The 57,671-nt window shown below is 71.8% G+C and carries 46 protein-coding genes (1 of these 46 running past the window's edge); 22 read left to right on the top strand and 24 right to left on the bottom strand.

Features of this window, described 5'->3' with window-relative positions; translation table 11 throughout:
• A protein-coding gene (locus ACZ5SK_RS16420; RefSeq protein ID WP_468576182.1) for a DEAD/DEAH box helicase crosses the window boundary here: on the bottom strand, positions 1-1,176 show its 5' end (the start). The gene continues 4,104 nt to the left of window position 1, outside the view; 1,176 of the gene's 5,280 nt are visible here — the first part of the coding sequence; its start codon is at positions 1,174-1,176; the stop codon falls past the left edge of the window.
• A 223-nt stretch (positions 1,177-1,399) separates the two neighbouring features.
• On the opposite strand from ACZ5SK_RS16420, the gene ACZ5SK_RS16415 reads away from it, so the two are divergent.
• Positions 1,400-2,413 (top strand): serine/threonine-protein kinase, encoded by a 1,014-nt coding sequence (locus ACZ5SK_RS16415; RefSeq protein ID WP_468576180.1) that lies wholly within the window; start codon positions 1,400-1,402, stop codon positions 2,411-2,413.
• Between the two features lie 179 nt (positions 2,414-2,592).
• The gene (locus tag ACZ5SK_RS16410) at positions 2,593-4,644 is read left to right on the top strand and encodes an HsdM family class I SAM-dependent methyltransferase (RefSeq protein WP_468576178.1); all 2,052 of its coding nucleotides are present in this window, start codon (positions 2,593-2,595) and stop codon (positions 4,642-4,644) included.
• Positions 4,645-4,672: 28 nt separating this feature from the next.
• Here ACZ5SK_RS16410 and ACZ5SK_RS16405 read toward each other — a convergent pair whose 3' ends face one another.
• Complete coding sequence (locus ACZ5SK_RS16405; protein ID WP_468576177.1) at positions 4,673-6,154, bottom strand: serine/threonine-protein kinase; 1,482 nt, start codon at positions 6,152-6,154, stop codon at positions 4,673-4,675.
• 182 nt (positions 6,155-6,336) lie between these two features.
• Between ACZ5SK_RS16405 and ACZ5SK_RS16400 the strand changes: the two genes are divergently transcribed.
• The 4 genes from ACZ5SK_RS16400 to ACZ5SK_RS16385 all read left to right on the top strand — a co-directional run bounded on the left by ACZ5SK_RS16400 (position 6,337) and on the right by ACZ5SK_RS16385 (position 16,224).
• On the top strand, positions 6,337-8,082 hold the full coding sequence (locus tag ACZ5SK_RS16400) for a PD-(D/E)XK nuclease family protein (protein ID WP_328832524.1): 1,746 nt from the start codon (positions 6,337-6,339) through the stop codon (positions 8,080-8,082).
• On the top strand, positions 8,075-9,343 hold the full coding sequence (locus ACZ5SK_RS16395) for a pPIWI_RE_Y domain-containing protein (protein ID WP_328832523.1): 1,269 nt from the start codon (positions 8,075-8,077) through the stop codon (positions 9,341-9,343). Before ACZ5SK_RS16400 ends, ACZ5SK_RS16395 begins: the two co-directional genes overlap by 8 nt.
• Positions 9,336-13,100: a pPIWI_RE_Z domain-containing protein gene (locus ACZ5SK_RS16390; protein ID WP_468576176.1), complete on the top strand. Its 3,765-nt coding sequence runs from the start codon at positions 9,336-9,338 to the stop codon at positions 13,098-13,100. Before ACZ5SK_RS16395 ends, ACZ5SK_RS16390 begins: the two co-directional genes overlap by 8 nt.
• 82 nt (positions 13,101-13,182) lie before the next feature.
• Positions 13,183-16,224: a pPIWI_RE module domain-containing protein gene (locus tag ACZ5SK_RS16385; protein WP_468576174.1), complete on the top strand. Its 3,042-nt coding sequence runs from the start codon at positions 13,183-13,185 to the stop codon at positions 16,222-16,224.
• 346 nt (positions 16,225-16,570) lie between these two features.
• Here ACZ5SK_RS16385 and ACZ5SK_RS16380 read toward each other — a convergent pair whose 3' ends face one another.
• Positions 16,571-17,131 carry a hypothetical protein gene (locus ACZ5SK_RS16380; RefSeq protein ID WP_008404671.1) on the bottom strand — a complete coding sequence of 187 codons (561 nt, stop codon included), beginning with the start codon at positions 17,129-17,131 and terminating at the stop codon, positions 16,571-16,573.
• A 618-nt stretch (positions 17,132-17,749) separates the two neighbouring features.
• Here ACZ5SK_RS16380 and ACZ5SK_RS16375 point away from each other — a divergent pair.
• The 5 genes from ACZ5SK_RS16375 (at position 17,750) to ACZ5SK_RS16355 (ending at position 22,087) form a co-directional block, all read left to right on the top strand.
• Positions 17,750-18,022, top strand: coding sequence for a helix-turn-helix transcriptional regulator (locus tag ACZ5SK_RS16375; protein ID WP_468576172.1), 273 nt, complete (start codon positions 17,750-17,752; stop codon positions 18,020-18,022).
• Positions 18,023-18,184: 162 nt separating this feature from the next.
• Positions 18,185-19,063 carry a DUF6083 domain-containing protein gene (locus ACZ5SK_RS16370; RefSeq protein WP_468576170.1) on the top strand — a complete coding sequence of 293 codons (879 nt, stop codon included), beginning with the start codon at positions 18,185-18,187 and terminating at the stop codon, positions 19,061-19,063.
• 315 nt (positions 19,064-19,378) lie between these two features.
• Positions 19,379-19,519 (top strand): hypothetical protein, encoded by a 141-nt coding sequence (locus tag ACZ5SK_RS16365; RefSeq protein ID WP_468576169.1) that lies wholly within the window; start codon positions 19,379-19,381, stop codon positions 19,517-19,519.
• 77 nt (positions 19,520-19,596) lie between these two features.
• Positions 19,597-21,060 carry a UvrD-helicase domain-containing protein gene (locus ACZ5SK_RS16360; protein ID WP_468576167.1) on the top strand — a complete coding sequence of 488 codons (1,464 nt, stop codon included), beginning with the start codon at positions 19,597-19,599 and terminating at the stop codon, positions 21,058-21,060.
• A gap of 286 nt (positions 21,061-21,346) precedes the next feature.
• Complete coding sequence (locus ACZ5SK_RS16355; protein ID WP_361701673.1) at positions 21,347-22,087, top strand: VOC family protein; 741 nt, start codon at positions 21,347-21,349, stop codon at positions 22,085-22,087.
• A 29-nt stretch (positions 22,088-22,116) separates the two neighbouring features.
• Here the strand turns inward: ACZ5SK_RS16355 and ACZ5SK_RS16350 are convergent, their stop codons facing one another.
• Together ACZ5SK_RS16350 and ACZ5SK_RS16345 are read right to left on the bottom strand one after the other, a co-directional pair.
• Entirely contained in the window at positions 22,117-24,732 is a 2,616-nt protein-coding gene (locus ACZ5SK_RS16350) for a YfhO family protein (protein WP_468576250.1), read from the bottom strand.
• Between the two features lie 255 nt (positions 24,733-24,987).
• Complete coding sequence (locus tag ACZ5SK_RS16345) at positions 24,988-27,477, bottom strand: alpha-L-arabinofuranosidase C-terminal domain-containing protein (RefSeq protein WP_468576166.1); 2,490 nt, start codon at positions 27,475-27,477, stop codon at positions 24,988-24,990.
• A gap of 148 nt (positions 27,478-27,625) precedes the next feature.
• Here ACZ5SK_RS16345 and ACZ5SK_RS16340 point away from each other — a divergent pair, with 148 nt between their 5' ends.
• Complete coding sequence (locus tag ACZ5SK_RS16340; protein WP_361701675.1) at positions 27,626-28,129, top strand: DUF6314 family protein; 504 nt, start codon at positions 27,626-27,628, stop codon at positions 28,127-28,129.
• On the opposite strand, the gene ACZ5SK_RS16335 is transcribed toward ACZ5SK_RS16340, so the two are convergent.
• From ACZ5SK_RS16335 to ACZ5SK_RS16325, 3 genes are all read right to left on the bottom strand, one after another.
• Positions 28,111-28,704: a histidine phosphatase family protein gene (locus tag ACZ5SK_RS16335; RefSeq protein ID WP_334583305.1), complete on the bottom strand. Its 594-nt coding sequence runs from the start codon at positions 28,702-28,704 to the stop codon at positions 28,111-28,113. The genes ACZ5SK_RS16340 and ACZ5SK_RS16335 overlap by 19 nt on opposite strands.
• A 94-nt stretch (positions 28,705-28,798) precedes the next feature.
• Positions 28,799-29,236, bottom strand: coding sequence for a GNAT family N-acetyltransferase (locus ACZ5SK_RS16330; protein ID WP_361701678.1), 438 nt, complete (start codon positions 29,234-29,236; stop codon positions 28,799-28,801).
• 18 nt (positions 29,237-29,254) lie between these two features.
• Entirely contained in the window at positions 29,255-30,718 is a 1,464-nt protein-coding gene (locus ACZ5SK_RS16325) for an aminotransferase-like domain-containing protein (protein WP_334583307.1), read from the bottom strand.
• Here ACZ5SK_RS16325 and ACZ5SK_RS16320 point away from each other — a divergent pair.
• A complete protein-coding gene (locus ACZ5SK_RS16320; RefSeq protein WP_334583308.1) occupies positions 30,717-31,664 on the top strand; it encodes a DMT family transporter in 948 nt (315 codons plus the stop codon). The genes ACZ5SK_RS16325 and ACZ5SK_RS16320 overlap by 2 nt on opposite strands.
• A gap of 73 nt (positions 31,665-31,737) precedes the next feature.
• Complete coding sequence (locus tag ACZ5SK_RS16315) at positions 31,738-31,941, top strand: DUF1918 domain-containing protein (RefSeq protein ID WP_334583309.1); 204 nt, start codon at positions 31,738-31,740, stop codon at positions 31,939-31,941.
• A 26-nt stretch (positions 31,942-31,967) separates the two neighbouring features.
• Here the strand turns inward: ACZ5SK_RS16315 and ACZ5SK_RS16310 are convergent, their stop codons facing one another.
• Entirely contained in the window at positions 31,968-33,206 is a 1,239-nt protein-coding gene (locus tag ACZ5SK_RS16310; RefSeq protein ID WP_334583310.1) for a glycoside hydrolase family 10-like protein, read from the bottom strand.
• A gap of 181 nt (positions 33,207-33,387) precedes the next feature.
• Here ACZ5SK_RS16310 and ACZ5SK_RS16305 point away from each other — a divergent pair, with 181 nt between their 5' ends.
• Positions 33,388-34,260 carry a 3-hydroxybutyryl-CoA dehydrogenase gene (locus tag ACZ5SK_RS16305; protein ID WP_319670769.1) on the top strand — a complete coding sequence of 291 codons (873 nt, stop codon included), beginning with the start codon at positions 33,388-33,390 and terminating at the stop codon, positions 34,258-34,260.
• A 183-nt stretch (positions 34,261-34,443) separates the two neighbouring features.
• Complete coding sequence (locus tag ACZ5SK_RS16300; RefSeq protein ID WP_334583311.1) at positions 34,444-34,701, top strand: hypothetical protein; 258 nt, start codon at positions 34,444-34,446, stop codon at positions 34,699-34,701.
• 12 nt (positions 34,702-34,713) lie between these two features.
• Here the strand turns inward: ACZ5SK_RS16300 and ACZ5SK_RS16295 are convergent, their stop codons facing one another.
• From ACZ5SK_RS16295 to infC, 9 genes are all read right to left on the bottom strand, one after another.
• A complete protein-coding gene (locus ACZ5SK_RS16295; protein ID WP_334583312.1) occupies positions 34,714-35,253 on the bottom strand; it encodes an NUDIX hydrolase in 540 nt (179 codons plus the stop codon).
• Between the two features lie 110 nt (positions 35,254-35,363).
• Positions 35,364-36,704 carry a transcriptional regulator gene (locus ACZ5SK_RS16290; protein ID WP_334583313.1) on the bottom strand — a complete coding sequence of 447 codons (1,341 nt, stop codon included), beginning with the start codon at positions 36,702-36,704 and terminating at the stop codon, positions 35,364-35,366.
• 295 nt (positions 36,705-36,999) lie between these two features.
• Entirely contained in the window at positions 37,000-39,522 is a 2,523-nt protein-coding gene (gene pheT, locus ACZ5SK_RS16285) for a phenylalanine--tRNA ligase subunit beta (protein ID WP_457493933.1), read from the bottom strand.
• Positions 39,522-40,643: a phenylalanine--tRNA ligase subunit alpha gene (gene pheS, locus ACZ5SK_RS16280; RefSeq protein ID WP_334583315.1), complete on the bottom strand. Its 1,122-nt coding sequence runs from the start codon at positions 40,641-40,643 to the stop codon at positions 39,522-39,524. Before pheS ends, pheT begins: the two co-directional genes overlap by 1 nt.
• 151 nt (positions 40,644-40,794) lie before the next feature.
• Positions 40,795-41,928 carry a sensor histidine kinase gene (locus ACZ5SK_RS16275; protein WP_334583316.1) on the bottom strand — a complete coding sequence of 378 codons (1,134 nt, stop codon included), beginning with the start codon at positions 41,926-41,928 and terminating at the stop codon, positions 40,795-40,797.
• 53 nt (positions 41,929-41,981) lie between these two features.
• Positions 41,982-42,842, bottom strand: a complete 861-nt coding sequence (locus ACZ5SK_RS16270; protein ID WP_457493932.1) for a TrmH family RNA methyltransferase — start codon at positions 42,840-42,842, stop codon at positions 41,982-41,984.
• 186 nt (positions 42,843-43,028) lie between these two features.
• Positions 43,029-43,412, bottom strand: a complete 384-nt coding sequence (gene rplT, locus ACZ5SK_RS16265) for a 50S ribosomal protein L20 (protein ID WP_057580434.1) — start codon at positions 43,410-43,412, stop codon at positions 43,029-43,031.
• Positions 43,413-43,524: 112 nt separating this feature from the next.
• Positions 43,525-43,719: a 50S ribosomal protein L35 gene (gene rpmI / locus ACZ5SK_RS16260; RefSeq protein ID WP_003977225.1), complete on the bottom strand. Its 195-nt coding sequence runs from the start codon at positions 43,717-43,719 to the stop codon at positions 43,525-43,527.
• Positions 43,720-43,826: 107 nt separating this feature from the next.
• Positions 43,827-44,492 carry a translation initiation factor IF-3 gene (gene infC / locus ACZ5SK_RS16255; protein ID WP_334583835.1) on the bottom strand — a complete coding sequence of 222 codons (666 nt, stop codon included), beginning with the start codon at positions 44,490-44,492 and terminating at the stop codon, positions 43,827-43,829.
• A 397-nt stretch (positions 44,493-44,889) separates the two neighbouring features.
• On the opposite strand from infC, the gene ACZ5SK_RS16250 reads away from it, so the two are divergent.
• Entirely contained in the window at positions 44,890-45,276 is a 387-nt protein-coding gene (locus tag ACZ5SK_RS16250; protein WP_334583318.1) for a DUF1844 domain-containing protein, read from the top strand.
• Between the two features lie 68 nt (positions 45,277-45,344).
• Here ACZ5SK_RS16250 and ACZ5SK_RS16245 read toward each other — a convergent pair whose 3' ends face one another.
• A complete protein-coding gene (locus tag ACZ5SK_RS16245; protein WP_468156925.1) occupies positions 45,345-46,076 on the bottom strand; it encodes an SseB family protein in 732 nt (243 codons plus the stop codon).
• 150 nt (positions 46,077-46,226) lie between these two features.
• On the opposite strand from ACZ5SK_RS16245, the gene ACZ5SK_RS16240 reads away from it, so the two are divergent.
• Positions 46,227-47,252, top strand: coding sequence for a serine hydrolase (locus ACZ5SK_RS16240; protein WP_457493931.1), 1,026 nt, complete (start codon positions 46,227-46,229; stop codon positions 47,250-47,252).
• A gap of 13 nt (positions 47,253-47,265) precedes the next feature.
• Here the strand turns inward: ACZ5SK_RS16240 and mycP are convergent, their stop codons facing one another.
• Together mycP and ACZ5SK_RS16230 are read right to left on the bottom strand one after the other, a co-directional pair.
• Positions 47,266-48,471, bottom strand: a complete 1,206-nt coding sequence (gene mycP, locus ACZ5SK_RS16235; protein ID WP_457493930.1) for a type VII secretion-associated serine protease mycosin — start codon at positions 48,469-48,471, stop codon at positions 47,266-47,268.
• A complete protein-coding gene (locus ACZ5SK_RS16230) occupies positions 48,468-49,442 on the bottom strand; it encodes a hypothetical protein (RefSeq protein ID WP_334583322.1) in 975 nt (324 codons plus the stop codon). Before ACZ5SK_RS16230 ends, mycP begins: the two co-directional genes overlap by 4 nt.
• 586 nt (positions 49,443-50,028) lie before the next feature.
• Between ACZ5SK_RS16230 and ACZ5SK_RS16225 the strand changes: the two genes are divergently transcribed.
• On the top strand, positions 50,029-50,316 hold the full coding sequence (locus ACZ5SK_RS16225; RefSeq protein ID WP_468576163.1) for a hypothetical protein: 288 nt from the start codon (positions 50,029-50,031) through the stop codon (positions 50,314-50,316).
• Between the two features lie 874 nt (positions 50,317-51,190).
• Positions 51,191-52,393, top strand: a complete 1,203-nt coding sequence (locus ACZ5SK_RS16220) for an amino acid deaminase/aldolase (protein ID WP_457493927.1) — start codon at positions 51,191-51,193, stop codon at positions 52,391-52,393.
• 72 nt (positions 52,394-52,465) lie between these two features.
• On the opposite strand, the gene ACZ5SK_RS16215 is transcribed toward ACZ5SK_RS16220, so the two are convergent.
• The 3 genes from ACZ5SK_RS16215 to ACZ5SK_RS16205 are packed head-to-tail and all read right to left on the bottom strand — an operon-like array spanning position 52,466 to position 56,023.
• A complete protein-coding gene (locus ACZ5SK_RS16215; RefSeq protein ID WP_457493926.1) occupies positions 52,466-53,257 on the bottom strand; it encodes a 3-oxoacyl-ACP reductase in 792 nt (263 codons plus the stop codon).
• Positions 53,254-54,633, bottom strand: a complete 1,380-nt coding sequence (locus ACZ5SK_RS16210; protein WP_361701695.1) for an aldehyde dehydrogenase family protein — start codon at positions 54,631-54,633, stop codon at positions 53,254-53,256. Before ACZ5SK_RS16210 ends, ACZ5SK_RS16215 begins: the two co-directional genes overlap by 4 nt.
• A gap of 19 nt (positions 54,634-54,652) precedes the next feature.
• On the bottom strand, positions 54,653-56,023 hold the full coding sequence (locus ACZ5SK_RS16205; RefSeq protein WP_361701697.1) for a glutamine synthetase family protein: 1,371 nt from the start codon (positions 56,021-56,023) through the stop codon (positions 54,653-54,655).
• A 75-nt stretch (positions 56,024-56,098) separates the two neighbouring features.
• On the opposite strand from ACZ5SK_RS16205, the gene ACZ5SK_RS16200 reads away from it, so the two are divergent.
• Both ACZ5SK_RS16200 and ACZ5SK_RS16195 read left to right on the top strand, forming a co-directional pair.
• Positions 56,099-56,833 carry a FadR/GntR family transcriptional regulator gene (locus ACZ5SK_RS16200; RefSeq protein ID WP_334583328.1) on the top strand — a complete coding sequence of 245 codons (735 nt, stop codon included), beginning with the start codon at positions 56,099-56,101 and terminating at the stop codon, positions 56,831-56,833.
• Positions 56,834-56,892: 59 nt separating this feature from the next.
• On the top strand, positions 56,893-57,600 hold the full coding sequence (locus tag ACZ5SK_RS16195) for a gamma-glutamyl-gamma-aminobutyrate hydrolase family protein (protein WP_334583329.1): 708 nt from the start codon (positions 56,893-56,895) through the stop codon (positions 57,598-57,600).
• Positions 57,601-57,671 lie beyond the last annotated feature (71 nt).

Raw genomic sequence — 57,671 nt, 5'->3', positions numbered from 1 at the left:
GTCGCGCGGGATGTCGAAGGCGTCCTCGCGCAGGGCGCGCGCGGCGAGCTCCACGGTGGTGGGCTCGGCGCGCACCAGCAGGCGGGTGCCGTCCTCGTCGGTGGTCTCGGTGAGGCCGAACGCGGTCTCGACCCAGCGGGCCAGCGTGTCGGCCTTGAGTGCGTCGTACTCCAGCGGAGGGTTGTTCTCCCTTACACGGGCGGCGAGTTCGGCACGCGTGGGAGGCGTGTCCCCGGTTGCGCGGACCAGGGTCTCGCCCACCACCCGGTCCGGGGAGATCCCCGTGTCGAACAGCGTGGAGGCGACCTCGGCGACCTCACGGCGGCGGGCGGCGGGGGTGCCCTTGGTGGACATGGTGGCGGAGGTGCCGACGCACTGCAGGGCGGGCGACTCGCACGCCTCGCGCACACGCCGGACCAGCAGGGCGACATCGGCGCCCTGACGGCCGCGGTAGGTGTGCAGTTCGTCCAGGACAAGGAAGCGCAGGCCCTTGGCCCGGCCGATGAGCCGCTTGCGCTCCTCGGGGCGGGTGAGCATCAGCTCCAGCATCACGTAGTTGGTGAGCAGGATGTCCGGGGGGGTGTCGAGGACCGCGTCCTTCTCGGACTGCTTCTCCTGGCCGGTGTAACGGGCGTATGTGACGGGCTCGTTGCCCTCGCCGTATCCGGCGGTGAGGAACTTTCTCAGCTCGCCCCGCTGGCTGTTGGCCAGCGCGTTCATCGGGTAGACGATGATCGCCTTGATGCTCGGGGGGTCTCCGGGCCGCTTCTCGCTCAGGATCCGGCTGACGATGGGCACGATGTAGCCGAGGCTCTTTCCGGAGCCGGTGCCGGTCGTCAGGACGTACGAGTCCTTCGAGTCGGCGGCCTCGATGGCGTCGCGCTGGTGCCGGTGGAAGCGGATGGGACGGATCGTCGCACCCCGCTTGTCCTTGCCGGTGCGGAAGATCCGTTTGCACTCGGGATGGAGGAGGCCGAGGTCGTCGGCGAGGTGGTCGACGGTGCCGCCGCTCGCGAAGCTCGGGTTGAGCGAGAGCCAGGGGTCGGGCCACTGGTCGCCGTCGGCAAGGGACTTGGACACCTTCTCGCCGATCCGCGGGTCGTCGATCACCACCGATCCGGACGTGTATTCCTTGTAGTCCCGGATGAGCCGACGGTGCACCTCGAAGACGTCCACGTGATCCTCACTAGCTCCCGACGCGATCCACGCATCACCGTAGTGGGTGAGGCGCACGGGACGAACCGCCCCGCCTTAACCCCATTAGAGCAAGGGCATGTGAACTCAGTCAACAAATAAAGCGTCGCGCGGGCGGCATTCGAAGCACCGCCGTGTCACACTCTCCCTGATACCAGCCCGGGCAGGGCGCGGCAGGGCACGGAGGGGACGGGCCGCAGCGCGAATGGACACCGGAACACTGATCGCCGGTCGCTACCGGATCAAGCGCCTCATCGGCCGGGGCGGCATGGGGGTCGTCTGGCTCGCGCACGACGAGAACCTGGGCCGCGACGTGGCGTTGAAGACCATGAACGTCGATCCGGGACTCACCGAGGAACAGCGCGCCCGCGACGCCGAAAGGTTCCGCCGGGAGGCGCAGGCTGTCGCGCGACTCGACCACGCGGGCCTCGCCACCGTCTACGACCTCGGCGAGGAGAACGGCACCCGCTTTCTCGTCATGCAGTACGTGATTGGCCCACCGCTCGACGACCGGATCGTCGAGGAGGGCCCGCTCTCCATCGAGGAGACCGCCTCGATCGGCGTCCAGATCGCCTCGGTCCTGGGTTCAGTGCACGCCCGCGACGTCGTGCACCGCGACCTCAAGGGCAGCAACGTCGTGATCCGCACGGACGGCGTGGTCAAGGTCCTCGACTTCGGCGTCGCCGCCTTCCTCGACCCGGACACCACAGGCCTCACCACGACCGGTGAGCGCCCCGGCAGCCTGGAGTGCATGGCGCCGGAACAGGTGCGGGGCAAGCCCGTCGACCCCCGCACCGATCTGTACGCGCTGGGCTGCCTGCTGTACGCGATGCTGACAGGCGAGCCGGTCTTCACGCACGAGTCCGAACTGATGCTGCCCGGCATGATCCTTGAGCAGCCGCCCGTACCGCCCGGAAGGCTCCGCGCGGGCATCCCCTCCGAACTGGAGGACCTGGTGCTCCAGTTACTGGCCAAGGACCCCGACGACCGACCCGCCCACGCCGGCGAGGTGTGGCGGCGCCTCGCCGTATGGCTGCCCGAGCGCCGCGCCCCCGAACAGGCACTCGCCCCGTGGGCCGAGGTTGACCCGCTGCGGCCCTTCACCCACCCGATGGGACCCGAAGCGCGGCCGGTGCGGGCATGGGCGGCATCGGGGCGGAACGGCCGACCAGGGCGGACGGGGGCGGCCTCCGGGCAGCACGGCCGACCGTCGCACTGACCCGCACGCTTCGCCAACCGGAATGCGACATATAACCCCACACCCACCATTGTGCATCTGTGAACAAAGTCAATGGTCATGTACGCTGACGGATGCAGTTCGGAGGAAGGGTGGCTTGATCACACACCCATGACCGAGGGAAATGTCCTCCCTCCACCAGAAATGCCCTGGGAGTGTAGATGTCCACGTCGCGCGCCGTACCGGTGACCTTGGCCGAAATCGCCCGCCTTGCGGGTGTGGGACGAGCCGCAGTGAGCAACTGGCGGCGGCGGCATCCGTCCTTCCCCGAGCGGATCGCCGGCACCGACACCAACCCTCAGTTCTCCCTGACCGACATCGAGGGTTGGCTGCGCGACAACAAGAAGTTGAACAAGTCCGCCGCGAGGGAATGGCTCTGGCCCGGTTTCGAGGCGCTCGGCGGGCGTGACGAGACCGGGGCCGCGATCGCCGAGGTAGGACGGCTCCTCTCCGGGCGGGTGAGCGACGAAGGCGAAGAGATCCGGGCCGACGCACGGGAGCTGATCGAACGGGCCGTGGATCTCGGACAGCGTGAAGGGGGCACGGAAACGTTCGCGTTTCTGCTGCGCCGCTGGCTCGACGTCCATGTGCGCCAGATCGCCACAACCCCGGAACCGCTGGCATCCCTCATGGCACAACTCGCCCTCAGGGCGGCCAACGGCGTGGCGGGCGACAGCCCGGGCAGCTCAGGCGGCACCACGGTCATGGACCCTGCTTGCGGCCCCGGGCATCTCCTCCTGGCCGCGGCCGACGCCGCGAGGGCATCCGGCGCCGGGGCACTCACGCTGCTCGGCAGTGACCGGGACGCCGTCCTCGCCTCGCTGGCGGACTCCCGCATGGCCCTCGCCGAGAACGAGGGCCACAGGGAGAAGGAGTGGGCGCAGGTCTCCGTACGGGCTGCGGACTCCCTACGCGACGACCCGTTCTCCGGCACCCCCGCCGACATCGTTCTGTGCAACCCGCCCTTCAATGAACGGGACTGGGGATACGAGGAGTTGGCCACCGACGCCCGCTGGAGCCACGGCCTTCCCCCGCGCACCGAGCCCGAACTCGCCTGGGTCCAGCACTGCCTGGCCCAGTTGCGGCCCGGCGGCGCCGCGGTACTGCTGCTGCCGCCCGCCGTCGCGGCCAGGAAGGCCGGCCGCCGCATCCGCGGCTCGCTGCTGCGCACCGGGCAACTGCGGGCCGTCGTCGCGCTGCCGCCGGGCTGCGCCGCACCGCACAGCGTCTCCCTGCACCTGTGGGTGCTGCGGATGCCCGCCCACGGGGAAGGCGCACCGGTGGGCGATCGGCTGCTGGTCGCCGACGCGGCCTCGCGCTTCCCCCGGGACCCGGAGGAGAAGTGGACCCCCGACTGGGCGGCGATCAGCGCTTTCGTACACGAGGCCGTCGAAGAGGCCGACTCCCCGCAGGCCCCTGCCTACGTGCGACAGGTGCCCGTCATCGAACTCCTCAACGACGAGGTCGACCTCACCCCTGGACGCCACATCGCCCCGTCCCCGGCGGACACGGCACCCCGACTGGCCGAATCCTGGCAGGAGTTCACCGGGCTCACCGCGCACGTGAACAAGTTGGCCAGGCTGCTCGCGGCGCTCGACCTCGCCACGGCCGAGGCGGACACACCGACGGCAACCACAGTCGCCGAGCTCGCCCGGGCCGGGGCGCTCACCCTGCGCGGCGGCCAGCAGCCGCCGGAGGAATCGATCCACGCCGGCCCGCCGTCCGACGACAGCATCCCCCTCCTCACTGTCCCCGACCTTCTGGTGGACGGCGAACCCCGCAGCTGGCTCGCCCCCGACACCGCCGCAGCCAGCGAGGCCATGATCGCCGAACCCGGGGACATCGTGGTGGTGGGCGTCGCCCGCGCCTTCTCCGCCTGGGTCCACGAGGGGCCGCCGACCGCCCTCGGCCCACAACTGCATGCCGTGCGAGTACAGCCCGAACAGCTCGACGCCTGGTTCCTCGCCGGTTCACTGCGGGCTCCCGCCAATGGCCGGCAGGCCGGCACTCACACCACGAACTCCTCCCGCATCGACGTCCGCCGTCTCCAGATCCGCCAGGTTCCCCTCGGAGAACAGCGGCGCTACGGAGAGGCGTTCCGCGAACTCACCGCTTTCGAACGACTGTTGCGACGCACCGCCGACCTCGGCACGAGCCTCGTCCGCGACCTTGGCGACGAACTGGCGGCCGGACGCCTGGCCAACCAGGCGTAGCACATCGGCTCGCCCGCAACGGCTGGCGTCACGCCTCCCCGCGTCTGGGCTCGGCCAGGCGGGCCGTGAGCTGGGCGTCGACCGCGTGGCGTACGGCCTCGACACGAGCCGCGAGTTCCGGTGGCAGTCCGGCGGCGGTGCGGCCCGCCGTGTCAACCGCCGCGATGGCCGCCTCCAGTTCACCGAACGTGAGTCGGCACTCGGCCGTGCGCAGCCGGATCAGCGCGCGATCGGCCCGCTCGGCCGGGCCGTCCCCGTGAATGAGATCGTTGTCGACGGCCTGGTAGAGGCGGGCCGCAGCGCCGAAGTTGCCGGAGAGGCGGAATCCGTCCGCAGCCCCCTGCCACACGCGACGCACAAGAGGGCGCCGATCACCCCACTCCTTGCGGACCCGTTCTGTCAGACCGTGCAGCCGGTCGGTCGCGTCGCCCGGCTCACCGGACGCGATCTCCGACTCGGCCTGCGCGCAGAGCTGTTCCACCACGCGGGCGTCCAGCCACTCGTCGGCCGGTGCGGACGCGACAGGCAGCGTGAGAGCGACCGGGCGCGGACGAACAGCCCGGTCCCGCGGCCGACGCAGGGGGGCGGTGGGGTCGGGGTGGGTGCGGGGCCGGGGTTCGGGATCGCCGATCCCCGGGGCGAACGGGTCGAGGACCTCCAGGACCTCGTCAACGGCCGGGCGCTGCTCGGGCTTCTTGGCGAGCATCCGCAGTACGAGATCGTCGATCGGCTCCGGGATGCCCGCGGCGTACGTGCTCGGTGGCAGCGGCACCTCGTTGAGGTGCTTGTCGGTCAGGCCGGACTCCGGGCCGAGCGGGAACGGGGGCCGCCCGGTGAGGAGTTCGTAGAAGATGCAGCCGAAGCAGTAGACATCCGTGCGCGTGGTGGGCTCGCGCTCCAGGAGCTGCTCCGGCGCCAGATAACCGCGGGTGCCAAGCGTCGAACCGTGCGCCGTGTAACGGGTGGCGTCGGCGTGCAGCGGCTTGGCGATGCCGAAGTCGATGAGGACGACCCACCCCTCTTCATCGATCATGATGTTTGCGGGCTTGAGGTCCCGGTGTACGACCGGGAGCGTGTGTGCGCAGGCCAACGCCCCTGCCACCTGGATGGCGACGGCAACCGCCGTGGCCAGAGGCAGGGGGCTGTGCTCGTCGAGGAACGTCCGCAGACTCACTCCGGTCACCAGGCGCATGGCGATGAAGGGGACGCCCCGGTGCGATCCGCTCGCATACAGATCGGTGATTCCCGGATGATCGAGCGTGCCCAGGAGGTTGGCCTCACGCCGGAACCGGGCGTTCCTGACGGCGAGTTCGGCCTCACGCTCGTACGGGTCGAGGCAGTACAGGGCCTCGGAGTCGTGGCGCAGGAACTTCACCGCCACCTCCCGCCCCCCGGACACCTCTCGGGCCCGCCAGACCTGGGCCATCCCGCCCTTGCCCAGAGAGTCCTTCAACTCGTAGCGCCCGTCGACCAGATCACCCACGCCGGGCTTGTACGTATCCGCGTCCACCACTGTGCCCCTTCGCACCACTGCGCATCGGACCCACCAGCGTAGCGTGAAAGATTCTAGACATGAGCCGTCCATGGACTCAGTTCACAGATTTATGCCATGCTCTAGTGGTGCCCGGATGTCCTCGGACTCCCGTTGCTCTGGGCACCCTCCTGCCCATACCGCCTGCCACGGGGGTCACCATGCAGAACCCACCCGGCGTCGCTGGCCACGACTGGTTGATCAGGGCGAGCCCCCGGATGGCCCGGCCCGACGACGCGGCCTGTCCCACCCACCGACGCACCGCGATGCGGCCCCTGCTCGTCGCCGACCCGGCCGTGCCGTTCCGGCGGCCACCCCGCGAGGAGTTCGCATTCGGCCCGCTGTTCACCGCCCTCGACCTGCTGGAACACGAGGGATGGTCGGTGGAGCGGGTACGCGAGGAACTCCGGGGCACCCGCGGTCCCTTCCGGGGATGGGGCGGCCCGGTTCACCCCGCCCACCTGGCCTGGACCGCCCACGCCCTGGAGCGCTACGTGGCCGCCCGTACCCGCGAACAGGCAGCAGCCGTCGAGGCCGGGCTGCCTGAGACCAAGCCGGTGAAGCAGCCATGGACGTGGCGCACTCCCCGCACGGACGCTCCCGACGCCCGTGGCGCCCGGCAGTACGAGCACACCCTCTGGGGCCGCATGTACGCCTCCTCCGACGGAAAGGTGCGCGACCTGTGGCTGCCTTCCATGGGCCGGGCCAAGACCGGCCGCCCCGACGCGGAGCTCGGGGCCGTGGCGCAGGTGATGGCCTTCGGCGCGCCCACGCCTCGCCGCAAGCAACGCGCCCAGCCTCCGCCCACCGCGACCGAGAGCACCAGCCTGCCCCGATTGGTCCGCGTCTTCGACGTCGGGTGCGCCGACGGGTCCGTGGAGGAGCTGCTCTCCGAAGACCCCGCCGAGGCGAGGCAGCGTTTCAGGGACGACGCTGTGCCTGCCTTCGTCACGGCTGCCACCGAACTCGGCGTGCAGCCCGGGGAGAGCTGTGTCGACTGCAAGGCCATCGCCGGCTGCACGGATCTGAAACGCACCCCGCGGCTGTGGGGCGGGCGCCCTCCGGCTCTCGCACGCCAACGCCGCTCCGTCTCCGTCTGGGACCTGCGGCTGCACGCCGAGTGCCCCGCCCAGTACCACCTGGTGCGGCGGCTGCACCTCAACGACCTCTCAGCCGAGGACCGGGGGGCACGGCGCGGCCGAGCCGTCGACGCCTGGCTCGACGCAGAGCACGCCGAACGCCCGGTGCGCGGCTGCCGGGACCGCGAGATCCCCGAGCCGACGGCGGTGCGGGCCAGGGCCGGACTCGACGACACCTCCGCACGCGAGGCTGCCGGGATGCTCGCGGAACACCGGCTCCTGTGCCCCCTCAACGGACTTGACGCCGACGAGCAGGTGCTCGTGCAGCATCGGGTCACGGCCTACGTGCCCGAACTCGACATCGTCGTCCTCGCCGTACCCGACCTGGTGTACACCCACCGCGGCCGGTGGATCTGGCGCGAGACCAAGACGTCGGCCCGCCCGCTGTGGGAACGCGATTCCCTGCTCCACACCTATCCCCAACTTGCCCTGGGTGTACTGCTGTTCCACGCGGGCGCGCTCGGCGACGACCCGCGCCGCTCCTGGGTCGAACTGGAGCACCTACGTGAAGGCCACGGTGAGAGTCGGCTCGAACCCATCGACCCCGGTCGCGCCGAGAACGTCGACGAAGCCCGGGCCGTCATCGCCGAACTCGCCCAGCCGCTCCTGGACGACACCACCTACGAACCGAGGACCGGACGCCACTGCCACGGCTGTCAGGCCCGGACCTGGTGTCGGCCCGGCACCGCCTACGTCACCGACCATCCGCGCCCGCCGAGCCCCGACACGCAGACCTCGCCGCGAGGAGACGCCACGCCCCATGCCTGACCAACAGCTCGTACCGGACTGGCTGTCCAACCCCGATGTCGTCCTCCTGCGGGACGTGGCCACCGCCGTAGTGCACCTGGCGGCCGTCGACCGCCTCGACTCCTTCACTCTGCCCTACCCGGCCGGCGCGCAGCGGGCCCTGGATGCCCTGGTACTCCAGTGCCTGCGCAACGGCGCCAAGCCCCCGTCCGGGGTGCCCGAGATGCTGCGCTGGGCCCGCGCCCGCCCCTTGGGCAGCTGGCCCCTAGACCGACTGCCCACCGACCTGTTCGACACCGCGGACCGGCTGATCGACGAGGATTCCGGAGAACCCGCGCAGCTCTGCCACGAGCTCGCCGTGCAGGGGTATGGCGACAGCACCGGACGGCAGTACGACCGTCTGGTGATCCACGAGGCCCTGCGCGCCTGTCGGGCCGTGTCGTCACCCGAGTCGTACACGGCCTTCCGTCGCCTCCTGGTGAATCAGCCCGTCCTCACCGAGGCGGACTGGGCTGAGGTGAGCACCGACCTCTTCCTCGACCCCGTGCGCTTCCTCGTCGAGGAGATCTATGCCCCCGTCCCGCTCGGGTTCCGCCGGGACGGCGCGTACCTGTGCTGTCATCGCTGCCTGACCCTGCTCCATCCGGTGTCCGACACCGAGTGGTGGTGCGAGCGCGACCAGTGCCGGCACCAAGGTCCCCCACCGCACGGCCGGGAACTCGTCGCGTCCGAGGTGGGCGAGCTGCGTCAACTGCGGAAACCCCTGCGGCAGTTCGTCACCGGGCCCGGACGCGCCGAGGTCTTTCTGGAGGGCGAGCTACGCGCCCTGGGCCTCACCGTCGAGATGTGGCCGGGCTTCGACGCGTACGACCTTCGCATCTCATTCCCCGACGGTCACGTGTGGGCCGTCGACGTCAAGGACTGGGCACACCCCGCCTTCCTCGGACGCGCCGCCACTGCCGTCCGCCCCGAGCCCCCCTTCGACGAAGCCTGTTGGGTGGTGCCCGCATTCCGGGTGCGCGCCCGCCGTGACTACCTGGCCATGTACGCCAAGGAGCGGGGCGCGGGGGCGGGCGGTCTGCGGCTGCTGACGGACGACCAGCTGAAACGGACCGCGCGGCTACGGCTGTCCGGCGAACGCGGGCCGGACGCGTCCATCGCGCCTCTGCACACCGTGCCCCGGGCCAGGGAGCACGGCGGGGCACGCACAGCGTCGTCCCGGTCCGGAAACCAGACCGCGGCGACCGACCGCACCGGGAAGAAGGGAGCAGACCATGCGTGACCGCAGCAGCTGGTACCAGCCGGTCGTCGCCGCACTGAGGCCTTGGCCCGAAGAACACGCCGGGACCCGGCCCGCTCTGCTCTGCCAGGTCGAGCTCGCCCTGCGGCTGATGGAGACCGTGGCGCCCGGTCACGCTGCCGAGGGGGCGTGGACGCTCCTCGGCGGCTACGGCCTCGCCTTCGCGCGGGCCTCGAAGCTCCCCACTGGCACCACCGAACAGGTCGCGCTGGCCGCGGCCCGGCACCTGCTCTGGCCGATGCGCCGCGGCCGGATGTGGCAGCAGAGCCTGGACGCCTACCTGGAACTGCCCGAACGACTGCGCGCGTACCGCGTCCCGGCGGCCGGGGAGCCCGCCCATCGAGTCCCCCTCAAGGTGGCGGCCGACCGCTTCACCACCTACGACGACGCGCTCGCGAACCTCCCCGGCTTCGCCACGAAGGTGCTTCCCCCGGCGGAGGCGGGCGAACACCGCTTCATGGACCGCCGCCACCGGCGCACTTCCGTCACGGTCCCCGCCGATCTCGTGCGGGACCCCTTCCCCGGCCACCCCCTCACCGCCGAACGCCCGGCCACCGCAGGCCCCCTCGACGTGCCACTCGACGAACTCGCCGACGTCGCACGGTGGATGGACGCGGAGGAGCAGCGGCGCGGGCTCAAGGCGGGGAACTGGGAGCAGCGTCTCGCCCAACTCGACCTCGACACCCGTACCCCGGACGGGACAGACTTCGAAGCGGCGTCCGCGCTGCCGCTCGACCGGCTCACCCACCTCGTCGGCATGGTCGGCGCCGGTAAGTCGACCTTGATGACCCTGCTCGCCGTCTGGGCGTACCACAACGGCCTGCGCATCACTCTCGTCGTCGGCGACGTGGCCGAACAGCTGACGCTGACCGAGCTGTTCCGCACGCTCGGCCTGAGCGCCGCGCTGGTGCAGGGGGGCACGACGCGGCTCCAGCACACCCAGCGGCTGCACCGCAGACTCGCCGCACGGGGAGAACACTCCCTACTGGCGCACACCGGACCCGTCTTCGCCCACCTCAGCACCGCCTGCCCGCTGGACGCCCTGCGCGCACTCGACACGTCCGAGCCCCTGCGCTACACCGACGCACCGTGCGGTGCCCTTCACCCCGCTCGGCGCCAGGAGACCGCCGAGGAGCCCGCGGCCGAGCGCGCGGTACGCGAGCTCGAACGAGCCCGAGGCGCCGTCGACAGGCAGGGCGCCACGGACGACAACGATACCGACGAGGAGGACCTGGGCACCCCGCACGCCTGCCCGCTGTGGAGTGTCTGCCCCCGACACTCCGCCGCGCGTGACCTCGTGGACGCGCTGATCTGGGTGGCCAACCCGGCCAGTCTCGTCCAGACGGCGGTTCCGCGTCAGCTCAACGCCGAGCGCCTGCGCTATCTGGAGCTGGCCTGCCTGCGCAGCGACATCGTCGTCGTCGACGAGGCCGACCGCGTACAGATGCAGCTCGACCAGATGTTCGCCCCGTCGGCCACGCTCGTCACCACCGGTGTCTCCGACTCCTGGCTCGACCAGCTGCAGACCCACGAGATCGCCGAACTCGCCCGGCAGGGACGGCTCCAGCTCTCCGACCAGGACGTGGAACGGTGGTCCGCCGCCCTGGACGTCGTTGGTTCTGCCGCGGACCGGCTGTACGCCATGCTCATCGACGACGGAGCGCTGCGGGACTGGGCGCAGATCGACTACTTCAGTGCGTGGACCCTCCAGGAGAAGCTGCTGCACGCCTGGTACCCGCTGACGCGAGGCCAGGCCGTCGGGCGACCGGAGAGCACGAGCGAAGGGGACGTCGAAGACGAGAGCGCACTCTACGAGGACGAAGACGGGCTTGGGGCCGATGGCGACTCCCCTGTCCCCGACGCTCCCTGGGCGCAGCGACGCACGGATATTACCGGGTTCTTCGACACGTTCCGCGACGATCCGCTCGGCGGACGCGGCCCCTATGGAACCCCCGCCGACGAGCTCACCGCCCTCACCCACGACGTGCTGCACACCCTCGACGAGAAACAGACACGGCGCCGTGTCCGCACGCTCCTCGACTCCCTCCTTGTCGGAGCGCCGGGCCCGGAACAGCGCCCCATGCCCGCCGCCGAGCGAGGCAAGGAGTCTGCCCCCGAGGACGTACCACTCACCGAGGAGTGGCGTGAACTCAACGCACGGCGGCTGGAGTTCACACTCGTCCTCGCCGCCCTGCACCAACGCCTGGACCGGGTGACGTTCCTGTGGCCTCAAGTGGAGGCAGCGCTACGGCTGGACTCCGCGGCCCACGAGCTGACCCGCCGCCCGCCCCTCGACTACGCGCCACTGCTGCCCGAAGCGCCCATGGGCAACGTCCTGGGCTTCCAGTACCTGGTGGACGAACGGGCCGCCGCCCGCAACAAGGACGGGCACCGCACCGGCACCCTGCGCTTCTTCCGTTGCGCGGGCGTGGGCCGGGAACTGCTCCTGGGTCTTCACCAGCTCGGCGCCGACCCAGGCCTCGGCAAGGCAGGCCCACACGTGCTGCTGATGTCGGGCACCAGTTGGGCCGGCACCTCTACCCGGGCCCACGTCCTCGCCCCCGTCCGCGCCGTACTGAAACCGCAGCGCAAGGCTCTCGATGCTATCCGGAAGACCGTGTTCCGCACCGAGTTCCTCTACGACGCCGCAGGACAGCCGATCCGGCTCTCCGGCCAGGACCCCGACCAGCGAGAGGACGTCCTGCGCCTGATGATCGACCGGCTCGCCCGGTCCCGGAGCGACGGCAACTCCTCCCCTCTCCAGAGCGAACTCGCTCAGATCCCCGACCAGCGCCGCAAGCGTGCCCTGCTTCTGGTGGGCAGCTACGCGGAAGCCAAGGTGGCCGCCACCGCCCTGAACGAGATCCCGCGCTGGCGTGGCCGGGTACGAGTCCTGGCCGCCGACGACGCCGAACTGGAGGCCGCTGTCGACGGGACGGCGCCGACGGGGAGCCAGGCGCCGGGCACGGGATCAGGTGCGGGAGCGGTCCGGCGTGGGGACCTCGCGTCCTTCGCCGACGACCCGGACGCCGAACTGCTCGTGGCGCCCCTCCTCGCCGTGGAGCGAGGACACAACATCCTCACCGCCCCCCAACGGCCCGGCGAGGAGAAGGTGGCGGCGTTCGGAACGGTGTTCTTCCTGGTCCGCCCGCATCCCCGCCCTGACGACCTGTCCCTGGCGGTCTTCGCCATCAACGACTGGGCGACGCGGTTCGTACGCGGTCAGCTGAAGCTGCCGGACGAAGGGACGTTCAGCGACATGGTCACCCAGGCCGGGGACTTGAACGCGGCAGGCAGTGCTTTCAGGACCACCGCACGCGGCGTGTGGCGGCACGTACTGTCACGGCCCTACATCTACTCCTCGCTCTCCGATGACGAGAAGAAGTCCTTCGTCTGGGACCAACTCGTCACCATCTGGCAGGTCATCGGGCGCCTCGTCCGCGGTGGCGTACCCGCCCGCGTCGTGTTCGTCGACGCGGCCTTCGCACCGCAACTCGCCGCGGCACAGGCCCCCTTCACCGGCCAGGGCCGGCGTCCACGCCGCGCAGGCGACCCGGGGCTGCTCGTCCGACTGCGGGACGTCCTGGCACCGTACTTCGCCCAGAGCGACACCGCCACCGTCGCATACGGCGCGCGCACCGACACCGCCGATGCCGCACTCGTCAAGCTGCTCTACCGCCCGCTGTACGAAGCGCTGTGCGCCATGGGGACGTCACCCGACCCGCGATCGGTCGGCTGAAGCACACCAACCACCGCGCCGGGCAGCACTGTTGGCGGGCAACCGCACCCGCCCACGTACGGACATCGCAGGGAGAACCGACATGTACAAGAACATCCGCCGATCCGCGTACCATCTGGCCGAGGAGGGCACCCCCTGGACCGAGGACTTCCACGCGCTCCCTTTCCCCGAACACTGGCATGCCGGACTCCTCGAACTGCACAACCACGGGCGGGACGAGGAGAAGCGGCAGCCGACGCTGCCCACCCGCCGACTCGACGGCGTGCTCCAGACCCTCGCCCCCGACGTGATCGTCCGCCCCCGGCCGCGGATCCCGGTGGAACCGGGGCCGCAGGCCGCCGAGGACTTCTGGATGTACGTACCGGCCTCGGCGCCCGACCCCCTCCCCGGCCGTTCCATGCAGCAACTCCTCGACGCCTGGCTGCGTACCCTCGGTCCCAAGGGCTCCGCACAGGATCCCCGGTTCCGCTCGATGTTGCTGGCGAGCAGCACCGAGCTGAAGCAGAACCTGCCCGAGTGGCAGCCGGTCAGCGGCGTCGAACTCCTCACCACCCCGACCACCCGGAGCGGCACCGCCGCTCCGCAACCGCGCCAGTTCCAACTCGCCACCGACGCCCTGGCACGCCGCATCCTGACCCTCGACCCCTTCCCGTTCGAGGGAGGGGAGCTGCGGTTCCGGGCGCTGCCCCGCGGACCTCGCGACCAGGGCGCGGAACTCATGTCGCAGCCTCTGTGCCGGACCGTCAAACGCAAGGAGTGGTGGTTCTCCGTCCTTCTGAACATCTCCCTGCACACCACTCCGTTCGACCCCAGGCCGCGTCTCCACCTGCACTGGGGTGTACGCCGCTGGGCAACCCACCCTCGGGCCACCACCAAACGCCTCAACCTGCCCTACCGGGAGGCCACCACCGTCTACCTGCGGCCCACCATCCCCTGGCTGCCCGGCGCACCGGCCACCGAACGCTACGCACTGGCACGCCTGCGCCGCGACCGGGCCACCGACACCTTCGTCTGGTCGGAGAACGACACCGCCGGCATCCTGCGCGGACTCAGCCTCGCCGGCAACTTCCCCGACCCCGAACAGCTCCTCACCGAACCGGTCTCCTGGATCGGCGAGGGCCGCGGCGTCCGGGCCGCCGTGGTCCACAGCACCAGAATGGGCAACCACGAGATCGGCACCGGCTTCATGCCCAACCAGCGGGCCCAGCTCACCGAATGGGCCGAGCAGGCCCTCCCTGAAACACTGGCCCGGGTACCCGACCTCACGCGCGGACGCGGCAAGGGCATCGGCGCTCCGGAGAACCGGCGGCCCAAGCCCAGGACCGACGAGGCCAAGAAGACCGAGCTGCTGCGCGAGACCCGGGCACGGCGCGTGGCACTCGCGGCACAGGCCCGGATCGCCTCCCACGGTCCGGAACAGGCCGGCCCGCCCGTGGTGGAGGCCCGGCTGCTGTGGCAGTCGCCCGAGGTACGCGGCGAGGCAGTGGAACAGTTCGCCAAGGCCCTGGGCCTCGACGGCGACGGCGGCGCCAGTGCCGCCCATGTCACGGACCGGGACTTCGACGAGGCCACGCCCGGAGCACCGGTCGTCCTGGAGTGGCGGACGGCGGAGGTCACACTCCGGCTGCGCTGCCTGCCCCTCGCCGACGGACTGGGCGACCGGCTCGTGCCCGACCCGGCCGTCAAGGGCAAAGGCGCGGCGCTCGCGGCTGCCGTCGCCGGACGGCGCCGCGCCCTGCGCGCATGGCTCCGCACGGACGGCGCGGACCCCTTCCGCCCCGAACTCGCCCTCGTGGAAGTCGCACACCGCAGCACATTCCGCCCGGCGTCGACGGACCCCAAGTTCGCCATCCGCCTCGGGTGCGCCGACGCGGGCCTGTTGACTCAGTTCGTCGTCACCCCTTCCACCGACCGGCAGATCGACAATGCGGAAAGCCTCGACCACCGCACGTGCAGCTCGTGGCTCGACGGACTGCGCCAGCTCGGCGTCCGCGTTCTGCCCCAGCACACCCTCGGTGACGATCTTCCGGACTCGCTGCAATACGCGGCGGTGTGGATGGTGAAACGTCGCAAGGACGGCCCGACCCGGTTGCCCAAGCACCTGCCTGTGGCCGTCCTCGTCACCCCGCTCCCGGCCGGGGAAGGCCTTGCAGCCGTACGCGGCTGGGATGACACCGCGGGGGAATGGGTGCCCTACCCGCAGTTCCTCCTCGGTCTGGTGAAACAGGCGGAGATCGACCCCGAAGCGTTCACGGAACCCGGGACTCCAGACGATGACGCACGTCCCGATGCCCCTAGGGTCACCGGCAAGCAGTGGCGCAGCAACCTCGCCCAACAGCGCAGGGAGACCGCGGCATTCCTCCAACGCGTGCTGCACTCCCTCCGAGGGCAACCCACCGCACTGATCACCCACGCTCAGAACAGCCGATTGCACTGGCCCTGGCTCCAGGACGGCCAGACCGAACGCGATCTGATCAAGACCGGCCACGCCCCAGCAGGACGACTGGACGACGAACTGCGCCTCGTACGCGTGCGCGGATGCGGCGGTCGCGAGAGCGCCCAGTGGTGGGGGCTGGCCGACCCGGGCAAGCCCCACGGACAGCCGGCCGGCTTCTGGGCACAGGATCCCCAGCAGCAGTACAGGGCTTCATCGCGCGAGCGGATCTTCTACAGCACCACCGAACGCCCCGGAACCCATGCGATCTCCCCCGCACTCGACCGCCTCGCCACCCGGGTCAACGCAGCAGGCAACCTCACCTCGCAGGCGGGCACCAGCGCCTGGAACCCGACCCTGGTGGAGATCGCGGTACTGGGCTGCCACGAGGATGACGATCCGGCTGCCCCCGTACGGGAAAAGCCCGACGACCCCGAGGCGCTGGCCCTCGCCATGCACCAGCTCCGCCAGGCCCCGGACTACGCCGCTGCCCTGTCTCTCCCCCTCCCACTCCACCTCGCGGGGCTGGCCCAGGCATATGTCCTCCCGACACTCGCCGACGGCGACCGGACTTCGAACGAGGGGTCGGACACACCTGCTGGAAACCAGAGCATGGAGGACCCAGATCTCGCCGACGCGGCCGGACTGTCCACGACGCCGGACGACGAGGCCGAGACTGCCCACGACTGACGACTGGATCGACACCTACGCGGTGCCCTGACGACGGAGGACACCGGTATCCACAGGACCTGTGTTCTGAGAGACCGACGACAGCCCCTGCATGCACCCTTCTCTACTCGTGTGCGCGGTCAGCGGAGGAAGGCGGAACACTGGGGTGACCGTGCCCAGTTCGGGTCTGGCCGCGACGTCGGTCACGTCGCCATCGGTCCCCTCGCCGCCGGCGCGGTCAGGCGTTTCCCTCGCTCATCCCGTTCCAGGGTTCGAACCCGCAACCGCTTACCCGACAGCACGTCTGACGAGCCAAGTCACCCCCGCCGGCCGTTCCCGCATCTCACGGTCGGCAAGGGGTTGCCGATCATCGCCTCGGCGCTAGCGTCCAGTGCACGTCGCCTGAATCCGGACAGATCCACCACCCTTCCAAAACGCCGTTCGCCGTCAGATGGCTGAGCACACCGTGGAACCCTTGATCGCGCAGGCCACAGTCACGGATGATCCGGTCGCACTCACTCAGCCCCTCCCCCGAGGACGGATCGCTGCGCGCCGCGAGATAGACGCCCGACAGTCGCAGCTGCGGCTCTGCTCCACCGATCCGGGCAGGGCACCCGGTGCGCAACGCCCAGTCGGCCGCGCGCCGCCGGTCGGGGCGAGCCGGTGACTGGGCGAGCAGCGTGGCGTCGCGAAGCTCCGCAGCGACCCCGGCCGCTCCGGGACCGTTCACCATGCTTGCCCACCGCGCCTGTTCCAACTCGCGGCAGGCCTGCACCGGATCGATACGAAGGCTGCGCAGCAGGCCCGCACGGAGTTCGACGTGCAGGTACGCGTTCATGCGCAGGGCGCACTGCAGGGCGAGGAGCCTCGCCCCGGCGGACACGTCCGCGGGCAGGGCCGCGGCCAGGTAGCTGAGGATCTCGCTCACGCGGACACGCTCCCCCGGCCCCCGGCCGGGCCGGGGACCGCGCGGCCGCGCGGAAGGCGGGTGGAACGGTGCGGCCAGCACGGTGTCGGGCACGACGGCGGCCTGGGCGGTTGCCGCGGCGCAGGCGCCGCAGGCGTCGGCGAGGCGCCAGACACGGCCGCCACGTTCGCAAGCCAGGAGCAGGCGGATGGGCCCCGCGCACCCGCGGTGACGGCGGTGCCAACGGCAGCCGCGTTCATGACACTGACAGGTACGCAGGTGAGGAGCCCTCAGGTCACCGCGGGCATGCCGGGCGAGGTGAGCAAGGGCCGCCGAGCGCGCGGACTGCGCGGTGACCCGCCGACCGTCCTGGGGACAGTGCTGGCAAACGAGAACGAGCCCGCCGGTCTGGCATCGCAGTTCCACCGTCCAGGTCCGCGCCGCCTGTGGACACACGGTGCGCAGCCTCATGGGCGTGTGTCCCTCCCTTCCCGGTCCGGCGCCAGCCCCACCGCGCGGTACGGCGGGACGGCCGACACCGTAGTGCAGACCCCTGCCCTCCCGCCGGTGAAGTCATCGGGAGAAACAGGGCAGAGGTCTGCACTGACAGGGCAAGCGTCTGCACCGTCGGATGGTCGGGTGACGATCTTGCCGCCCGATCCGGACCTCGACGCCCTCCGACTGGAGCTCGGGCGTCTGCGGGCTGAGCGCGGGTGGAGCTACGACGAGCTTGCCTCCCGCAGCGGTCTGAGCAGGCGCACTGTGATCGAGATCGAGCAGGGCCGCACCGTCGGCACCCTCAAGACATGGCACGCCCTCGCACACGCCCTTGACACACCGTTCGACGAGCTCTTGGCCAGCCTCTGCCACGAGCACGACCTACCCGGCACCGAAGACAGCTCCGACAGCTGACCCGGGCCTGTACGCCGCCGACGGCAGTTCACCCGATCCGGCAACGCGGTGCCGAATGCGTGAGCAGTCATTCGTACTGTTGTCGCCCGGTGCTGCTCCGCCCGGGGGCACATCCGGGCCGGGTGCCTCCGGTGGGGCGTGTCGGCTGGCAGGTTCGCCCACATGCACTCTCCCTCCTCTCCTTCTGCGCGGTGCTGGGACGGCAGCCGCGCGAGCACGCCTCACCGGCGGTCCCTGTGTATCGCCCCTGACAGCGCCAGCCGGTTGCTGCGCTGCGGCCAGAACGCTTCCTGCCGCGAATGCGGCAATCCGGTCGAGTGGTACCCAAGGACCGACGACCGACTGGTGCAGTTGCATCCGCACGAACTGCCGGTGGCCGGGGTGCCGGAGTTCTGCCGCTGGCACGTCAGCCGCGGCATCGCCCATCCCGCGGGCGACGGGAGCAGCTGGTGCCGGCTGGCCCATGAGGTGCTGTGCCCAGCCCGCCCGACGCCGACGGCCGCGCCGCAGTTGTCCGGGCTGCGCCGGTCCCTTGCCCTGCGCACCCGCCGTCTGCTCGACACTGGACTTCTCGCTCCGCCTGCCACACGGGCCGGCGGGCCGGCGGACGAGGCCGTCTGCCGTCCGGCTCGGCCCGTCGTGCAGCTGCTGTTCGTCCGCTACCTGGCCTCGCGTCCCGTCGATGAGATCCAGTGCGTCGCCCAGACCCGGCGCCGAACCCGCTGCACCGCCGAGATCCTCGGCTCCAGCGGGTTGCACGGGGTGTGGACCCTGGTACCCGCGACCGTGCACCACGGTCAGCTCGCGCTGCCGTCGGATGTCATGGCCGTTTACAGCCTGTCCGCGCTTCCGTACCAGGAACAGCTGCGCTGGCGCACCCAACGGTGTCGGGACCATGCCGCCGCGTCCACCGCCGGCGACCTCGCCGTCGCGGACTGGGAACCCTTCGACCCACTCCGCCACCACGAGCACATCCGCACCCGCCTGCCCACGCACGGGCGCCGTCCCGGCGGCCACGCACCCCGGCGGGTCTGGCCCTGAGGCATCAGTACGCCGTCGAGATCGTCCTGCCCCGGCCCGCCACCGCTCGGGAACCTCACCGGGCCCACCACCGTGTGGCGTTCGCCGCGAACGCCGACCGCACCCGGCTGATGACGACGCATTGCGGCAAGAGCCCGGGCCGCGCCCTGCACCGCCTGGACACGTTCCTGCCGATCGACGTGCTGACCACGCACCATCCCGATCGCGGTGACCACGTCCTGCTTATGTCGTCCTCAGCCGCCGCGTCGACGCGTAGGTCCCTCGGGAGGCGGCCGCTCTTGGTCGGCGCGCCGGGGACGTCTGCCCGGACGGATCATGGCCGACCTCGCGCACAAGCAACGCCAGCGGCGCCACCGCCTCGAATCGCAGATGCAGCGCGTGCTCACCCACCGCGCCCCGGAAGAAGTTCTGGCCTGCGCCGCAGGCCGCCTTCTGCAGGTACGTCTGCCGCACTGAACCCGTCGTTGTCTCCCCGGCCGGAGGCAGCCGCCGGCTGCGCCCCGTCCGACCGTTCCCATCCCACGGAGCCCACGTTGCACGCCCCCACCCACGAACAGATCCACGCGGCGGACACCTTCCGCGCCGGCCGACACCTCGCGCTGCAGGCCGGAGCCGGAACCGGGAAGACCAGCACGCTGTGCCTGCTTGCCACCGACACCAAACGCCGGGGCCGCTACCTGGCCTTCAACAAGGACATTGCGCGGGACGCCGCAGCCCGCTTCCCGTCCACAGTGCAGTGCCGCACCGCCCACGCCACCGCCTTCGCCGCACTCGGCCACCGCTATGCCGACCGGCTCAACAGCCCCCGCCAACCAGCCTGGAAGACCGGACAGTCCCTCGGCATCCTCCGTCCCGTGCGGATCGCCGACCACGAGATCAGCCCAAGAACCCTGTCTCACTACGTGCTGCGCACCGTCACCCGCTTCTGCCACTCCGCCGACGACGCTCTGGCCCCCCACCATGTGCCGCACCTGCGCGGCCTCAACGTTCCCGCCGACCACCGGCAGTTCACCGAACTCGTGCTCCCCTTCGCGGCAAAGGCGTGGGCAGACCTTCAGTGCCCCGGCCAGGGCGTCGTCCGCTTCGAGCACGACCACTACCTCAAGATGTGGGCACTGACCGGGCCGACGATCGAGGCCGACTTCCTCTTTCTCGATGAGGCCCAGGACACCAACCCGGTGCTGGAGCAAGTGCTCATCGCGCAGCGCGACCACGCCCAGCTCGTCATGGTCGGCGACTCCGCCCAGGCCATCTACGGCTGGCGGGGCGCAACCGACGTGATGACCGGCTTCGACGCCGAACAGCTGACCCTCACCCGCTCGTTCCGCTTCGGACCGCCGATCGCCGACGAGGCCAACCGGTGGCTCGCGCTTGCCGGCGCTCCCATCCGGTTGACGGGAACCACCAGCGTTCCCGCAGAGGTCAGCAGCGTCGACCACCCCGATGCCGTGCTGTGCCGCACCAATATCGGCGCCATGACAGAGGTTCTGCGCCTGCTCAGCGAAGGTCACCGCGTCGCCCTCACTCGGGGAGGCCAGCAGCTGGCACAACTCGCTTCTGCTGCACGCGAGTTGAAGGAGGGACGCCGCACTCATCACCCCGAACTGGTGTTGTTCTCGTCCTGGGGCGACTTGCAAGACTACGCCGCTTACGACCCGGCCGGCCGCGACCTACAGCCCTTCGTCGACCTCGTCGACACCCACGGACCCGACGCCATCCTCGCCGCCGTGTCCGAACTCACCGAAGAAGCACACGCCGACGTCACCGTCTCCACCGCCCACAAAGCCAAAGGCCGCGAGTGGCCAACCGTCAGGATCGGCAACGACTTTCCCCAGCCGAAGGACACCGCCCCCGGCACAAGCGCGGCCGCCCAGGACCCGGATGTAAGCGACACGGATGCCCGCCTCGCCTACGTCGCCGTTACTCGCGCACGTCACCAACTCGACCTCGGCGGCCTGGCATGGAACGCCACCACCCGGGCCAACGAAAGCGGATGACGCCACAGACCCCGAGGGACAGCCAGTTCCCCCAGACCGCCCACGATCAACGTGGCCGAGCGGCTGCCTAGCCAGCCCAGTCCGCCATCTCGGAAGCCGTATGCGGCGCACTCACCTCGCTTGCGTCGTCGCAGGCAGAGCTACTGTCGGTGACAGAGAGCGAACATGCGCGACCATGATTTGCCAACTATCTCTCTCATGATTCGCCAACAAGACTTCTCCACTCGAGCGTGACCTGCGCGTCTCAGACCATGATTCGCCAACTAAAGTTCTCGGTCACACGTGCATGGCACTGAGACCCGTCATGGTGAACATCAAGGCTCTTGATCACGCGGCGGTGGGCCGGTTCTGGGCGCAGGCGCTCGGCTGGAGTGCCTACAGCCCCGGCGCGACCACCTACGTCGGACCCGCCGGCGGCCTCGTCTGGCCCGACCCGGTGGTTCTCGGCATCGACTTCGTTCCCGTGCCGGAACCCAAGGCGGCGACGAAGAACCGCGTGCACCTCGATCTCGCCACCGCCTCCGCGGCGCATCAGGCGGAGCTGGTCGGGCGTCTGAAGGCGCTCGGCGCGACGCCCGTCGACGTGGGTCAGGGCGACGTGCCGTGGACGGTCCTCGCCGACCCCGAGGGCAACGAGTTCTGCGTGCTGGAGCCTCGGGAGGTCTACCGGGACACCGGGCCGATCGCCGCGGTGGTCGTCGACTGCGTGGATCCGCGGGCCATGGCCCGGTTCTGGGGCGGGGCGACGGACTGGACGCTGCACGAGGTGAGCGACGATCAAGCGGTGTTGCGCAACGCCGAGGGTGTGGGCCCGTATCTCGAGTTCCTCCGCACGCCCGGGGTGAAGACCGTGCCGGACCGTGTCCATCTCGACCTGCTGCCCTGCCCCGGTGACGACAAGGCGGCGGAGGTGGCCCGGCTGCGGGCCCTCGGCGCCACCGACCTCGACGTCGGCCAGGGCGACGCCCCGTGGACGTGCCTGGCCGACCCGGAGGGCCACGAGTTCTGCGTCCTCGCCCCGTCCTGAGGCGGAGCGACCGCGCGCCGGGCGGAGCGCTATGTCACGGCGTGCCGTCGGCGGACGACGGTGAACGTGCCGAGCGCGATCGCGGCCAGCAGCGACATGCCCCCGATCACCCCGCCCAGCCGCAGACCCGGCGGGTGGAACGTGCAGGTGACGCTGGTCGCGGAGCCGTCGAGGGAGACCGCGATCAGCCCGTAGTACTCACCGGCGGGCACGGCGATGTCGTCGTCCACCGCGCAGCGCCAGCCCGCGATCCGGGGGGCCGAGAGGACGGCGGTGCCCAGGGCGCCGGCCGGCAGCTCGGCGCGGACGGTGTCGTCGTCCACCGTCACCTTGGTGGCGCCGGTGGTCCTGAGGCGGTCGGTGGCGGCGCGCAGGCCCGCGGTGTCCAGGCAGCCGACCGCGCCGTCCGGCACGGTGCTCGGCCGGTCGGGGGACAGCTCGATCCGCAGCCGCCCGGAAGCCGGGACCGTGCCGAGCGGCTCCATGGCGGCGATCTTGGAGACGGGGTCGGACCGGAACCGCCCGGTCGGGCCGGCGGGAAGGTCGCCGGTGAGCCGCGCGGTACCCGCGAAGTGCGGCGCCCACAGATACACCTCGCTGCCCGCCGCGCACTCGGCGGTGATCGTCGGCCGGGGCTCGGCGGCCCCCCGGGGAAGGGCGTCGAGGCGCACGCCGGGCGTGTCGCCCTTGCTGCGCTCGGGCGCCGCCCCGGCTGCGGTGCGCACGGTCAGCGGGGGCACCGTGTAGACGCGGGCGCCCAGCAGCAACTCCTGGTTGCGGTACGGCGACGGCCCGAACGCGGAGACGGGCGTGTGCGCGGAGGTGCCCGGCGGTCGCACCGTGACCAGGGGCGGCACGTCCTGGCGGGACACGGTCACCCCGGTGCCGTCCTGCGGGAACCAGTTCTGGTGCGGGTACGGCGGGGAGTGCACCCGGGCGCCGACGGAGAAGATCACGTCCGTCACGGGGTTGTCCAGGCTCTGCAGGCTGCGGCCGCCCGAGGTCCAGCCGCCGCCGAGTGCGGTGAGCGTACGGAAGAGCACGTCGGAGGTGTGGCTGCTGTAGTACTGGGCGCCCTGGCCGCCCAGCAGCAGCGGGTCGTTGCCGACGGTCTGCTCGCGGCCCGGGTCGGTGCGGTAGCGGGGCCAGCCGTCGGCCTGCGCGATCGCCTGTGCCTGCTGCTCCTGCCGCTCGCCCCAGGGCGCGTAGTCGTCCATGTGCCCGAGCCGCAGCCGGGTGGCCACGGCGGCGGTGGCGGTGGCCTCGCCGAGCTGTGTCCCGATGAGCAGGACCACGGCGAGCACGGCCGGCAGGGTGCGGCGCCCGGCGCCGACGAGACGCACGGGACGCGCAGGGCGCACGGGACGCACGGCGCCTGTGCGGCCGAGCAGGGCCAGGCCGCCCAGCGCGCCCGCGGCGGCGAGCAGGAGCACCGGCCAGGCGACGGGGCGCACCAGATCGCTGCGGCTCGCCACCGCGACGATCAGCGCGTACAGCGCGCCCGCCGCAGCCAGTGCACGCCGGTCGGGCGGGCCGTAGGAGAGCGAGGTCCATGCGGCGATCACCAGCAGCGCGCACAGCACGAACGCCTCGCGGTACGAGCTGCCCTGCGGCGGGGTGAAGGCGTGCCAGAACAGCTGGGTGGGGGCCCACTGCATCGACAGCGTCATCGCGGCCACCAGCAGGGTCCACGCGGCGCGCACCTGCCCGGGAACGGCCCGGTGGAAGGGCAGGGCGAGGGCCAGCAGCAGCGCCGTGGCGCCGACGTAGAGGGCCGGTGAGCCGAAGCTGTACGTCGTCGGCAGCAGGCGGGCCAGCAGGTCCTCGGTCGCCACCGGCGTGAAGTCCTTGAACCGGCCCGGGGAGGCGTGCTCGGTGCCGAAGTAGACGACGGTCACCAGCGGTGCGGCCAGGCCCATGCCGAGGGCGACGGTCGCACCGGCGCGGCCCGCCGCCGCGAGGATCCGGCGGCGCGGAAGACCGGAGAGGCACAGCCTCAGCAGCAGGACCAGTCCGGCGGCGAGGGTGGCCATGTACGCCGTGTAGAAGTTGGCGACCCAGGCCCCCGTCACGATTGCCACGCCGAGGAACGGCCGCCGTCCGGTCATCGCCCATTCGCCGACCAGGCACAGCAGCGGCAGGGCGATGAGCCCGTCCAGCCACATGAGGTTGTACACGGCGCTCGCCACGGTCCAGCCGCACAGGGCGTACGACGCGCCCAGCAGTCCCGCCGCCCACCAGCGCCCCGGTCGCAGGCGCAGCAGCAGCCAGGCCATGGCGGCGCCCGCGCACGCCACCTTCAGCACGGTGATCACATACACCGCGAGGTCGATCTCGTCCCGCGGGAAGACGGCCACGAGCAGCGCGAACGGGCTGGTGAGATAGGTGCCGAGGTCGGGCAGGAAACTGGCGCCGTAGCCCGACTGCCAGTTGACGAGGAGACCGCCGTCGGCCCGTCCGTGCAGCAGGTCCCACAGGTGTGCGTGGAACGGCACGTACTGGTTGCCCAGGTCGTTGACGCTGCGGGTACGGGGGCCGAAGGGGTAGCTGCGGGCGACGACGTCGGCGGCGCAGAAGGCGGTGACGGTGATCACCGCGGCCAGCAGGGCGGCGGCCTGCCGCGGCTCGGTCGTCGGGCGGGGCAGCCGGAGCCACTGCGGGCGGCGGGGCGACCGTACCGAGGGGGCCTTCCCCGGCGATGCCGGGGCCGGGTCCGACGGGACGTGCTTGTTCAGGGTCGAGCGATCCACGTCGGACAGGCCCCCAAAGAAGCGGCACGGGCCGGCGTTCTCCCGGGGACGCCTCCCCGCACCGGCGTTGATTCGCCGACTTAGACGGCCGGCGTTCGCGGTGGGTTGGGTGTCCCCGGGAGAACAGCTGTGGTCAGGCAGGTGAACCGGCTACCGCTGCCTGATCCGCAGGAAGGTGATCGAGTTCGCCGGGAAGGTGTAGGTGAACCTGCCGGAGACTCCGGTGAAGGTGGAGCTCACCGGTGCGACGGGGGTCGCGGTCTCGGTGTTGACCGCGTCCGGTGCGGCGGCCAGCGTGGTCACCCTGGCCTTGGAGGCGACCTTGGCGCCGCCGAGGTCGATCGCCGTACGGGCGTCCGTGGACTGGGCGTTGACGACCTTGACGATCAGGTCACCGGTCTTCTTGTCCTTCGTGACGACCTGGCGGAAGGGCTCGGCCGGCTTGTCGTCGGTGAAGCTGCCCCACTCCTGGCCGTCGAGGGAGAGGGTGACCTGGCGGCCGCGCACCTTCACGTCGACGTCGTAGGCACGGCCCGTCTCCACACTTCCGGCCTTGGAGATCAGCGTCGACTTGCCGCCGTCCACGGCCTGTTCGACGGCGGACTGGGTGTTGTTCCAGCCGCCCAGGTTCCACCAGTAGTAGTTGCCGGTGTCCTTGACGCCGAAGGCGACGAGGAAGCCCTCCTTGCCGGACTTCTTGGTGGCCTTCACATGCAGGTCGTAGTCGTGCCAGCTCGGGTCACCGGCGGAGACCATGGTGTTCTCGGCGGCGGTGTCGGTCTGCACGTACTGCCCGTCCTGGAGCGACCAGCTGCCGCCGCCGGTGTGCGTCCACTTCGAGGCGTCGCCGGAGAAGTCGTCGCTCAGCAGCGGGTCGCCGTCCGCGTCGGTCACCTTGACGTCGTCGTAGGCCGCGCTGGTCGCCCAGGTCGACAGGCCGACGGCGCCCGTGATCGGGCCCTGCAGGGACGGGGTTCCGGTGGCCGTCGAGGGCACGACGCGGTCGCCGACGTTGGTCATGAACAGCTTCTGGACCTCGTAGTTGGCCGAGTTCCAGGAGGCGTGGTTGTTGAACCACACCAGGTCCGGGCGCCACTGGACGTAGTCCTCGTTGGCGAACAGCGGGGCGTAGGAGGCGAGTTCGACGACGTCCGCGTTGCGTTCGAGGCCGGTCATGAAGGCGGCTTCGGAGAGGCCGTTCTTGAAGGCGTTGCCCTGGGAGGCGTATTCGCCGAGGAAGACCTTGGGGCCGCTGCGGTCGTAGGAGTCGTAGCGGTCGTTGTTCTGCAGGAACCACTGCGGGCTGTTGTAGTAGTGCTCGTCGACCATGTCGACCTTGGCGTCCTTGTTGAGCTGCCAGGCCGTGTCGAAGGTCGAACCGGAGTCGTCCGGGCCGGAGTTGGAGATGACGGTGACGTTCGGGTACTTGGCCGCGATGGCGGCGCGGAACTCCTTGAAGCGGGCGAAGAACTCGTTCGGGAGGTTCTCCTCGTTGCCGACCTCCAGGTGCGTGAGGTGGAAGGGCTTGGGGTGGCCCATCCGGGCGCGCTTCTTGCCCCAGGTCGAGGTGACCGGCCCGTTGGCGAACTCGATCAGATCGAGCGTGTCCTGGATGTGCCGCTTGAGCAGCGCGTCGTCGACGACGGCCTGGTTCTGGCCGCAGCCGGTCACCAGGGCGGGGACCACGGGCAGCGGCATCGCGCCGATGTCCTCGGCGAAGCGGAAGTACTCGTAGTAGCCGAGGCCGTAACTCTGGTTGTAGCCCCAGAAGTTGGAGTTCGTGGCGCGCTGCTCGACCGGACCGATGGTGTCCTTCCACTGGTAGGAGCGGGCGCGCTGGTAGCCGGAGGCCTCGCTGTAGTCCTGCATGGAGCCGGTGTTGACCAGACAGCCGCCGGGGAAGCGCACGAAGCCCGGGTGCAGGGCGGCGACCTTCTGGGCGAGGTCCTTGCGCAGGCCGTTGGGTTCGCCCCGGTAGGTGTCACGGGGGAACAGGGACACCATGTCCAGGGCGGTCGCCGCCGAGGAGGCCACGCCCAGTCGGCCGTTGCTGCTGGTCCGGGTGGCGGTGAAGGCGGCCTTGTACCGCGCCCAGCCGCCGGCCTTCACGGCCATCTTGCGGGCGGTGGCCAGGGTGCCGTCGGCGTCCTGCAACGACACCGTCAGGGTGGTGCCGCTCTCGGCGCGGGCCCACACCGAGAAGTCGTACGTCTTGCCCTGCTCGACCCGGACACCGGTGTTGTAGCCGGCATTGGTCACGGAGGAACCGGCGCCCAGGGAGAGGTAGTTGCGGTTGCGCTCGTTCAGGCGGCCCGAGTCGTTCAGGACCTGTGCGGTGCCGTCGACCGTCCAGGAGGTCAGCGGGGTGTATGACCGGTTGTCGACGGTGGAGTACTCGAAGGATCGGTTCTGCACGAGCTCGGCGTAGAGGCCGCCGTCGGCCGCCCGGTTGATGTCCTCGAAGAAGACGCCGTACATCGTGTCGTCGATCTTCGCGCCCTTGGCGGTGGGGTCGACGGTGATGGCGTAGTCGGTCACGGCCTCGGCGTGCGCGGGGGCGGGGACGAGGACGGTGGCCGTCAGAAGCGCGGTCGAGGTGAGACCGATTCTCCAGCGGGTGCGGGTGGTGCTGCGTGACATGTGTGACTCCGCGGCTCAGTGGTGCGCGTTGTATGTCAGTTGTTCGAAATGTCGGACGATGATCAGCACTTCGAACGGCAAGATAGGGAGGGGGCCGAGACGCGTCAATGGGGCGTGCAGCAACGGATGTGACGGAGGGCGGCTGAGGATGGGCGAGTTCCGGCCAGTTCCGGACGTACTGGCGTACCTCGCGGGGAGTTGGCGGGTGCAGCGGTCGGTACGGGACCGGGCGAGCGGCGACGAGGGCCGCTTCGACGGGATCACCGTGTTCAGCGCGCTGGAGGAGGGCGGCCCGGGGCACGACGGGCTGCTGCACAAAGGTCTGCCGCACGACGGTCTGCCGCACAACGGGCTGCTGCACGAGGAGTCCGGCACGTTCGTCTGGCTCGGCGTCGCCCGGCCCGCGGAGCGCACCCTGCGCTTCCTGCCGGGGCCGACGGCCGGCACGGCCGACGTGCGGTTCGCCGACGGCCGTCCCTTCCACGACCTGGACCTGACGAGCGGCCGGCACATCGCCGACCACCCCTGCTCCGCCGACCTCTACCAGGGCGAGTTCACTGCCCTGGGAGCGGACCGCTGGCGGACGCTCTGGCGGGTGGCCGGACCGGCCAAGGACCTGCTGCTCATCACCGACTACATGCGGGTGGGCTGAACCGAGGTCCCTTCGAGCCGCAGGTTCCAGCGACCGCCCCGGCCGGTGACCGTGGTCGTCGACAGGGGGCGCACATCGATGTTCCAGTACGTCGACGGAGGCGCCTTGAGCGCGTACACCACCGCGGCCCGGATCACGCCGGGCTCGGCGACCGCCACGATCCGGTCGCCGTCCCCGAGCGGGCGGGTGTCGAGCCAGTCGCCCACCCGGGTGATGAAGTCCAGCAGGGACTCGCCGCCGTGCGGGGTGGCCAGCGGGTCGGCCAGCCAGGCGTCCACGGCCGCCGGCTCACGGGCCATCGCCTCGCCCAGGGTGAGCCCCCGCCAGCGGCCCATGGCGCAGTCCCGCAGGGCGAGTTGCACGAGTGGGGCGTAGCCGAGGGCGTCGCCGGTGGTGCGGCTGCGCGGGGTGGGCGAGCAGTAGCGCAGCTCGGCGGCGGCGAGGGGCAGGAGGTCGGGGACCACCCGCTGCACCTCGTCCCAGCCCGCCTGGTCCAGCGGCTGGTCGTCCTCGAAGCGTTCCGCGAGCAGCGAGGTGCTGCGAGCGGCGGCGACGAACGTGACCCGAAGTGGCATGCGGTGATGGTGAGCCGCACAACTGCGCAGGTCAAGGGGTGTCGGCCGATGGGTTCGGGAATTCTTACCGGTGAGTCAGGCCGGGTCGGACAAGTCACTGGAAAACGAGCGCCATCCATTGGCCGGGCTTCTCCAGCGCCGCGAAGCCGACCCGTTCGTACACCCCGTGCGCGTCGTGCGTGGCCAGCAGTATGCGGCGCAGCCCGTGCGGCCGCAGGTGGTCGCGTACGGCGGCGACGAGGGCGGTGCCGAGGCCCTTGCCCCGGGCCGCCGGGTCCACGTACACGTCGCACAGCCACGCGAAGGTCGCGAGGTCCGTGACGACCCGCGCATAGGCGACCTGCTCCCCTGACGCGGTCTCGTAGACGCCGAAGTTCAGCGAACCGGCGATCGCCCGGTCCTGCTTCGCCCGCTCGCGCCCGATCGCCCAGTACGCGTCCGTGGACAGCCAGCGGTGCACGCGTCCGGCGTCGATGCGGGCGGGGTCGGTGGACATCTCGTAGCCCTCGGCGAGGGGCAGGGTGGCGTTCATGCGGGGATCCTCACCGCATCACGGGCGCCGTGTCGAACCGTTTGCGGGGAGCGCCTCGTCGGCCGCCGCCCGCAGCCGCCGTACCCCCTCCGCGATCTCCTCGGTCCCGGCGACGGCCGCGAAGCTCAACCGCGCGTGGGCGGCCGGGGGTTCGGCGCTGAAGTAGGGGCGGCCGGGGGTGAGGGCGACGCCCGCGCGCAGCGCGGCGGAGGTGAACGCGCCCTCGTCCGTGCCGTCGGGCAGCCGCAGCCACAGGTGGTAGCCGCCGGACGGGACGTGCGGGAGGGCGATTTCGGGCAGCCGCAGCCGCAGCGCGGAGGTCATCGCGTCCCGCCGGGCCCGCAACTCGGCGGCGACGGCCCGCAGATGGCGTGGCCAGGCGGGCGAGCCGACGAGTTCGAGGGCCGCCTCCTGGAGCGGGCGGGGCACGAAGAAGGTGTCGACGACCTGGATGGCGCGCAGGCGCTCAAGGACCGGACCGCGGGCGGCCAGCGCGCAGACCCGGAAGCTCGGCGAGGTCGCCTTGGTGAGCGAGCCGACGTGGACGACGACGCCGTCGGGGTCGTCGGCGGCGAGCGGACGCGGCAGCGGTCCGGCGTCCTCGTGCGCGAGCCGCCGCACGAAGTCGTCCTCGACGACGAACGCGCCCGCCTCGCGCGCGATGCGCAGCACCTGCGCCCGCCGGCCGGCCGCGAGGACGGCGCCGGTCGGGTTCTGGAACAGCGGCTGGCAGACGAAGACCCGGGCTCCGGTCGCCCGGAACGCGTCGGCGAGCAGCTCCGGCTTCACACCGTCCGGGTCGACCGGGACCGGTACCGGACGCAGGCCCGCCGAGCGGGCGATCGCGAGCATGCCGGGGTAGGTGGGCGACTCGACGAGCACCGGCGCGCCGGGCGGGGCGAGGGCGCGCAGGGCGGTGGTGAGGGCCGCCTGGCCGCCCGCGCTGACCAGTACCTCGGCCGCGGTGACGGAGCCGCCGATGGTCCGCGCGAACCACTCGCGCAGCTCGGGCAGCCCTTCCATGGGCGGCCGCCCCCACGCTCCGGGCCGCCGTCCCGCGCGCGCCAGCGCCGCGGCCATCGCCCGCTCCGGCTGCAGCGAGGGGTGCAGATAGCCGCCGTTGAACTCGACGACGCCGGGCGGCGGGGCGGCCAGCGACACCGTGACCCCGGAGGCGTCCACGGAACGCGGGACGAGGTCGGCGGCGCCGTCCGCGCTGAGAGCGACCTCCTGCCAGGACGTGTCGCCGGCCGGCGCGCCGGTCGTCCCCGTCGGCCGCGCCCGGAAGGCGCCCGCGCCCGGCCGGGTGACCACCAGCCCCTCGGCGGCGAGCTGCGCCAGCGCCCGCGAGACCGTCACGGGGCTCACCCGGAACCGTTCGACCAGGGCCCGGCTCGACGGGAGCTTTCCACCGGGAGAGTAGCGGTCGAACTCCCGACGCAGTCGATCCGCCAGCTCACCCACGCTGCTACGCTCTTGCATGGAGACACAGAGTAGCGCTACTGCCCGGCCCGCGATAGCGGTCAGCACCCCGGACGCCGGCCCTCGCACGGCGGACGCCCCGCCCGGGTCGAGCGGCCTCGGCACCCTGCTCGCCGTCCTCGGCGTCGTCGCGTTCTCCCTCACCTTCCCCGCGACCGCCTGGGGTCTCGAAGGCTTCGGCCCCTGGTCGCTGGTGGCCGCGCGCAGCGTCCTGGCCGCGCTGATCGCGGGCACATGTCTGCTCGTGCTCAGGGTCCCGCCGCCCGCCCGGCGGCACTGGGCGGGGCTCGCGGTCGTGGCCGCCGGGGTCGTCGTCGGCTTCCCGCTGCTCACCACGCTCGCGCTGCGGACGTCCACCACCTCGCACGCCGCCGTCGTGGTCGGTCTGCTGCCGCTGACGACCGCGCTGCTGTCCGCCCTGCGCATGGGCACCCGCCCCTCCCGCACCTTCTGGGCGGCGGCCCTGGCCGGCGCGGGCGCGGTGGCGGCGTTCACCGTGCAGCAGAGCGGCGGCGCGCTGACCAGCGCCGACCTGTACCTGTTCGGGGCGCTGCTGGTGTGCGCGGCCGGCTACACCGAGGGCGGCCGGCTGGCCCGGGTCATGCCGGGCTGGCAGGTCATCGGCTGGGCCCTGGTGTGCTGTCTGCCGCTGAGCGTGCCCGCCGCCGCGCTCGCCCTGGCCCACGAGCCCGTCCGGCTGACCGCGCACAGCGTGGCCGGGCTGCTGTGGGTCGCGGCCGGCTCGCAGTTCCTCGGGCTGGTCGTCTGGTACCGGGGCATGGCGGCCATCGGCATCCCCAAGGCCAGCCAGTTGCAGTTGGCCCAACCCCTGCTCACACTGGTGTGGTCGGTGCTGCTGCTGGGCGAGCACCTCACGCCCGCCGCTCCGCTGACGGCCGCGGCCGTGCTCATCTGCATCGCGGTCACGCAGCGGGCGCGCGGCTAGTGCCTTTCCGGTCACGGCACTGGCCTCGGCAGAACGTGCCGCCGCTTCCGCATCCGATGAGGAGGCCCCACAGATGCGCGCAACCAAGGGCGACCAGCTTGTCCAGCACGGCAGGGTGGTCGGCCAACACGACAAGGTCGGCGAGATCGTCGAAGTACTGGGCCAGGCAGGCAACCCTCCGTACCGCGTCCGCTTCGAGGACGGGCACGTGGGCCTGTGCTCACCCGGCCCCGACACGGAGATCCGGCACAGGACGGCCGAGGAACGACGGCGGTAGACCGCCGGCGGTAGCTCGACCGCAGATCAGCGCGGGGGCTGCGCCGGCTGCTGGTAGTGGTCGGCGACCACCCGCGCCATCGCCCCGATCGGGTCCGCCTTGACGTCCTTGGCGGCGAAGAAGACGTGCCCGCGCACCTGCGGGTGCGCGGCGGCCAGATCGAGGTGGTCGGACAGTTCGGCCGGGTCCTGCCAGGCGGCGGGCTGCGTCGGGTCGCCCGCCCGGTACAGGGCCTCGCCGATGTAGAGCCGCGTGCGGCTGCCCTTCGCCACCTCCGCCCACCAGGGCACGAGTTTGGCGTAGTCGGCGGCCGACTGGCCGATGTTCCAGTACAGCTGCGGGACGACGTAGTCGATCCAGCCCTCCCGCACCCACTTGCGGGTGTCGGCGTGGATGTCGTCGTACGACTGAAGCGCCCGCGTGTCGGAGCCGCGCGAGTCGGTGGAGGCGTTGCGCCACACGCCGAAGGGGCTGATGCCGAACTGGGTGCCGGGCCGTACGGCCTTGATCCGGGCGGCCGTCTCCAGCACCAGCTTGTCGATGTTGTCGCGCCGCCAGGCGGCCCGGCTCGGGAAGGCGCCGCCGTAGGCGTCGTACGCGGCGTCGTCGTCGAAGCTCTGGCCGGCCACCGGGTAGGGGTAGAAGTAGTCGTCGAAGTGCACGGCGTCCAGGGGGTATTTCTCCACCGCGTCGAGGATCGCGTCCTCGACGAACGCGCGAACCTCGGGCAGCCCCGGGTTGTAGTAGAGCTTCCCGCCGAACGGCACCACCCAGTCCGGATGTCTGCGGGCCGGGTGGGAGGCGATGAGCTTCGTGGGGTCGTCGTGGGTCGCGACCCGGTACGGGTTGAACCAGGCGTGCAGCTGCAGGCCCCGCGCATGGGCCTCCGTGACGGCCGTGCCCAGCGGGTCCCAGCCCGGCGCCTTGCCCTGGGTGCCGGTGAGGACCTGCGACCACGGCTCGTACGGCGAGGGCCACAGGGCGTCGGCCGTCGGCCGCACCTGCATGACGACGGTGTTGAGCCGTCTGCGGACCGCCAGGTCGAGCCAGGCGATCAGCTCGGCGCGCTGCGCGGCGGCGGTCAGTCCGGCGCGCGACGGCCAGTCGCGGTTGGAGACCGTCGCCAGCCACATCCCCCGCATCTCGGTCGTCGCCCGCCGCTCCCCTGTCGCCCGTCGCTCCCCCACGGGAGCGGCCGCCGCACCCGTCGTGGTGAACGCCGACAGCGCTGCCAGCGCGAACGCCCGCCGGGTCAGTCGCCCCATCGCACACATCCCCACATACTCCGCGGATCCGCTCGGTCACGGATCGTATCGGGGCCCAGCATGCCCCCACCCCGGCGATCGATCATCGATACTTGCTAGTAACGTGCACGATCGGAGCAGGCCGGCCGGAATCCGGCGGACCTGTCACGGCCATCAGAGTCAGCGCGGCGAAAGGGACGATGTGACGGGCACCCCAGCGGGAGACATCTCACGGGTCGGCGTGGTCGGCTGCGGCCAGATGGGGGCGGGCATCGCCGAGGTCTGCGCCCGCGCCGGACTCGACGTCAAGGTCGCCGAGACCACCGGCGAAGCCCTGGAGATCGGCCGTACCCGGCTGTTCAACTCCCTGGCCAAGGCCGCCGAACGCGGCAAGATCTCCGAGGAGGAGCGGGACGCGACGCTGGCGCGCCTCAGCTTCACCACGGACCTCGGCGAGTTCGCCGACCGCGACCTGGTCATCGAGGCCGTGGTCGAGAACGAGCAGGTCAAGACCGAGATCTTCCAGGTCCTCGACCAGGTCGTGACCCGCCCGGACGCGATCCTCGCCTCCAACACCTCCTCCATCCCGCTGGTGAAGCTGGCGGTCGCCACCTCACGGCCCGACCAGGTCGTCGGCATCCACTTCTTCAACCCGGCCCCCGTGCAGAAGCTCGTCGAGCTGATCCCGGCGCTGACCACCTCCGAGGGCACGCTCGGCCGGGCGCAGCTGTTCGCCGAGAAGCTGCTCGGCAAGCACGCGATCCGCGCCCAGGACCGCTCCGGCTTCGTCGTCAACGCGCTGCTGATCCCCTACCTGCTCTCCGCGATCCGGATGTTCGAGACGGGCATCGCCAGCCGCGAGGACATCGACAACGGCATGGAGATGGGCTGCGCCCACCCGATGGGGCCGCTGAAGCTGTCCGACCTGATCGGCCTGGACACCGTCGCCTCGGTCGCGCAGTCGATGTACGACGAGTACAAGGAGCCGCTGTACGCCGCTCCCCCGCTGCTCCAGCGCATGGTGGACGCGGGCCGGCTGGGCCGCAAGACCGGCTCGGGCTTCTACACGTACTGATGACCCACCGTGTTCGCCACGGGCCCGGCATTCCTCGGAGTGCCGGGCCCGTTCGCTTCACACACCGTGTGCGCACCGGGCCCGCATATGCCGCGCGCACACGCTCCCCGTGGGCCCACCAGGCGAGTTGACTCATCATGCCCATGCAAGGGGTGTGAGACGACTACGGAAAGGAGCGGACACGTGACCGCCGATCCCGAGCATCCCGTCGTCCATGGAGAACTCGCAGAGTTACGGCGCCGGCTCGACGTGGCGTACGCCCGCGTCGAGGGCGGGCTGGCTCTGCTGACGCACCGCACCGAGGAGTCCGCCAAGGAGATCGCCGAACTGAGCAGCCGCATCGTGACGCTGGAACAGGCACGCTGGCCGCTGCCGGCCATCGCCGCCCTCACCGCCGTAGGCGCACTGGTCGTGACGGTCTGGCAGGCCCTGGCCCACTAGGGCGGTTTCGCTTCAGGGCCCGACAGCGGGCCTCAGGTGGTGCAGCAGCATCAGCGCGGCCGCCATGTTGGCGGCCGGGACCTCCCCCCGGGCGACCAGGTCGGGAACGAGCTCGAGGGGGACCCACTCCCGGCGGTCCGACTCGAAGTCGTCGACCGGGTGTCCCACGTACTCGCCCCTGTCCGACCAGTAGATGTGGTGGACGGCGTCGGTGAGCCCGTTGGACGGCTCCACGCTCATCAGGTGGTGCAGCGGCCCCGGTCGCCAGCCGGTCTCCTCCTCGAGTTCCCTGGCGGCCGCGCGGGCGACGTCCTCGCCGTCCTCGACCACGCCCGCCGCGAGTTCCCACCCCCAGCTGTCGGTGATGAAGCGGTGGCGCCACAACAGCAGGACCTCGTTGGCCTCGTTCACGACCGTCGCCACCGCGACGGGCCTCAGCCGTATGAGGAAATGATCGAGATGTCGGCCGTCCGGCAACTCCACATCCGCCAGGTTGACGCTGAACCAGCGGTTTTCATACACAGTTTGTTCGTTCTGTTTCGTCCACTGCACGGTTCTGCCACCTTCCGTCGAGTAAGTGGCAATATCGCAGCAGGAACTATGCAGCGTCGGCGTCGCTACCGGTGTTGATGTCTGTCGTCGGACACCCCGTGACACTCCGTCTACAGCGGTACGCGCAGCGCCCCGTCGATGAGTTCGGCGGCCTCGGCCGTGCCCGCGCAGTCGCTGCGGACCAGGTGTTCGCGCACCGCCCGAAGTCTGTCGCGCACACGCTGGGACTCCATTCCCCGCGCCTGCTCGGCCATCCGCACGGCGGTGACCACCGCCTTGTCGGTGTCGCCCTGCCGCAGTTCGATCGTGCTGAGCATGGCCAGCCGGTGCACCCGCCCCCGGTCGTGCGACGGGTTGTCGACGGCGGCCGCGGCATGCTCGGCGGCTGCCGCGAGGTCGCCGAGGCTGAGCAGCGCCTCCGCCACCTGGACGTTGACCAGGCCCGGCTGGACATAGCCGGTCTCGTCGGGCTCATGTCCTGGCCGGATCCGTTCGGCGGCCGTCTCCGCGCGCCGGATGCACGACAGGGCGCTCGTGCCGTCGCCGAGGTGGGCGTACGCCTTGGCCTGCATCGCGTACAGGTCGGAGGCGAGCGCGGGCGTGATGTGCCTGCCCGCCGCCCGCAGCGCGGCCTCCGCGAAGGCGACGGCCTGCCGGTACTCGCGCATGAACAGCGACTGGTTGACCAGGAGAGCTATGACATACGCCCCAAGTCCCCGGTCGCCGCTGGCCTTTGCCAGCCGCAGCGCCTGATGGAAGTAGCGCTGGGCGAGCCCGTGCGCGTCGGAGTCGTACGCGCAGATTCCGGCGACGGCGACCAACCCGCCGGTGGCCCGGTGCAGTTGACGGCCCGTCTCGTCGGTGTAGCTGCCCCTCAGTAAGGGTGCGGCCTCCGCGTTCAGGAAGCCGACGATCCGGCTGCGGGTCGCGATGCCACCGGCCTTGCGGTACATCTGCTCGTAGTGGGCGCGGGCGGCGCGCAGCATCTCGATGTCGGCGGAGGTGACGCGATGCCGGCCGCCGCGGGAGACGTCCACGTCCTCCGGCGGGTTCTCCCACTCCCACACCGGCATCACGGCCGGCGTGCCGGTGACGGCGGGAGCGCCCAGGAGGTGCGGGCGCTGCTGCTCGTCGGAGCGCCACAGGGCGGTGGCCCGCTCGACGAACCCGGAGAGCGAGGTGCCGTGCGGGCTGGACGGCTCCCCCGGCACGCCGAGACCGATGTCGTCGAGGGTGACCGGCCGGTGCAGGCGGGTGGCGAGCACTTCGCAGATCAGGTCGGGCACCTGGCCCCGCGGCCGCTGGCCCTTCAGCCACCGGGCCACCGCCGTGTGCTCGTACCGCAGGGCGAGTCCGCGGGCCCGTCCGGCCTGGTTGACGTGGGCGGCGAGGCCCGCGTGCGAGATGCCCGCCTCGTCCAGGATCGCGTCGAGCAGAGTGTTGGGCTGCATGAGTGGCCCCCCGGTACCTCGGTGCCGTCAGCGTAGTGGGTCCGCACTCACACGGGGTGTGAACGGAGTGCGCGCATTCGCAGGGTGTGCGCGCTGTCGCGCAGCGTTTCCCGGCCGCTTGACTGGAATGCCTCGCAAGAGGTCCGCCGGGCCGTCGGCTCCCCCTCAAGAACGACGGCCCGGCGACGCGCTCCGCGGGTCCGGCGCAATTCCGGTGCGGGTGGTCGAGGCCACCACGGACCCGGGGTCGACACAGCCCCCGCACCCTGGGGGTGCGGGGGCTGTGCGACCGGCGTCAGCCTCGCAGTACCGCTCCCGTGCGCTCGCCGGCAAGAGCGACAGCGGCATCCCGGGCGGCCGAGGCCTCGTCGACGGTCAGGGTCCGATCGCCCGCACGGAAACGCAGCGCGTACGCCAGCGACTTGCGCCCCTCACCGAGCTGATCCGCGTTCTCGTAGACGTCGAACAGCCGGATCCCCTCCAGCAGTTCACCCGCGCCCTCCCGCAGCGCGGCCTCGACCTCGGCGTGCGGCACGAACCTGTCCACGACGAGGGCGACGTCCTGCGTGGCCACCGGGAACGTGGAGATGCTCGGCGCCTGGGGCGTGTCGTCGCCGACCTGCTCCAGGACGTCGAGGTTCAGCTCCATCGCGCAGGTCCGCGCGGGCAGCCCCAGCGCCTTCAGCACCCGCGGATGCAGCTCACCGGCGTGGCCGACGACCCGCTCCGCGCCGTCGACGACCACGACGAGCTCGGCGCAGCGACCGGGGTGCCACGGCCCGTACTGACCGCTGCGGACGACCAGCTCGGCGCCGGCCTCTCGGGCGACGGCCCGCGCCGACTCGATCGCGTCGGCCCAGTCCGACGGGCGGCCCTTGCCCCACCAGCCGGCCTGCTCGCGGGCGCCGGCGAGGACGGCGGCGACATGGCGCGGCTGCTCGGGCAGCACGGCGTCGAGCGAGGCCAGCTCCTCGTCGGTGGGGCGGCGGTCGACGGGCAGATGACCGGCGACGCGCTGCTCCTCGCGCGGGAGGAAGACCAGACCGGTCTCGAACAGGGCCAGGTCGTGACTGCCCCGCCCGTCGTTGCGCCGCAGGGCGCCGAGCAGGCCCGGCAGCAGCGACGTGCGCAGCGCGGGCTCCTCGTCGCTCAGCGGGTTGGTGAGCTTGACGACGCGGCGGGCCGGGTCGTCGGCGTCCAGTCCGAGCTGGTCGAAGACCTGCTCGCCGATGAACGGGTAGTTCGGCGCCTCGACATAGCCGGCCCCGGCGAGGGCGCGGCCGACGCGGCGGTGCAGCCGCTGGCGGTGGGTGAGGCCGCGGCCCGAGGGGAGCTTGGGCAGCGTGGAGGGCAGGTTCTCGTAGCCCTCCAGCCGGATGACCTCCTCGGCGAGGTCGTTGGCCTCGACGAGGTCGGGCCGCCAGGACGGGACGGTGACGATGAGCTCGTCCTGCCCGTAGACGTCGCAGCCGATCTCCTGGAGGCGGCGCACGACGGTCTCCCGGCCGTAGACGACGCCCGCGACCTTGTCCGGGTGGTCCGCCGGGACGCTGATCGTGTGCGGGGCGGACGGGGCGATGATCTCCGTGACGCCCGCGTCGGCCGTACCGCCGGCGAGGAGCACCAGCAGGTCGACCGTGCGCTGGGCGGCGGCCGCGGCGGCGGCCGGGTCGACGCCGCGCTCGAAGCGGCGCGACGCCTCGGAGGACAGCTTGTGGCGACGGGCCGTGCGCGCGATCGACACCGCGTTGAAGTGGGCGGCCTCGATGACGACGTCGGTCGTGACGTTCCCGCCGTTCTCGGGGGCATCGTGATCGGCGATCTCGGTGTTGGCGCCGCCCATGACACCGGCGAGGCCGATGGGACCGCGGTCGTCGGTGATGACGAGGTCCTCGGCGTGCAGTGTGCGGGTCACTCCGTCGAGGGTGACGATCTGCTCGCCCTCACCGGCCCGGCGGACGCCGATGGCGCCCTGGACCAGCGAACGGTCGTAGGCGTGCAGCGGCTGGCCGAGCTCCATCATCACGTAGTTGGTGATGTCGACGGCGAGCGAGATCGGGCGCATGCCGACCTTCTGCAGCCGGCGCTGCAGCCAGATCGGGGAGCGCGCCTCGGGGCTCAGACCGGTGACGGTGCGGGCGGTGAAGCGGTCGCAGCCCATCGGCTCGGAGACCTGCACCGGGTAGCCGAAGGCGTTCGGCGCCGGTACGTCGAGCAGGGCGGGGTCGCGCAGCGGCAGGCCGTAGGCGATGGCGGTCTCGCGGGCGACGCCGCGGATGGACAGGCAGTCGCCGCGGTTGGCGGTGACGGCGATGTCCAGGACCTCGTCGACGAGCTCCAGGAGCTCGATGGCGTCCTTGCCGACCTCGGTCTCCGGCGGCAGCACGACGATGCCGTGGCTGCCGTCGTCGCCCATGCCCAGCTCGTCGCCGGAGCAGATCATGCCGTGGGACGTCCTGCCGTACGTCTTGCGCGCGGCGATGGCGAAGTTGCCGGGGAGGACGGCGCCCGGGAGGACGACGACGACCTTGTCGCCGACGGCGAAGTTGCGGGCGCCGCAGACGATCTCCTGCGGCTCACCGGTGCCGTTGGCCGTGCCGACGTTCACCGTGCAGAAGCGGATGGGCTTCTTGAAGCCCTCCAGCTCCTCGATGGTGAGCACCTGACCCACGACGAGCGGGCCCTTGAGGTCGGCGCCGAGCTGCTCGACGGTCTCGACCTCGAGGCCTGCGGAAACGAGCTTGGCCTGCACGTCACGGCCGGTCTCGGTGGCCGGCAGGTCGACGTACTCCCGCAGCCAGGAAAGCGGGACCCGCATCAGATCTCCATCCCGAACGGCCGAGTGAACCGGATGTCACCCTCGACCATGTCTCGCATGTCTTCGACGTTGTGGCGGAACATCAGCATCCGCTCGATGCCGAACCCGAAGGCGAACCCGCTGTACTTCTCCGGGTCGACGCCGCAGGCGGCCAGCACCTTGGGGTTGACCATGCCGCAGCCGCCCAGCTCGATCCAGCCCTCGCTGGAGCAGGTGCGGCAGGGGCGGTCGGGGTTGCCGACGGACTCGCCGCGGCAGACGTAGCACACCATGTCCATCTCGGCGGACGGCTCGGTGAAGGGGAAGAAGTTCGGCCGCAGCCGCGTCTTCATGCCCTCGCCGAACAGCGACTGGACCATGTGGTCCAGGGTGCCCTTGAGGTCGGCCATGGTCAGGCCCTCGTCGACGGCGAGCAGCTCGACCTGGTGGAAGACCGGGGTGTGCGTGGCGTCCAGCTCGTCCGTGCGGTAGACGCGGCCGGGGCAGATCACGTACACCGGCAGCTCGCGCTGCATCAGCGAGCGGATCTGGACGGGCGAGGTGTGGGTGCGCAGCACGACGCCGGACTCGGTGCCGCCTTCGGGCCCCTGCACGAAGAACGTGTCGGCCTCGCCGCGGGCCGGGTGGTCCGGGCCGATGTTCAGGGCGTCGAAGTTGAACCACTCGGCCTCGACCTGGGGGCCCTCGGCGACCTCGTAGCCCATGGCCACGAAGACGTCCTCGATGCGCTCCGACAGCGTGGTGAGCGGGTGGCGGGCGCCGGCGGGCACCCGGTCGTGGGGCAGCGTGACGTCCACCGCCTCCTCGACCAGCACCCGCTGGTCCCGCTCGGCCTCCAGCTCCTCCTGGCGCGCGGCGAGACCCTTGTTCACGGCGCCGCGGGCCTGGCCGACGAGCTTGCCGGCGGCGGCCTTGGCGTGCGGGGGCAGGGCGCCGATCTCGCGGTTGGCGAGGGCCAGCGGGGAGGAACCGCCGGTGTGGGCGACCTTCGCCTCCTGGAGCGCTTCGAGGGAGTCCGCGGCGGCGAAGGCGGCGAGCGCCTCGTCCCGCATGCGCTCGATCTCTTCCGGTTTCAAGGCCTCGACCTCTACAGGGTCGTACGACTTATTCGGTGCCGACATCTCTTCCCGTGCTTCCGATTGGCTGGCTGAAGGTCCCCGTCACCGACTCACGCTGAGGTCAGAGGGCCGTCCATGGGACACAAAGGTGCCAAAGGCCGAGTCTAACGGGGTGGAGGTACGCGCATGCGCCCGCGGGCGGCCGGGCCGGTTCTCAGGTGAGATACGCGGGGGCGCTCACGGGCAACGTAAATCGGAACTCGGCGCCGCCGCCGGGGGCGCGGCCGACCGTGATGGTGCCGCCGTGTGCTTCGACGATGCCCTTGACGATGTACAGCCCGAGGCCCGTGCCGCCGCGCTTGCTGCCCCGCCAGAAGCGGGTGAAGACGCGGTTCATGGACTCCTCCGGGATGCCTGCGCCCTCGTCGCTCACGGTGACCGACGTACCGGTGTCCTCCCCTTCCCGGGGGGACGCGGTGGGCGTGATGTCGATCGTGACGGTTCCCTCGCCGTGGCGCACCGCATTTTCGATGAGGTTGCTCAGCACCTGGTCGACCTTGTCGGGGTCGGCCCACAGGTCGGGCAGCGGCTGCACGAGACGCAGCAGGAACCGGTCGGCGGGCTGTCCGGCGGCGACGTAGGCCTGGATGTGCCGTCCTACGGCCGCGCCTATGTCGACGGGCTGGCGGCGCACCTCCAGTCGTCCGGAGTCGATGCGCGAGATGTCGAGCAGTTCGGCGATGAGCCGGGTGACCCGGTCGGCGTCGGCGTCGACGGTCTCCAGCATCAGCCGTTTCTGGTCGTCGGTGAACCGCGACCACTTGGCGAGCAGGGTGGCGGTGAAGCCCTTGACGGAGGTGAGGGGCGAGCGCAGTTCGTGGGCGACGATGGCGATCAGCTCGGCGTGGCTGCGCTCGGTGCGGCGGCGGGCCTCGGTGTCGCGGATCGAGACGACGACCCGGCGGACGGGGCCGGTGGGTTCGGTCCGCAGGTACCGGGCGGTGACGAGCACCTCGCGCCCGCCCGGCAGCAGCAGGTTGCGCTCGGGCTGGCCGACGCGGATGGCGAGGCCGCCGTAGGGGTCGGTCAGCTGCCACCAGCGGCGGCCTTCGAGGTCCTCTAACGGCAGGGCCTTGTCGAGGCGCTGTCCGAGGGCGTCCGCGGCGGGGACCGCGGTGATGCGCTGGGCGGCGGCGTTGAAGCAGATCACGTGCCCGTGCTCGTCGGCGACGACGAGTCCGTCGGGCAGGTCGTCGGGGTCGATGCCGAGTCCGGCGAGGTCACCGGCCGGCCGTGGCGTGGGCGGCACGGCCTGTGCATCCCGTGTACTGCTCATGCCGACGCTCATTCCCCGTACCCCACCTCTCAGACGACTGAGGGGCCCCCGAGCTGGTCACCCTACTAGCTCTCGGTGACGGAGCGGCACCCTCCGGAGGCGCGCTGTGCACGGGCCGATGCATAGAGACATACGGCGGCGGCGGTCGCCAGGTTCAGGCTTTCGGCCTTCCCGTGGATCGGAACCCGTACGACGGCGTCGGCGAGGTCGCGGGTCTCCTCGGGGAGCCCCCAGGCCTCGTTGCCGAACACCCAGGCGGTGGGCCCGCCCATGGTGCCCTTGTCGAGCTCGTCGTCGAGGTCGTCGTCCCCCGCGCCGTCGGCGGCGAGGATCCGCACCCCGGCCTCCTTCAGCCCGGCCACTGCCCGCTCGACGGGCACCCCGACGGCGACGGGCAGATGGAACAGCGACCCGACGGAGGCGCGGACGGCCTTGGGGTTGTAGAGATCGACGGAGGCGTCGGTGAGGACCACGGCGTCCGCCCCGGCGGCGTCGGCGCAGCGCAGGACGGTGCCGGCGTTCCCGGGGTCGCGCACATGGGCGAGCACGGCGACCAGCTTCGGCCGGGCGGCGAGGATCTCCTCGAAGGGCGTGTCCAGGAACCGGCAGATCCCGACGAGACCCTGCGGGGTGACGGTGGTGGAGATGTCCTCGATGACCTGCTCGTCGGCGAGGTGCACCCGGGCGCCGGCGCCTCGCGCCTCCCCGATGATGTCCGCGTACCGCTCCGCGGCCTCGACGGTGGCGAACAGTTCCACGAGCGTCGCGTCGCCGTCGGCCCGGTGCGCGGCCGCCTCCCGCACGGCCTGCGGCCCCTCCGCGAGAAACAGCCGCTCCTTCCCCCGGAAGTTCCGCCGGGCGAGCCGCCGCGCGGCGGACACCCGGGGAGAGCGGGGCGAGATCAGCTCGGGGCTGGCGGAGGACATGTACTGGTTCACCTTCGGCGACGGGGTCGACCTGGGGCCGACCTGAGTGGACTTCCCAGGGGCGCGGGGAACTGCGCGACCGGCCACAGCGGGCCCGCGGCCGACCGGCGGCCATGGCGTCCGCAGCAAAGGACCCGCAGGCGGAACCTGCGGGTCCTTTCACGTCGGCCTAAAGCCAGCGCAGCGTCACGCGGCCTTGGGCGCGTTCACGTCCGCCGGGAGGGCCTTCTGCGCGACCTCGACCAGCGCGGCGAACGCGGTGGCGTCGTTCACGGCCAGCTCGGCCAGGATCTTGCGGTCGACCTCGATGTTCGCGGCCTTCAGACCCTGGATGAGGCGGTTGTACGTCATGCCGTTCTGACGGGCCGCAGCGTTGATGCGCTGGATCCACAGCTGACGGAAGTCGCCCTTGCGCTTCTTGCGGTCGTTGTAGTTGTAGACCAGCGAGTGGGTGACCTGCTCCTTGGCCTTGCGGTACAGGCGCGAACGCTGACCGCGGTAGCCGGAGGCCGCCTCGAGGATCGCCCGGCGCTTCTTGTGGGCGTTGACTGCCCGCTTGACGCGTGCCACTTGTTTAACTCCTTGTAGCGGGGCCGTGGTTCATGGTCACACGGCCCGGAATCGATGGGGTCCCGGTCCAGACGTACGGCGCGCGATGATCAAGGGATCAGGCGCCGCCGCGTCACTTGCCGAGAAGCTTCTTGATCTTCGCGGCGTCGCCCGGGGCCATCTCGGCGTTGCCGGTGAGGCGACGCGTCACGCGGGACGACTTGTGCTCGAGCAGGTGGCGCTTGCCGGCGCGCTCGCGGAGCACCTTGCCGGAGCCGGTGATCTTGAAGCGCTTGCTGGCACCGCTGTGCGACTTGTTCTTCGGCATAGCGCCGTTCTCTCCTCGTCGGTGGCGTTCCGGTGCCCGGTCGTGAAACCGGGCACGGTGGAACGTCGCTTGTATCGGTTGGGTCCGTGGGACTGACGTCCCTCGGATCACGCGTCGGCGGAAGCCTCGGCAGGGGCCTCGGCGTCGGCCTCGGCATTCACGGCGTCGGAGTCCGCGGCGTTCTGCGAACGGCCCGGGTTGGCCTTCGCCTCGGCCTTGCGGGCCTCCTGCGCCTGACGGGCCTCGGCCATGGCCTCGGTCTTCTTCTTGTGCGGACCGAGGACCATGATCATGTTTCGGCCGTCCTGCTTCGGGTTCGACTCGATGAACCCGAGGTCCTGGACGTCCTCCGCGAGACGCTGCAGCAGTCGGTAGCCCAGCTCGGGCCGGGACTGCTCACGACCGCGGAACATGATCGTGATCTTGACCTTGTCGCCCTGCTTGAGGAACCGGACGACATGACCCTTCTTGGTGTCATAGTCGTGCGGGTCGATCTTCGGCCGGAGCTTCATCTCCTTGATGACCGTGTGCGCCTGGTTCTTGCGCGCCTCACGGGCCTTCATGGCCGACTCGTACTTGAACTTCCCGTAGTCCATGAGCTTGCAGACCGGCGGGCGGGCGTTCGCCGCGACCTCGACCAGGTCCAGGTCGTACTCCTGCGCAAGCTCCAGTGCCTTGGCCAGGGGGACGATGCCCACCTGCTCGCCACTGGGACCGACAAGTCGCACCTCGGGAACGCGAATCCGGTCGTTGATGCGGGGCTCGGCGCTGATGGATCCTCCTCGGTAGCACCACGCGGCGGTCTGGCGGACGGCCGCGTAACGTCTGTGTTCGTTAGGCCTATAACCACGCCGAAGCACAAAAAATGCCCCGAACGATCACATGCGGGGCTCCAAGCACTACCGGAGCACCGCCGCAAGGATCGCGGGGCGCACTACCGGGCGACTCCATCGTCCGTACGGAACGATGGTGGCCGCCTGACCGGGGTGACCCGCCGTCCTGGAGGACAGTCGGGTGGGAGCTCGGAGTCTCCACTTGTGGGCCGGGCCCGCCTGCTGGGACGCACGCGTGTCCGACCGGTCGTTACACGAGATTAGCAGCCCGCGCCAGGAACGGCGAATCGAGCCTCGGTTGAGGGACCCACCCTGCCCTGCGCCTATCGTGTCCTGCATGAGTGAGACCTCCCCCGCCGGCTCCGCCGAGACCCCCGGCTCAGCCGGCTCCCCCGACTTCGACGAGATGACCCGCGACATCGCCGAGGTCCCCGCCGTCGAGGTGATCGTGACGGTCGCCGTGAACCTGATGAGCGCCGCCGCGGTGAAGCTCGGACTGACCGAGGAGGGCGACAAGTACAAGGACCTGGACGAGGCCCGCAAGCTGGTGACCGCCCTGGCCGGGCTGCTGGACGCGAGCGCGACCGAGATCAGCTCCTTCCACGCGGCGCCCCTGCGCGACGGCCTGAAGTCGCTCCAGCTCGCGTTCCGCGAGGCGTCGCTCGTCCCGGACGCGCCGGGACAGGGTCCCGGAGAGAAGTACACGGGCCCGATCTACGGCTGACCCCGCTCTCGAGCCCTCCAGCTCCCTCCGCTCCCTCGGCTCCCGTCAGCCACAGACTTTTCGGCTTTTCAGTTCTTTACGTACAGGGGCTCGCCCGGAGGCGTCGTCCCGGCCGGCAGCAACGCCAGGTCGAGACCGCGCACCAGGCGGGCCCTCAGTGTTTCGTCGGCGGCGAGACGCCGGGCCACCGCGCGGGCGGCCTCGGCGGGGGCGGCGGCCGGGTCGAGGACGAGGGCGAGGGTGCCGTCGGCCTGCCCGGGCCCGAGGTGGGCGCGGAGGACCTCCGGTTCGGCGGCCACGGCGGCCCGTACCGCCGCGATCACCGCCGGATCGGCGAGCGGGTCGGTCGTCGTACGGCCCTCGGCGAGCGCCAGCAGCGCCGGCCCCGTCAGTTCGAAGGCGACCGGGCCGGCCAGGTCGAGGACGACCGTGTCCGCCTTCTCGTGCGCGGCGGCCTGCAGCGCCTGATGCAGGGGGACGGCGACCGGGCGGGCCTCGGGGTCCCAGCGGGCGAGAGTGTCGGTGGAGGTGAAGGCGGGCAGCGCGGTGCGGCCGCCGGCCTTCAGGGTCGGGACGGCCATGTCGCTGGTCTTCTCACGCCGCAGTCCGTTCTCGTCCTCCTCCACCTCACCCAGCACCGCCACCACGGGGACGAGGAGCCGGGCGCCCTTGAGGGCCGCCAGGACCGGCCCGACGGCGGTGCGGTCCGCGGCCCAGGCGGCGAGCGCCTCGCTCAGCCGGGGGTCGGCACTGCCGTCGTCGTCGGAGAAGCCGGAGTCGGGAATGTTCTTGTTCGCCACGGTCGTCGACCTTATCGGGGGGATGCTGCTGGGCTTGTGCGGGGCCCGAAACGCGCTGGTGACGGCTTTCACGGGATTCTCAGGCTCCGCTGACACACCTTTAACGGCCGTCTAACGCCGTGCACAGTCGCCGCCCCGAGCATCTCGGGCATGGAGTCTTCCAGAGCACGTCGCAGCCGCCGCGCTCGCCCCTCGCGGCGCCGTCCGCTCCTCCACCTCGCACTCGCCACGGTCGCCGTCCTGGGGGCGACGGCGAGCGGCACCGTTTATGTGAAGGCACAGGCCCGTTCGGGCGCGGGGGCCGTATCGTCGTCCTCTCCCGCGCCGTCGGCCTCGGCCCCGGCGTCCGGGTCACAGGACGGGGAGGTGTCCGTGGAGACCGTGGCAGCGTCCGGGACGGACCACGACGGGCTGCTGGCGTCGGCGATGAGGTCGGTGACCGTGCCGGGTGCGGCGGCCGTGTCGGTGGCGGTACTGGACCTGGCCTCCGGGGCCGGCGCCGCGTACGGCGAGGGCGTCTTCGACACGGCGAGCATCGTCAAGGTGGACATCCTGGCGACACTGCTGCTCCAGGCCCAGGACGCGGACCGTGGTCTCACGGCGGCCGAGAAGTCGTACGCCACCGCGATGATCGAGAACAGTGACAACGACTCGGCGTCGGCGCTGTGGCGGACCATCGGGAAGGCGGCGGGTCTGGACGCCGCGAACGAGCGGTTCGGGCTGACGGAAACCGAGGGTGGCGACGACATGCTGTGGGGGCTGACCCAGACCACGGCCGCCGATCAACTCGCCCTGCTCCAGCAGGTGTTCGGGGACGACTCGATGCTGAGCGAGGCCTCGCGGACGTACCTGAAGGGGCTGATGGGGCAGATAGCCGTCGACCAGCGCTGGGGTGTCTCGGCCGCGGCCGACGGGTCCTCGTGGGCGCTGAAGAACGGCTGGCTGCCGCGCAGCACGACCGGGCTGTGGGACGTCAACAGCATCGGGCGGGTCACCGTCGACGGCCACGACTACCTGGTGGCCGTGCTGTCGAACGGCAACGCGACGCAGAGCGCGGGGATCGCGCTGGTCGAGGCGGTGGCCGAGGCGGCGGTGTCGGCGTTCACGGACGACGACGGCTCGGCGCCCGTCACCACGTCGGCGTCCACGTCCGCCACGTCGTCCGCCGCCGAATAGCGGTGCGCCGGCGCTAGAAGGCCTCGTACGTCTCGCGGGCGTCGTGCGGGTCGCGTTCGCGGCGGCCGCGCCACAGGAAGACCGCCGTCACCAGCAGCACTCCCCCGGCGCCGCCCGCGAGCAGGCCCGCCCAGCTCGACGTGTCGTCGTCCGTCTTCTCCTGGTCCGGGCCGGGGCCGAAGTACCGCTCGCCGGAGGCCGCGGACTGCGGGCCCTCCGGCTTGAGGGCGGCGGCGGCCTCGATCGCGGCGGCCGGGTCGGTGAAACCGTAGCCGCGGGAGTCGTCGCGGCCGCCGGAGGGGGCGTTGCGGGCGGTGTCCTCCAGGAGCTTCTTGATCTGCGCGGGCGTCAGACCGGGGTGGGCGGCCTTGACGAGCGCCACGGCCCCCGAGACGAAGGCGGAGGCCGCGGACGTCCCCCAGCCCTGGTAGTACCTGTGGTCCGGCTCGGCGATGACGACGTCGACGCCGGGCGCGCTGACCGTGGCGTACCAGCGGCGGGTGGAGAACGAGGCGCGGACGCCGTAGCGGTCGACGGCGGTCGCGGCGATGACGCCCGGGTATGCGGCCGGGTAGGAGATGTGGTCGCCCTTGTCGCCGCCGTTGCCGGCCGAGGCGACGACGACCGAGCCCTTCTTCAGCGCGTACTGGACGGCCTCGTCCTCGGCGGGCTCGGGGTGGGCGGAGGCGGAGTCGTCGCCGAGGGAGAGGTTGATGACGTCGGCGCCCTGGTCGGCCGCCCAGCGGATGCCTTCGGCGAGGGCGTTGCCACGGGTGTTGCGGGCCTTGGTGCGCTGCGGGTCGTCGTCCTCCAGGATCACGCGGACGGGGAGGATCTTCGCCTCCGGGGCGATCCCGAGGACGCCGTCGGCGTTTCCGGCGCCATGTCCGTGACCGGCGATGATGCCGGCCATCGCGGTGCCGTGGACGGCCCAGGCAGGCTGGCCCTCGACCGCGCCGAAGCCGACCATGTCCTTGCCGGCGAGTACGTTCCCTGCGAGGTCGGGGTGGTCGGCCTCGACGCCGGTGTCCAGGACGGCGACGGTGATGCCCTTGCCCTTGGTGGTCCGCCAGGCCTGCTGGGTGTGCAGGGCGTCCAGGGCCCACTGCTGGCCGCGGATGTTGTCGGCGTAGGCGGTGGCGGACGGCACGAGGGCAACCGCGGCGGCGAGGAGACAGCACAGGATCCCGGCCCGGCGGGTGGTCGTGCGACGGCTCATGAGGGCTGCTCCGTGGGCGTGACGGCGGTCTTGCGCAGGCCGCGCTCGATGCGGTCGGCGAGGCCTTGGGCCTCGTTGCCGAGGCCGGCCTGGGCGGGGGCCGTGGTGGCGCCGGTCGCGGTCGCCTCCGGGGCAGGCTGTGGGGTGTCGACGGTACGGCCGTCGGCCCAGCCGGAGACGGCGTAGACGACGACGGGTGCGTCGGTCAGGACGGAGACCGTCCACGCGGCGCGCTGCTTGTCGCCGAACGCGGCGGCGACGGTGCCCTTCGCTGCGTACGGGCGGGGCATCAGGTCCGTCCGCCGTGTCAGGCCTTCCTTCGCGAAGCGGCTGCCGAGCGAGCGCATGGCGACGGCGTCGGCCTTGGTGAACAGCAGGCCGACGGTGGTCACGTAGCTCTGGGTGGCGTCGGTGTAGGTGGCGCGCAGGAGGCGGGCGCAGCCGACGGGGGCGAGGACCTGCTGCAACAGCGGGTCGAAGGCGTCGGCGCAGGTGCTGTCCGGGGCGACCGCGATCCGCGTCCAGGTGCGGTCGGCGCCGCCCGGGCCGGCTCCCTGTCCGTCGACCGTGGGCGGGAACAGCTGGTCGACGGGCACGTTGTGCCACAGGCCGCCGGCGGTGACGTAGGTGCTGCGGTCGGCGCCGTCGTCCGAGTCCCCGACGAGCCAACTGCCGGTGACGGCACCGCCGATGAGTCCCAGTCCGAGGACGACACAGGCGGCGGCCGCCGCGGTGCGTCCCCGCCGGCCGAGGATCCGGGGCGTGTCCCCGTACCCCTCGGGCCGCGCGAACGTCACCACGGGGCGCGTGGCGCCGGGGGTGGCGCCCGGGGTCATGGGGGCACTCCAGGAGAGGGCCGGATCGGGGCCGCTCGGCACGTCCGGGGCGACGTCGGGCCGTGGCGGAGCCTCCGGCACGGGTGACTCCGTCGGCGTGGCCGGGGGGGTCGGCACGGTTGACGTGGTCGGCATGGCCGGCATGGTCGGCATGAGGAAGTCGGGCTGCCGCACGGAAGCACCAGGACTCCAGGCCGGCGGGTCGTCCAGCCCCGGGGCCGCCCGGAAGTCGCCACGGTCGCCGGCCGCCTCCGTCTGCTGCCGAGTCCGCTCGGGCGCGGGCACCCAACCGCGCGGCAGGGGCGACCAGGCACGGTCCGGAGCGGCGGCAGGGGCGCTCTGCGGGCGGGCGGGGGACCCGGTACCGCCGGCGCGCGCCGACCCGTCACCGGCCCGGCCCAAGCCGACGTGACCGGCCCCGTCGCTCCCGACAGGCCGCCCCGAATCGTCCCGGTCGCCGGGGCGAGGCGCAGACGTCCCCGCACGGGAGACGCCGTCACTCGCACCCCCCGGACGCGAGGCACCCGGGCTGGCAGGGCGCGAACCCTCGCGACCGGCGAGGCCGTACGCACCCTCACTCCCGCCCCCAGGACCCGGCACGTCGGGACCGACAGGACCGACGGGAGGTGAGGCGTCCCGGTCGGCGAGGGCCGACGTGGACGCGTCGGCGCGTCGGGCGTCCCTATCGGGGCTCGGGGTTTCCCAAGTGGTGTGCTTGAGGGTGCCGTTCGGGGTGGGGCGGGAAGCGGCCGGGGCCGAAGCGGCGGTGCGGGAGGGAGGCGCGTCGAAGAACCCGGAACCCGTCGGGGCAGCCGCCCCGGCCGCGGTGGCCGGACGCGAGGAGGCCGGGGCGGCGGGGCCCTGGCCCGCCCCGGACGCCGGGCGTGCGGAGGCCGGGGCGGCGGGGCCCTGGCCCGCCGCGGTCGTCGTACGCGAAGAACCCGGAGCCGTGGGGCCCTGGCCCGCCCCGGACGCCGGACGCGAAGAACCTGGAGCCGTGGAGCCCTGACCTGCCCCGGACGCCGGGCGCGAAGAACCCGGAGCCGTGGGGCCCTGGCCCGCCGCGGTCGTCGGGCGGGAAGTTGGGGGCTGGGTGGGAGTGGGGCGGGGGGTTGGTCTGGGGGGGCGGGGGGCGCGGCGGAAGTCGTGGGGTGGGGCGGGGCGGGGGGCTGGGGGGCGCTCTTCTGGCGGCGCGGGCGTCCCCGTGTCGGCGCTTCGGGCCGGCTGCGGCGGGGTGTCGGGGAAGCGGGCCGACGCGGGCGGCGGGGGCGGGGTCATGGCGTCCGTGTGCTGGGCCCGCAGGTCGGTGAAGCGGGGGGCGGTGCGGGGAATGGGGGGCGCGGCGGAGGAGAAGGGCGAGCCGTCCCGGGCCGGGTCCGTGTCCCCGGCGGCCGGCGCTTTCGCCGGACGCGTGTCCTGCTGCTCGGCGGGGGCCGTGCCGGCCCCGCGCGCGGGCTCCCGCTCCTGCTCCCGCTGGTCGTCCTGGCCCGTCGTGGGGGGCTGGGAGGGGTGGGGCGGCGTCGTCGGGCGTGGGGGGACGGTGGGGTGGGGCGGAACGTCCGGGCGCGGGGGGACCGAGGCGCGGCGTGCTTCCGTGCTCATGCACCCCCCGTTTCCTCGTGCCCGGGCCGTCGTTCTCGTACGCGGGCCGACGTGCGCTTGCCCGGCGGCCCGGCGCGGACACGGTGGTCCCTCCAGGGCTCGCATACCCGCACGGGCGGACCGGCATCCCGACGGGGGTGCCCGACCGGCGCCGTTCCGCCGTACGTGCGCGTCACTCTACGGCTTGTTGCTGGCCAAACGGGAACCAGTCCACGCCCCCCGGGGCATCTGCCCGGAACGTCCCCCTACCCTGCGGTAATCCAGTCTGGCAGGCTTCGTTCATGACTGCGCGCGCCGCCGACCGGGCCCGATACGACCGGGCCACCGAGCATCTCGACGCCCCTCTCGCGATCGTCGACCTGGAGGCCTTCGACGCCAACGCGGAGGATCTCGTCCGCCGGGCCGGCGGGAAGCCGATCCGGGTGGCCAGCAAGTCCGTGCGCTGCCGGACGCTGCTGGAGCGCGTCCTGGCGAAGGACGGCTTCGCCGGCATCATGTCGTTCACCCTCGCCGAGTCGCTGTGGCTGGCCCGGTCGGGATTCGAGGACATCCTCCTGGCGTACCCGTCGGCCGACCGCACCGCCTTCGCGGAGCTCGCCGCCGACCCCAAGCTCGCCGCCGCCGTCACCGTCATGGTCGACGACGTCGCCCAGCTCGACCTCATCGACTCCGCGCGCGCCGGCGGCAGCGAAGTCGTCCGGATCTGCCTGGAGTTGGACACCTCGCTGAAGATGCTCGGCGGACGGTTGCGGGTCGGCGCCCTGCGCTCCCCCCTCCACTCCCCCGCCCAGGTCGCCGAGGTGGCGCGGGCGGTGGCCCGGCGCCCCGGTTTCAAGCTGGTGGGGATCATGGCCTACGAGGGTCACATCGCCGGGGTCGGCGACGCGGTCGCCGGGCGGCCCTTCAGGTCCCGGGCGATCCGGCTGATGCAGGCCACCGCCCGCCGTGAACTCGCCGAGCGGCGCGCCGCCGTGGTGCGCGCGGTGCGGGCCGTCGTACCGGATCTGGAGTACGTCAACGGCGGTGGCACCGGCAGTGTGCAGCACACCGCCGCCGAGGACGCGGTCACGGAGATCGCGGCCGGGTCGGGGCTGTACGTGCCGCGTCTGTTCGACAACTACACGTCGTTCAGCGGGCGTCCGGCCGCCCTGTTCGCCCAGCCCGTCGTGCGCAGGCCGGGCGTCGGGATCGTGACCGTCCTCGGCGGCGGCTACCCCGCCTCCGGCGCCGCCGGGCCCGACCGGCTGCCCGTGCCGTACCTCCCGGAGGGGCTGCGGTACGACCCCCAGGAGGGCCCCGGCGAGGTGCAGACGCCGCTCATCGGCTCTCCCGCCGACGATCTGCTGATCGGCGACAAGGTGTGGTTCCGGCATGCGAAGGCCGGTGAGCTGTGCGAGCGGTTCGATGTGCTGCACCTGGTGGAGGGGGACACGGTCACGGCGACCGTGCCCACCTACCGGGGCGAGGGGCACACGTTCCTCTGAGTCCTGTTCTGCTGAGCCCTGTTCTGCTGAGTCCCGTTCCTCCGAGTCCCGTTCCTCCGGGTCCTGGAGCGGCTACAGCGGGGTGACGTACGCGCCGGAGATCCCGCCGTCCACCAGGAAGTCGGAGGCGTTGACGAAGGAGGAGTCGTCGCTGGCCAGGAAGGCGACGGCGGCGGCGATCTCCTCGGCTTCGGCGAACCGGCCCACCGGGATGTGGACCAGGCGGCGGGCGGCCCGCTCCGGGTCCGTGGCGAACAGTTGCTGAAGGAGCGGCGTGTTCACCGGGCCGGGGCAGAGCGCGTTCACGCGGATGCCCTCCCGCGCGAACTGCACGCCCAGCTCACGGGACATGGCGAGCACACCGCCCTTGGAGGCCGTGTACGAGATCTGGGAGGTGGCCGCGCCCATCCTCGCCACGAACGACGCGGTGTTGATGATGGACCCCTTGCCCTGGCGCCGCATGTAGGGGATGGCGGCCTTGCAGCACAGGTAGACGGAGGTCAGGTTGACCTCCTGGACGCGCTTCCAGGCGTCGAGGCCGGTCTCCAGGATGGAGTCGTCGTCGGGCGGTGAGATGCCCGCGTTGTTGAAGGCGACGTCGACGCTGCCGTAGGTGTCGTAGGCGGTCTTGAACAGCGCCTCGACCTGCTCGGGGTCGGTGACGTCGACCTTCACGAAGGTCCCGCCGATCTCCTCGGCGACCGCCTTGCCGCGGGCCTCGTCGACGTCGCCGCAGACGACGTGTGCGCCCTCGGAGGCGAGCCGGCGCGCGGTGGCGAGGCCGATGCCGCTGCCGGCTCCGGTGATGACGGCCGTCCGGCCGACGAGACGGCGGCAGACGATGTCAGGGTTCTGAGCGGTCACTGTGCGGGGCCCTCCGTGCTGATGAAGACGTTCTTGGTTTCGGTGAAGGCGGTCAGGGCGTCCGGGCCCAGCTCACGGCCGACGCCGGACTGCTTGAAGCCGCCGAAGGGCGTCCAGTAGCGGACGCTGGAGTGTGAGTTGACGGACAGGTTCCCGGCCCGCACGGCCTGCGAGACGCGCAGGGCGCGGCCGACGTCCCGGGTCCAGATGGAGCCGGAGAGGCCGTAGGGGGTGTCGTTGGCGAGCCGGATCGCGTCCGCCTCGTCGGTGAAGGGGAGCAGGACGGCCACGGGTCCGAAGATCTCCTCGCGGGCCGCGTCGGAGTCGGGCGCGGCCCCGGTGAGGACCGTCGGCGGGAACCAGAAGCCGGGGCCTTCGGGGGCGGTGCCGCGCAGCGCCTGGGCGTCGTCCGGCACGAACGACCGTACGCGGTCCACCTGTTGACGGGAGATCAGCGGGCCCATCTGGGTCGCCTCGTCGGCGGGGTCGCCGACGACCACGGCCGACAGTTCCCGCGCGAGATGGTCGGCCACCTCGTCGTAGACCGACTCCTGGACGAGGATGCGGGTGCGGGCGCAGCAGTCCTGGCCGGAGTTGTCGAGGAAGGAGAACGGGTCGACGGCCCGCTTCAGGTCGGCGTCCGCGAAGACGACGTTGGGGCTCTTGCCGCCGAGTTCCAGGGTGACCGGCTTGACGTGCCGGGCGCAGCGCTCCATGACCTCGCGGCCGGTGCGGGTGGAGCCGGTGAACACGATCTTCGCGACGCCCGGGTGGTCGACGAGGGCGCGGCCCGCGACCGCGCCGTAGCCGGGAAGGACGTGGAACAACCCCTCCGGCAGGCCTGCCTCCAGGGCGAGTTCGGCCAGCCGCAGAGCGGTGAGGGGGGTGGTCTCGGCGGGCTTGAGGACGACCGCGTTGCCGGCGGCGAGGGCCGGAAAGGAGCCCCACGCCGCGATGGGCATGGGGAAGTTCCAGGGGGCGATCACGCCGACCACGCCGAGGGGTTCGTGGAAGGTGACGTCCCAGCCGCCGGGGGCGGGGATCTGCCTGCCGAGGAGCCGTTCGACGCCGCCTGCCGAGTAGAGCAGCAGGTCGCGGGCGTTGCCGGCCTCCCAGCGGGCGTTGCCGAGGAGGTGGCCGGCCCCGCGGACCTCCAGCTGGGCCAGCTCGTCCAGATGAGCGTCGACGACGTCGGCGAAGCGGCGCAGCAGACGGGCGCGGTCGGCCGGGGCGGCGGCCGCCCACCCGGTCTGGGCGGCGCTCGCGCGGGCGACCGCGCGGTCCACGTCGGCCGCGTCGGCGGCGGGAACGGTGGCGAGAACCTCCTCGGTGGCGGGGTTGAGGACGATCAGCTCGTGCGGGTGCTGGTCGGACACGACAGGGACCTGTGACCTTTCAGAGGCGTTCGAAGGAGCGGCGCAGCTCCCAGTCGGTGACCGCGGCGTCGAAGGCTTCCAGCTCGACGCGGGCCATGTTGCTGTAGTGCGCGACGACCTCCTCGCCGAAGGCGGCCAGCGCTACGGGGCTGTTCGCCCAGAGCTCGGCGGCCTCGCGGAGCGTGGTGGGGACGTGCGCGTAGTCGGCGGCGTAGGCGTTGCCGGGGCAGGCCTCGGGCAGCTGGAGTTTCTGCTCGATGCCGTACAGTCCCGCCGCCACCAGGCCGGCGACCGCGAGGTGCGGGTTGACGTCGCCGCCGGGCAGCCGGTTCTCGAAGCGCATCGAGCGGCCGTGGCCGACGATCCGCAGCGCGCAGGTGCGGTTGTCGTGTCCCCAGGCGACGGCCGTCGGGGCGAAGGAGCCGGGCTGGAACCGCTTGTAGGAGTTGATGTTGGGGGCGTAGAGGAGGGAGAAGTCGCGCAGGGCGGCGAGCTGTCCGGCGAGGAAGTACCGCATGACGTTGGACATGCCGCCCGGGTCGTCGGCCGTGCCGGCCATGACGTTACGGCCGTCCGCGTCCGTCAGCGACAGGTGGATGTGACAGGAGTTGCCCTCGCGCTCGTTGTACTTCGCCATGAAGGTCAGCGAGACGCCTTCCTGGGCGGCGATCTCCTTGGCGCCGGTCTTGTAGATGGCGTGCTGGTCACAGGTGACCAGGGCCTCGTCGAAGCGGAAGGCGATCTCGTGCTGGCCGGGGTTGCACTCGCCCTTGGCGGACTCGACGGTGAGGCCGGCGCCGGCCATCTCGTTGCGGATGCGGCGCAGCAGCGGTTCGACCCGTCCGGTCCCGAGGACGGAGTAGTCGACGTTGTACTGGTTGACGGGGGTGAGTCCGCGGTAGTTCGCGTCCCAGGCGGCCTCGTAGCTGTCCTTGAAGACGATGAACTCCAGTTCGGTGCCGACCTGGGCGGTGAATCCGTGCTCGGCGAGGCGCTCCAGCTGGCGGCGCAGGATCTGGCGCGGGGCGGCGACCACGGGCGAGCCGTCGTTCCAGGCGAGGTCGGCGATCAGCATGGCCGTGCCGGCGTTCCAGGGCACGCGGCGCAGGGTGGACAGGTCGGGGTGCATGGCGAAGTCGCCGTAGCCGCGCTCCCAGGAGGACATGGCGTACCCGTCGACGGTGTTCATCTCCGTGTCGACGGCGAGGAGGTAGTTGCAGCCCTCGGTGCCGTGCCGGAGGACCTCGTCGAGGAAGAAGCCGGCGGCGAACCGTTTGCCCTGGAGCCGCCCTTGCATGTCGGGGAAGGCCAGGACGACAGTGTCGATCTCACCGCTCGCGACGAGAGCATGCAGCTCCTCGACACTGAGCGGGGGTGTGCGGTCTGCCACTGGAGGGCCTCCTCAGGCTTCCGGGGACCATAAGGTATTGCGGAGAACCATTGCTTGGGAAGGGGGCACGGCCAGATGTCGGTGAACGCTGACGGCGGACCGGACGACCGGCTGACGCCGATCCTGCGGCCGGTGCGGGCCGGGAACGGTTTCGAGGAGGCGCTGGAGCAGATCCTGCAGGTCGTGCGGCTGGGCCTGGTGCCGGGGGGCGACCGGCTGCCGGCCGAGCGGGATCTGGCGGAGCGGCTGGGGATCAGCCGGGTGACGCTGCGCGAGGTGCTGAAGGTCCTCCAGGATCAGGGGCTGGTCGAGTCCCGCCGGGGTCGGTACGGCGGAACGTTCGTGCTGCCGCGCGCGGACGCCGGCGGCGAGGACGAGCTGCGGCGGCGGGTCGCGGAGGTCGACATCGAGGACGTCCTGCGTTTCCGCGAGGTGCTGGAGGTGGGCGCGGCGGGCCTGTGCGCGGCGCACGGGCTGACGGACGAGCAGGCGGAGCGCCTGCGCGACGCCCTGGCCCGGACGGCGGACGCGCCGCTGGCCGACTACCGCCGCCTGGACACCCTGCTCCATCTCACCCTGGCCGAGCTGTGCGGCTCACCGTCGTTGACCGCGCGGTACGCGGCGGTGCGGGCCACGGTGAACGACCTGCTCGACTGCATCCCGCTGCTCGTGCGCAACCTGGAGCACTCGCAGCGGCAGCACACCGCGCTGGTGGAGGCGGTGCTGGACGGCGACGCGGACGGCGCGCGGGAGATGATGCGGGAACACTGCGCGGGGACGGCGGCCCTGCTCAGGGGCTTCCTGGCATGAAGAGGACAGAAAACAGGTAAAGGTATGCACGAAGTCCATTGCAGCGCCGGGGAGGGACCATGACGGGCAGTCCGCTGATCGGGATCAGCACGTATCTGGAGGCCGGGACGCGCTGGCACGTGTGGGAGCTTGAGGCCGCGCTGCTGCCCGTCGGGTACCCGCGGCTCGTGCAGCGGGCCGGCGGGCTGGCCGCGATGCTCCCGCCGGACGCGCCCGAGCGGGCGGCGGCGACCGTGGCCCGCCTCGACGGGCTGGTGATCTCGGGCGGCCCCGACGTCGAGCCGGTCCGCTACGGCGCCGAGGCCGACCCCCGCACCGGGCCTCCGGCGCGGGAGCGCGACGCGTGGGAGCTGGCGCTGATCGAGGCGGCGCTGGCGGCCGGCGTTCCGCTGCTGGGCGTCTGCCGGGGCATGCAGCTGCTGAACATCGCGCTCGGCGGCACCATGACGCAGCACATCGACGGGCACGCCGAGGTCGTCGGCGTCTTCGGACACCACCCGGTGAAGCCGGTCCCGGGCACGCTGTACGCCGGGATCATCGATGAGGAGACATCGGTGCCGACCTATCACCACCAGGCGGTGGACCGCCTCGGCGCGGGCCTGATCCCGTCGGCGTACGCGTCGGACGGCACCGTCGAGGCCGTCGAACTCCCGTCGGCCGGCGGCTGGGTGCTCGGCGTGCAGTGGCACCCGGAGATGGCCGAGGACGTACGGGTCATGCGGGCCCTGGTGACCGCGGCGCGGTCCTGCAGCCCGCCCGGCGCTTGAGGACGAGGCCCTTCAGGGGCCGACAGCGGGGGTCTGGGGCGACAGCGGGGGTCTGCGGGCGGCCAGCAGGG

This window comes from Streptomyces sp. NPDC031474 (assembly GCF_055581185.1).
This window is presented reverse-complemented; position numbering and strand designations above follow the sequence as displayed.

Coding starts and splice junctions, on each gene's coding strand:
- pheT (WP_457493933.1), bottom strand. CDS start 39,522: ATGCGGGTCCCGCTTTCCTGGCTGCGGGAGTACGTCGACCTGCCGGCC.
- ACZ5SK_RS16390 (WP_468576176.1), top strand. CDS start 9,336: ATGCGTGACCGCAGCAGCTGGTACCAGCCGGTCGTCGCCGCACTGAGG.
- ACZ5SK_RS16400 (WP_328832524.1), top strand. CDS start 6,337: ATGCAGAACCCACCCGGCGTCGCTGGCCACGACTGGTTGATCAGGGCG.
- ACZ5SK_RS16325 (WP_334583307.1), bottom strand. CDS start 30,718: ATGCAAGAGCGTAGCAGCGTGGGTGAGCTGGCGGATCGACTGCGTCGG.
- ACZ5SK_RS16320 (WP_334583308.1), top strand. CDS start 30,717: ATGGAGACACAGAGTAGCGCTACTGCCCGGCCCGCGATAGCGGTCAGC.
- ACZ5SK_RS16310 (WP_334583310.1), bottom strand. CDS start 33,206: ATGGGGCGACTGACCCGGCGGGCGTTCGCGCTGGCAGCGCTGTCGGCG.
- ACZ5SK_RS16330 (WP_361701678.1), bottom strand. CDS start 29,236: ATGAACGCCACCCTGCCCCTCGCCGAGGGCTACGAGATGTCCACCGAC.
- ACZ5SK_RS16290 (WP_334583313.1), bottom strand. CDS start 36,704: ATGCAGCCCAACACTCTGCTCGACGCGATCCTGGACGAGGCGGGCATC.
- rpmI (WP_003977225.1), bottom strand. CDS start 43,719: ATGCCGAAGAACAAGTCGCACAGCGGTGCCAGCAAGCGCTTCAAGATC.
- ACZ5SK_RS16410 (WP_468576178.1), top strand. CDS start 2,593: ATGTCCACGTCGCGCGCCGTACCGGTGACCTTGGCCGAAATCGCCCGC.
- ACZ5SK_RS16385 (WP_468576174.1), top strand. CDS start 13,183: ATGTACAAGAACATCCGCCGATCCGCGTACCATCTGGCCGAGGAGGGC.
- ACZ5SK_RS16335 (WP_334583305.1), bottom strand. CDS start 28,704: ATGCCACTTCGGGTCACGTTCGTCGCCGCCGCTCGCAGCACCTCGCTG.
- ACZ5SK_RS16365 (WP_468576169.1), top strand. CDS start 19,379: ATGGCCGACCTCGCGCACAAGCAACGCCAGCGGCGCCACCGCCTCGAA.
- ACZ5SK_RS16315 (WP_334583309.1), top strand. CDS start 31,738: ATGCGCGCAACCAAGGGCGACCAGCTTGTCCAGCACGGCAGGGTGGTC.
- ACZ5SK_RS16195 (WP_334583329.1), top strand. CDS start 56,893: ATGACGGGCAGTCCGCTGATCGGGATCAGCACGTATCTGGAGGCCGGG.
- ACZ5SK_RS16250 (WP_334583318.1), top strand. CDS start 44,890: ATGAGTGAGACCTCCCCCGCCGGCTCCGCCGAGACCCCCGGCTCAGCC.
- ACZ5SK_RS16275 (WP_334583316.1), bottom strand. CDS start 41,928: ATGAGCGTCGGCATGAGCAGTACACGGGATGCACAGGCCGTGCCGCCC.
- ACZ5SK_RS16415 (WP_468576180.1), top strand. CDS start 1,400: ATGGACACCGGAACACTGATCGCCGGTCGCTACCGGATCAAGCGCCTC.
- ACZ5SK_RS16230 (WP_334583322.1), bottom strand. CDS start 49,442: ATGCCGACCACGTCAACCGTGCCGACCCCCCCGGCCACGCCGACGGAG.
- mycP (WP_457493930.1), bottom strand. CDS start 48,471: ATGAGCCGTCGCACGACCACCCGCCGGGCCGGGATCCTGTGCTGTCTC.
- ACZ5SK_RS16270 (WP_457493932.1), bottom strand. CDS start 42,842: ATGTCCTCCGCCAGCCCCGAGCTGATCTCGCCCCGCTCTCCCCGGGTG.
- ACZ5SK_RS16395 (WP_328832523.1), top strand. CDS start 8,075: ATGCCTGACCAACAGCTCGTACCGGACTGGCTGTCCAACCCCGATGTC.
- ACZ5SK_RS16200 (WP_334583328.1), top strand. CDS start 56,099: ATGTCGGTGAACGCTGACGGCGGACCGGACGACCGGCTGACGCCGATC.
- ACZ5SK_RS16355 (WP_361701673.1), top strand. CDS start 21,347: ATGGCACTGAGACCCGTCATGGTGAACATCAAGGCTCTTGATCACGCG.
- ACZ5SK_RS16240 (WP_457493931.1), top strand. CDS start 46,227: ATGGAGTCTTCCAGAGCACGTCGCAGCCGCCGCGCTCGCCCCTCGCGG.
- ACZ5SK_RS16370 (WP_468576170.1), top strand. CDS start 18,185: ATGCACTCTCCCTCCTCTCCTTCTGCGCGGTGCTGGGACGGCAGCCGC.
- ACZ5SK_RS16340 (WP_361701675.1), top strand. CDS start 27,626: ATGGGCGAGTTCCGGCCAGTTCCGGACGTACTGGCGTACCTCGCGGGG.
- ACZ5SK_RS16345 (WP_468576166.1), bottom strand. CDS start 27,477: ATGTCACGCAGCACCACCCGCACCCGCTGGAGAATCGGTCTCACCTCG.
- ACZ5SK_RS16220 (WP_457493927.1), top strand. CDS start 51,191: ATGACTGCGCGCGCCGCCGACCGGGCCCGATACGACCGGGCCACCGAG.
- pheS (WP_334583315.1), bottom strand. CDS start 40,643: ATGTCGGCACCGAATAAGTCGTACGACCCTGTAGAGGTCGAGGCCTTG.